The sequence below is a fragment of the Streptomyces sp. NPDC050433 genome, from assembly GCF_044458565.1.
Classification (GTDB): Bacteria; Actinomycetota; Actinomycetes; order Streptomycetales; family Streptomycetaceae; genus Streptomyces.
This window is the reverse complement of sequence record NZ_JBITIB010000014.1, coordinates 168,670-210,558: the sequence shown is the minus strand read 5'-3', so window position 1 is coordinate 210,558 and position 41,889 is coordinate 168,670. Positions and strand designations below refer to the sequence as shown.

The following is a 41,889-nucleotide window of genomic DNA, read 5'->3' as shown; positions in this document are numbered from 1 at the left end:
CGGTCCGACAACCGCTCACCCGCAGGCGACTTGACCTGCCCCACCCTCGCCACACCACAACCAACGAGAAAGAAAGGCCAAAGTCACCGGCATTGCACCTAGGCCCTGTCCGCAGAGCCCCGCCTGGCCCGCGACGCCTGGCACGGCACCTCGCCGCGTTGTCGGAGTCGTGCGAGTACGTCCAGTACGGCGAGGCGGCGGATGCGCGGCATTCAATGGTTCCGGCGCCCTTTCACGGCAAGCAAGGCAAGGGCGGGTTCGCTCAGCCGTAGTACCCGGCTCGTGCGACGAGTACCGCTTCGAAGAAGAGAGGCAACCCGTCGTCTTCCATCGGCACCTCGTGCCCGGAGTCCCGGGTGAAACCGAGGGTCAGCTCGGGCAGCGAGGGACGATCGGACTCACCATTCGCCACCCTGTACCCCAGCGCGGCCAGTTGCGCGAGAAGCTCACGGGCCGGGGTACGGAAGATATCGAGGCCGCGGAACAGGACGGCGATGTCGGGCGCGTCCCGCCGGGTTGAAGGTGCCGGCTGCCAGACCTCGACCGCGGTGACACTGCTGCCGTCCTCGCAGTGCGCGACGACCTGGAACCGAGGGTGGGCCGCGAGGACGGTGGGCAGGTCGCCGCTCCCCCGTGAGACGCTCACCTGCCCCCAGACCGCGCAAGCCTCGACCGCGTCCTCCAGGGACATGCCGATGAGTAGCGAGCCGACGCCCACCGGTGGGTTGAGCTCGATACGCATGGCATGTCCCTTCTACCGTGACCGCTCGTCAGTGTTCGTTGCAGCCCGTTCCCTCCGTGCCTCCTGTCACGGCAGTTTGCTGTAGTCGATCGTGCACTGCTTCGTCTTCAGCCAGTTCTGCAGGCCCTTGTTCTCGGGCAGACTCCTCACCATGGCCGTGATCGCTCTGTCGTACTTCCCCGGGAAGAGCTTCTTGATCTCGTCGATGTCCATTCGCATGGCCTCGGCGAACTCACATTTCTGCAAGTGATCGCGCTGCTGGTCCTGCCACGCCACCGCCGTCGCGCTGCTGCCCGTACTCGTCACTCGCCGGTGGTCGTCCTGGTCCATACGGACCGCGGGACCGAAGTCGACATCCTTCGACTTCCCCTTCGGCCAGTAGGCAGACTTCGCCGGGACATGGTTCCTTTCGCAGCGGTCCCTGGACGGCTCCAACTTCTTGTACCAGCTGCCCACATCGCGTTCCAGGCAGCCGAGCCAGAAGATCCGGTTGTGTTCGTTGGAGCGGTCATGGAACGACAATCCGCCGGTGCGCAGCTGAGGCCGGAGGGAGACGGTGCGACTCCTGTCGGGCTCTCCGTTGATGTAATCCATTCCGACCAGGTCCAAGCGGTATCTGTACCCGCCCAGAGGCTTCACCCTGCCCAGGTAGTCATAGGGGTCTCCCTCGGTGAAGTACCGTGCGTCGCCGTCTTCCGTGATGATCAGGGACGCGCGATCGGCCCGGAACTCGCCACGGTATTCCCAGCGGCCCACGAGGTCGCGGAAACCGGCAGGGCCGGAGTCGGGATCGCGATTGATCTTGTTGATCAGGAGTGTCAGGGCCATCGCCATGGCGCTGTGGCCGATGGTGTTGGGGTGGAAGGAGCCGTGGACACGAACATTCGTACCCTCGTCCAGCCACCACCCGTTCATGTATGACTCGCCCTTCGCGCACAGGTTGCGCCCTCTGAAGGCGGCGTCCCTCTCGACATCGAGAAAGTGGTGGCCACGCTTCGTACTCGTCTCCTCTATCAGGAGATTGAGCCGCGACGCGACATTCGACCTGGTCTTCACGATGTCGTTGCGGTGGAAGCCGTGGCAACGGTCGGTCGAGGCCGACCACTGGCTGGGATTCTCGAAGATCCACGGATAGCCGAGCACGATCATCCGCCCGTCCGGCTTAAGACGCCGCTCCACGCGGTCGTAGGCGTCTTCCAGAATGGGACCCACGGCATCGACCTGAGCACGCATCTGCTGTGATGTCTTGTTGCAGCGGCCATTTCGGTAGATCGTCCGCCAGTTCGCACCGAGGCAGTCCAGCAGGATGCCGACGTATCCGGCGTCATTGCCGCCGAGGGTGAGTGTGATCAGGTCGTATTTCTTGTCTCCGACGCGGGCGAGCTGAGCCGGCAGGTCCCACGGGTCCGTACCGTCGGCGGTCGCTCCCGAGCATGCCTGGAAGTCCAGTTCGCTGTTCTTCCAGTTGATGCCCTGCCTGGCCAACTGACCATAAGACACCACCGGATACGAATCTATCTCGTCCTGCGCGCAGTCCGTGTCACCGACCCAGGCCATCGAGCCCTCTCCCGCGGAGAACGAGTCCCCGAGGGCGAGCCAGGATATCGGCGCCCCGAGATCCGGATCAGGAGCGGCTGGTGCGGCCTGAGCCTGGCCGGACTCTGCCGACAGCGACGTCCCGACGACGGCGAGTACCAACACCAGGACAGCGGCTATTCGGGAGAAGGGCGTGCTGCACCTCATGGCTTGACCTCCAACTGCGCGACCCTGCGCTGGAACATGTCACTCCAGGCGCTCGCAACCCGGGCGGAGTGACGGGCCTTCTTCAGGTCGCCGTTACCGCAGTGATCGAACGCCCCCAGTACGGAACTCAGTTGCTCCGTGGTGGTGTTCACCAACGGCGCGTCCCCGACATTGCCGAGCCGGTCCTGCAATTGGTCCCCGGGAACTTCCCGCTGCCAGGCGTCCACGAGTCTCCGGCAGCCGTCGGTGACCTCCGACGGCGTGATGTCGTCCTCAAGTCGCTTCGACCGGGCGGCGAAGTCGGTGAGCAGCCGCCCCTTCGTACTCGCGAGATATGCCGCGGTCTTGCCCGCGTGCTCCGCGGAGGGCTCTCGCCACTTCTCCTGCTCGGCGCGTGTCCTCTCCGCCAAGTCCTTCGCAACCGGCTCCGGGAGCGCGCCCGGGTCCGTCTCTTCTTCCTCCGGGCCACACGCGGTGAGCAGCAACACCGCCGCGAGTATCCCGATTACCGTCGTATACGCATGAGGCCCTAACCGCATACCTGTCCGTATATCTCCCAACATGCTTCCCCTTGGGTTGTGTTGACTTGCAGGGAACGTCCGACTCGATCTGACGGGCCGTCGGCGTGCACATCACAAACAAGCCTAGATAAAGAGAAAGCAAAATATGTCTTAGGCGTGTATCGTTCTAGTACCGGACCTGCTTGGGCGCCGACCGCCTCAGGTCAAGGCACCCGGCCGCGTGGCTTCAGCGCCACCGAGGGGGCGGGTCTTTGTTCCTGCCGCGCAGTCCTGGCCGCGCGCTTCTTGCCGCACGCCGATCGCGATGCACTCGCCGCGACCACGCGCGAAGGTGGAAAATGGGGGTGAGGGAGTAAAGGAGGCCCGTCATGAAATCCGGAGCCTCGGAATACGACACTGGGCTGTATGCGCACACCCCGTCGCAGGCCGAGGGCGAGCGGGACGAACCGGGCGAGCGCAGTGCCGCGGAGGTGCACCCGGACGTGCCCAGGACCGAGCCGTCCCAGGCCGAGGGCGAGCGGATGGACGAGACCCCGACCGCGTGATCCAGGGCCGCCTCGTGTCGCGACCGCAGGGCTAGTTCCCGACCACGGCCCGCCTCCCCGGCTTAGGCCGCCCGGAGCCGATCGGGTGGTCCGTGCCCGGCACCGTTTGCCGCGTGTGGCCGAGGGATACCCGACGGTGATGCCGCACACCTCCGAAGTGATGCTCCACGTCAACGGCGCCCCGCGCCGGCTGACGCTCGACAACCGCACCACGGTGCTCGACGCACTGCGCGAGCATCTGCATCTCACCGGCCCCAAGAAGGGCTGTGACCACGGCCAGTGCGGCGCCTGCACCGTCCTCGCGGACGGGCGGCGCGCCAACAGCTGTCTGATGCTGGCCGTCGCGCACAGCGGTGCCCGGATCACCACGATCGAGGGCCTGTCGGGTGCCGGCGGTGACGGTCTTCACCCGCTTCAACAGGCGTTTCTCGACCGCGACGGCTTCCAGTGCGGCTACTGCACACCCGGCCAGATCTGCTCGGCGCTCGGTGTCATCGCCGAGGCGGCCGGCGGGCATCCGTCCCATGTCACCGGCACCGACAGCCCGTTCCCGGGCGAACCGGTGCAGCTCACCGCCGACGAGATCCGCGAACGGATGAGCGGCAACATCTGCCGCTGCGCCGCGTACCCGCACATCGTCGAGGCCGTCGAAGACGTCGTCGCACACGCGACAGCCAGGACGAGCGGGACGGCGGCGGCGACCTCATGAAGACCTTCACCTACGAACGCGCCACCGACCCGGCGCAGGCCGTCGCCCTCCTCGCGCGTGAGCCGGGCGCCCGCTTCCTCGGCGGCGGCACCAACCTCGTCGACCTCATGAAGCTCGGGGTCGAGACCCCCGGTCATCTGGTCGACATCGCCCGGCTTCCGCTGGACCGCGTCGAGGAGACCCCCGACGGCGGCCTGCTCATCGGCGCCACCGTGCGCAACAGCGATCTCGCCGCCGACCCGGCCGTCCGCACCCGCTTCCCGGTGCTGTCGCAGGCGCTGCTCGCCGGTGCTTCGGGCCAGTTGCGCAACGCGGCGACCACCGGCGGCAATCTGCTCCAGCGCACCCGCTGTCTGTACTTCCAGGACGTCAGCAAGCCGTGCAACAAGCGGCAGCCCGGCTCCGGTTGTCCCGCGCGGGACGGCGCCCACCGCGATCTCGCGGTGCTGGGGCACTCCGAGGCCTGTGTGGCGACGCACCCGTCCGACATGGCGGTCGCACTCGCCGCGCTCGACGCCGATGTCCTGCTGCTGGGCCCGGACGACCAACGCACCGTGCCGCTCACCGACTTCCACCGGCTGCCCGGTGACCGCCCCGACCAGGACACCGTGATCCGGCCGGGCGAACTCGTCACCGGTGTCCGGCTGCCCGCGCCGGCCGCCGGGCTGCCGTCCGCCTACCGCAAGGCCCGGGACCGGGCCTCGTACGCCTTCGCGCTGGCGTCGGCCGCCGTCGTGCTCGATGTGCGCGAGGGTGTCGTACGGGAGGTACGGCTCGCCTTCGGCGGGCTGGCCCACAAGCCCTGGCGGGCCACCACCGCCGAGGCGGCGCTGCGTGGCGGTCCTGCCACCACCGACGCCTTCAGCGACGCCGTGGAGGCGGAGTTGGCCGCCGCGCGACCGCTGCGCGACAACGGCTTCAAGGTCCCGATGGCCCGCAACCTCGCCGTCCGGCTGCTCACCGAGCTGGCCGACCCCGACGCGACCGCCGCCGACCCCACCGATCCCCGCCACACCGACCACCGCCGAGGAGACCGATGACGACCAGCCGGGAGCGGGCCCTGGGTTCCGACGCCGTCCGGATCGAGGGCCCGGCCAAGGTCGCCGGAACGGCCAGGTACGCCGCCGAGCACACCCCGCCCGGCTGCCTCTACGCCTGGGCCGTGCCGGCGACAGTGGCCCGCGGCCGGATCGCGTCCTTCGACACGGCCGCCGCCCTCGCCGAGCCCGGTGCCCTCGCCGTACTGACGCATGAGAACACGCGGCGGACCGAGGAGCCCGAGGACCCGACGCTGGGTCTGCTGCGCGACGACCGCGTACCGCACCGAGGCTGGATCGTCGCCCTCGCGGTGGCCGAGACGCCGGAGGCGGCGCGCGCAGCAGCCGAGGCGGTGCGCGTCACGTACGTGGCGGAGGACCACGACGTCGTCCTCACCGCCGACCATCCCGGCCTCTACGCCCCCGAGACGGCGAACGGCGGCTACCCCGGCACCCGCGAGCGCGGCGACTTCGACGCCGCCTACGCCGCCGCCCCGCTCACCGTCGACGTCACGTACTCCATGGAGCCGATGCACAACCACCCCATGGAGCCGCACGCCTCCGTCGCCCACTGGCACGACGGGCGGCTGACGGTGCACGACTCCAGTCAGGGATCGAGCGCCGTACACCAGACCCTGGCCGCGATGTTCGCGATGGACCCGGCCCATGTCACCGTCACCAGCGAACACGTCGGAGGCGGCTTCGGGTCCAAGGGGATGCCGCGCGCGCAGCCGGTGCTGGCCGCGATGGCGGCCCGGCATGTCGGGCGCCCCGTCAAGCTGGCGCTGCACCGCTCGCAGCTCCCGGCGGTCGTCGGGCACCGGCCGCCGACCATTCAGCGGGTGCGGCTCGGCGCGGGTCCCGACGGGGTGATCAACTCGCTGGCGCACGAGGTGATCACGTACACCTCCACGGTCACGGAGTTCGTGGAGCAGGCCGCCACGCCCGCCCGCACCATGTACACCTCGCCGCACAGCCGCACCACCCACCGCGTCACCGCGCTCGACGTGCCGTCGCCGTCATGGATGCGCGCGCCCGGCGAGGCGTCGGGGATGTACGCGCTGGAGTCGGCGATGGACGAGCTGGCCCTGGCCGCCGGGGTGGACCCGGTGGAGCTGCGGGTGCGCAACGAGCCCTCGCACGAGCCGGATTCGGGCCGGCCCTACAGCAGCCGCCATCTCGTGGAGTGTCTGCGCGAGGGTGCCCGCCGGTTCGGCTGGCGGGACCGCGATCCCCGCCCCGCGGTGCGCGAGCAGGGCCGGTTCCTGCTCGGCAGCGGTGTCGCCTCCGCCTCGTATCCGGTGATCATCCCGCCGTCGACGGCCGAGGCGCGGGCCGACGCGGACGGCGGGTTCCTGGTACGGGTCAACGCCACGGACATCGGTACGGGAGCCCGAACCGTGCTCGCCCAGATCGGCGCCGACGCGCTCCACGCGCCGCTGGACCGGGTCCGTGTCGAGATCGGCGTCAGCGATCTGCCGCCGGCCCCGGTGGCCGGTGGTTCCGCGGGAACCGGGGCCTGGGGCTGGTCGGTCGACAAGGCGTGCCGTGCGCTGCGTGCGCGTATCGACGCGGCGGGCGGCACCGTGCCTCCCGAGGGGCTGTCCGCGAGCGCGGACACCACCGAGGATGTGACGGCCGGGTCGGAGTTCGCCCGCCACGCGTACGGCGCGCACTTCGTCGAGGTCCGGGTGGACACCGACACGGGTGAGATCCGGGTGCCCCGGATGCTGGGTGTCTTCGCCGCCGGTCGCATCCTCAACTCCCGTACGGCGCGCTCCCAGTTCATCGGCGGGATGACGATGGGGCTCGGCATGGCGCTGATGGAGGGGGCGACGATCGATCCCGTGGCCGGTGACTTCGCGGAGCGCGACCTCGCCTCGTACCACGTGCCCGCCCACGCGGATGTGCGCTCCGTGGAGGCGTACTGGATCGAGGAGGACGACCGGCACGTCAGCCCGATGGGCAGCAAGGGCATCGGCGAGATCGGCATCGTGGGCATGGCCGCGGCGATCGGCAACGCGGTGCACCACGCGACGGGTGTCCGTCTGCGTGAGGTGCCGATGCGGCCGGACAGGCTGCTGCCTCACCTGGGCTGACAGGCACGGTGGGCGGATCGCGGTCCGGCACGCTCGCGGCGGTGTCGTCGCGAGGCTCGGTGTATCGGGCGGCGTCCGTTGTTCTCGGCGGACCGGGCCTCCGTTCACGCGGTGTTCGGTTGGTTCTCCAAGACTCTCGGGTTGGCACCCCCCGCGCCAGAAGTTGAACGAAAGGCTTCAACCGTGAAGGACAAGAACACCGAGGACCCCGAGCGCTCCGCACTCTCACGGCGTCGGCTCGTCAAGTACGCGGGCGTCGGCGCGACCCTCGCCGCCGCCGGCCCGATCGTCGGGGCGGGTGTCGCCCTCGGCAACGAGGACGACGAGCGCCGCGAGTCCGGCGGCTCCGGTGACTCCCGCAGACGCGCCTGGCGTGCCGGTGACCACCACGTGCACTCGGAGTACAGCGGCTCGTTCGACACGACGAAGAACCCGCCCGTGTTCCAGAAGGGCGGCGACGCCGTCTACCCGATCGTGACCAACGCGATCATGGCGAAGAACTTCGGCCTCAGCTGGGCCATGTGCACCGACCACGGCGGTCCGACGCACTCGAAGGTGAACCTGGAGCAGGCCTACCCCGACCTGCTGCGCTCGCGCGTGCTCGTCCCCGAGGTGCTGCAGTTCTGGGGCATGGAGTTCGACGCCCCGGCGCTCGACCACCACACACTGATGATCCCTCACCACGCCGACGAGGCCCAGCAGTTGTTCGAGCTGGAGCAGCGCTTCGCCAAGCACGACGCCTTCCCCGCCGATCCGGGCCGCGACACCGAGGCCAAGATGGTGGAGTTCCTGAAGGCGGCGAAGGGCATGCCCCGCAAGCCGCTGGTGATCGCCCACCACGCCTCGCGCTCCGCGCCGGGCCTCGGCGTCTACGGCCAGGACACGCCCCGCGAGTTCCGCAACGGCAACGACACCGCACCCGACATCTACGTCGGCTTCGAGGGCGCTCCCGGCCACCAGGCCGGCCCGCTCAACGGCGGCGCCCGCGGCGGTTACGGCAACTACCCGACGCACGGCGGCTTCGACCAGATGACGGCGCGCGTCGGCGGGCTGTGGGACGCGCTCCTCGGCGAGGGCCGACGCTGGTGGATCACCGCGACGTCCGACTCGCACGTGCACTGGACCCGCGGCGGCTCCGACTTCTGGCCGGGCGAGTACAGCAAGACCCACGTCATGGCGCGCCAGGACTACGCCGACATCATGGACGGTCTGCGCAACGGCCGGATCTGGGTCGGCACCGGCGACCTCATCCGCACCCTCGACGTCACGGCGAGCAACCGCGGCAGCGTGGCCGCCGTGGGCGAGACCATCACGGTCAGCAACCGGGGCCGTACGGACGTCGAGATCGAGATCAGGTTCCGCCCGATGGACGGCAAGAACGCCAACGGCGACCGTCCCGAGGTGCGTCGCGTCGACCTGATCGTCGGCAAGATCACCGGCAAGAGCGACAGCCGTGACTCCGACACCAACCCGACCACCAAGGTCGTGGCGCGGTTCGGCAAGAACGACTGGCGCAAGCAGGGCGACGAGTACGTCATCACGCACACCCTGCGCGACATCGACGGCGACCTCTACGCCCGTGTCCGCGGCACCAGCACGGACGAGGCCGAGCCGCTCGCGGACGGTCTCGAAAGCCCGTGGGACGACCTGTGGTTCTACTCGAACCCGGTGTTCGTCAAGACCCGCTAGGACTGGGTCAGTTGGTTGACCGAGTGCCGGACGGGCCGTTGTCGGCCCGTCCGGCGCTCGTCGGCAGGTCCGGCCCGCGGGTCAACCCGTGCAGCCGCAGGGCCAGTTGGATCTCCAGAGTGCGGGCCGGGGCGTTCCAGTCCTGACCGAGGAGCCGGCCGACCCGCTCCAGCCGCTGCACGACCGTGTTCACATGCACGTGCAGTGCCGTCTTCGTCCGGGTGAGGCTCGCCCCTTCGGCGAAGTACGCGTCGAGCGTCCCCACCAGGTCGGTGCCGCGCTCGGCGTCGTAGTCGAGTACGGGGCCGAGCGTGGCGCGTACGTAGCCGCCGATGTCCGCCCGGTCGCCGAGCAGTACGCCCACGAAGCCGAGGTCGTCGGTGGCGCCGCCGTGTCCGGTGTGGCCCAGGGCGCGCAGGGCGGAGAGGCAGCGGCACGCCTCGGTGTGGGCGGTGGGCAGTTCGGCGGGGCCCGCGGCCGGGCCCGCCGCGCCGACGGTGACCGGGGATCCGACGGCCTGGCCGAGCTCGGCGGCGAGTTGGCGCGCGCTCGGACCGGGGGTGTCGGTGGGCGCGACCAGCACCACATGTCCCTGATGGATACCGGCCAGACCCTTGCCCGCCTGGGCGTGTCTGGCGGCGACGGCGAGCAGGCGGTGCCGGTCGGCCGTCTCGCTGTCCGCGACGAACACGCAGTGCCGGCGCGCCAGGTTGACGCCCAGCCGCCGTGCCCGTGCGGACAGGGCGCCCGGATCGCCGGACCGTGACAGCAGATCGCCCAGCAGTTCGCCGCGTACCCGGTCCTCCGCCTCGGCGACCGAGCGGCGCAGCAGCAGGAGCAACGCCGTGACGACTCCGGCGCGTTCGAACAGAAGCCGGTCGACGTCCGCGAGGTCGGTGTGCCCGGTGAGGGCGATGCTCCCGAGGAGTTCCGGGCCCGCCAGGACCGCGCAGACCCAGGTGCCGTTCAGCGGGACCGCCCGGCCGCTGGCCCTGGAGGCGGCGACGGCAGGCGCGAGTGGCGCGAGCGAATCGGCGCGGGCGCGGGCGAGTTCGGCGCCGTCCGCGTCGTGGATGAGGATCCCGCCGTCGAGGATGTCGGCGATCGCGGCGGCGACGTCGTCCGCCCCGCCGCCCCGCAGCACGAGGTCGGTGAGCTGGTCGTGCGCCTCCTCGGCGCGGCGCATCTCCCTGCTGTGCGTTCGGATCGTCTCCGAGGCCGAGTTGAGGTCGACCAGTGCGGCACGCGTCTCCTCCAGCAGCCGGGCGCCGTCGATGGCGATGGCGGCGTGGTCGGCCAGTGAGGAGAGCAGGGCGACCTCTTCGGCGGCGAACTCGCGGGGCGCGCGGTCCGCCGCGTACAGCACTCCGATGATCCGGGCGCCGACCCGCAGCGGCACACCGAGAATCGCGCGCAGCCCTTCGTCGAGGACGGCGCTGTCGATGGTGGCGGTGTGGTGGAAGCGGGTGTCGCGCTGGTAGTCGCCGGTGGCGTACGGGCGGGCCGTCTGCGCGACGAGGCCGCCCAGGCCCTCCCCCATCCCGAGCCGCACCTGCTGGAACGCGGCGGCCACGGACCCGTCGGTCACCCGCATGTAGGTGTCGCCGGCGAGTTCGTCGTTGAGGGAGAGGTAGGTGACGTCCGTGCCGAGCAGCAGCTTGGCCCGGTGGACGATGGCGCGCAGGACGGCGTCCAGGTCGCGGAGCGCGGCCAGGTCGCTCGCGGTGTCGAAGAGGGCCGTGAGCTGTGCCTCGCGGCGCCGGTGCTGGCTGAGGGTGCGCCTGATGCGCAGGGCGACATCGGTGGCGTCGGTGATCGCGGCCAGTTCGCCGCCCCGCACCCCGGCCTGACGGGCGTCGGCGGCGGGGCGGGCGAACTCCTCCGTGGGCGCGCCCCGCGCCAGCAGGTCGAGGAGCCGGCGCAGGGCAGCCACGGTGTGCCGGGTGCCTGGAGCTGTCACGTCGGCGAGCATACGGTGATCACCTCCGGGTGGGCATGGGTGCGGCGGCGGGAGTACGGCCGCCGCACCAGACCGCGGGAGTACGGCCGCGGGACCGGGCGGCGGATCAGCCGCCCAGCCGTGCCGAGTCCTTGGCGCTGTCGGCGCGGTCCGCGGCGTGCGGGGGTGCGGGGCTCGCGTCGGGCGCGGGTACGGAGCCGACCAGTCCGTCCCTGGTCAGGTCGCGGCCCCGGGTCTCCTTGGCCACCCACACGGTGACGACGGTGACGAGCGCAGCGGCGCTGAGATAGATCGAGACCGGTACGGACGAGTCGTAGTCCTTGAGCAGTTCGACGGCGATGAGCGGTGCGAGCGCGCCGCCGATGATCGAGGCGAGCTGGGAGCCCATCGAGGCGCCGGAGTAGCGGACCTTGGTGTCGAACATCTCGGAGATGAAGGCCGCCTGCGGCCCGTACATCGCCCCGTGGAACAGCAGGCCCACCGTGACCGCGAGGGTGATGACCGGGAACGACTCGCTGTCCAGCAGGGCGAAGAAGGCGAACGCCCAGCCGACCATGCCGATCGCACCGATCTGGGTGACCGGGCGGCGGCCGAGCCGGTCGGACAGCGCGCCCCACATCGGGATGGTGACGAAGTGCACCGCCGAGGCGATCAGGACCGCGTTGAGGGCGGTGCTCTTGGGGAGTTCCAGGTGCACGGTGACGTAGACGAGCACGAAGGCGGTGAGGATGTAGTACGAGACGTTCTCGCCGAACCGCGTGCCGATCGCGACCAGCACCTCACGCCAGCTCTTGCGGAACACCTGGACGACGGGCGCCTCCTCGGCAGCCGCCGCGACCGTGCCCTTGGCTCCCCCGGCCTGCTTCGCCGCCTCGGCAGCCTCGTCGGCCGCCTTGCGCTGGGCCTCCAGGAAGACGGGCGACTCCTCGACCGAGATACGTATCCACAGTCCGATCATGACCAGCACACCGGAGAGCAGGAACGGGATACGCCAGCCCCACGCCAGGAACGCCTCGTCGGACTGGATCGCGGCGAGCAGCGCCAGCACACCGGTGGCGAGCAGATTGCCGCCGGGCGCGCCCGCCTGCGGCCAGGAGGCCCAGAAGCCGCGGCGCTTGTCGCCGCCGTGCTCGGAGACGATCAGGATCGCGCCGCCCCACTCACCGCCGAGGGCGAAGCCCTGGACGAGTCGCAGCACGGTCAGCAGGATCGGCGCGCCGACGCCGATGGTCGCGTGGGTGGGCAGCAGGCCCATGGCGAAGGTGGCGCCGCCCATCAGCAGGAGGCTGAGCACCAGGAGCTTCTTGCGGCCGATCTTGTCGCCGTAGTGGCCGAAGACGATGCCGCCGAGAGGGCGGGCGGCGAAGCCGACGGCGTAGGTGAGGAAGGCGAGCAGCGTGCCGACGAGGGGGTCGCTGCTGGGGAAGAAGAGGGTGTTGAAGACCAGCGCGGCGGCGGAGCCGTAGAGGAAGAAGTCGTACCACTCGATGGTGGTGCCGACGAGGCTGGCCGCGACAATGCGGGCGATCTTGCCTCGGCGTGGTGGTGTGGAGCTGGGGACGCTCATGGTGAAGTCACCGCGTTTCGTTGGGCGGGGCAGGGACGGGGGTGCGGGTGGAGCCGAGCGGAGTCGGAGCGGTACAGGAGTGGTCGCGGGGTGGGGCTCAGCGGGCGCCCCACCCTCCGTCGACGGGGAGCGAGGAGCCGGTGATGTAGCCGGTGTTGGGGCCGCAGAGCCAGACGCACACCGCGGCCACCTCCGCCGGCTCGATCAGCCGTTTGATCGCCGAGCGGTCCAGCAGTACGTCGCTGACGACCTCGTCCGGGGGGATTCCGTGGGCCGCCGCCTGCGCGGCGATCTGTCCTTCGACGAGCGGGGTCCGTACATAGCCGGGGTTGACGCAGTTGCTGGTCACACCGTGCGGTGCGCCTTCGAGAGCGGCCACCTTGCTGAGCCCTTCCAGGCCGTGCTTGGCCGCGACGTACGCGGACTTGAAGGCGCTGGCGCGCAGTCCGTGCATGCTGGAGATGTTGACGACGCGGCCCCAGCCGCCGGCGTACATGTGCGGCAGGCAGTGCCGCATCAGCAGGAACGGGGCGGTGAGCATGACCTTCTGCATCAGCTCGAACCTGTCGGGCGGGAAGTCCTCGATGGCCGCGACGTGTTGCAGCCCGGCGTTGTTCACGAGGATGTCCACGGCGGCGGGGAGCCGGTCGATCGCACCCGCGTCGGCGAGATCCACGGGGTGGCTCACGCCTCCGGTGTCGGCGGCGACGGTTTTGGCCGCGTCGGCGTCTCGGTCGACGACATGGACCAGCGCCCCGGCCGCGGCGAGCGCCTCGGCGCAGGCCCGTCCGATGCCGCTGCCACCGCCGGTGACGAGGGCGGTGCGACCCTTCAGCTCCCCGCCCTCCGCGCTCGGCGCGGCGGGTTCGGGGCCTGCGTGACTTCGGCTCATCATGGCCGGAACGGTAGAGACACCTGACCCGACATCCCATGTGATGGTTCACCACACTGGATACGGATCAGGTGTCGTCGTGCACCACACTCCTGACCGGGAGCGGCCAGTTGTGACTTTGCGTGATCGCCTCAGCCGCTCAGTCGACAGCGGGTGAGCAGCGCGGCCGGATCCGCGCCGTCGGGCATCGGGAGCGTACGGCTGGACGGCGGTCGCCGGCCGTCGTCCAGCCAGCGCTCCAGCGCGGTGACCGCCGAGCGATGGCACGGCACCAGCGGGCGGAGCCGGTCGGGGAAGGCGTCGAACAGGGAGTCGACGTGGGTGCCGCCCTCGACGCGGTAGTAGCGGTGCAGTGCGCCACGGCCCTCGCGGCGCACCATCTCCGCGTAGGTGTCCGAGGTCGTGGAGATCGGCAGCAGTACGTCGAGCGTGCCGTGGAAGGTGATGAGAGGTTTGCCGATCCGGCCGGTCAGTTCGATCTTCTCGACGGCGTCGCGGACCGCTCGCGGCCTCGCGTCGTAGTCGTAGTCGGCGTCGCAGGCGGGCGTTCCCGGCGTGCAGAAGGGTGTCCCGGCCTCGGTGGCGCCGTCGTACTCCGGGTCCAGTTCCTCGCGGTAGATGCGCTGGGTGAGATCCCAGTAGTACTGGTGGTGGTACGGCCAGAGGAATTCGGAACCGGCCGGGAATCCGGCCTTCACGATCTCCCGGTGTGCCGCGCCCGCACCGGGGCCGCCGGCCGCGTAGGTGGGGTAGGCGCGCAGGGTGGGCGGCAGGAAGGTGAGCGGGTTGGGGTCCTCCGTACGCCAGAGGGTGCCCTCCCAGTCGACGCCCCCGTCGTACAGCTCGGGGTTGTTCTCCAACTGCCAGCGCACCAGATAGCCGCCGTTGGACATGCCCATCGCGAGGGTGCGGGACACCGGCCGCTGATAGCGCTGGGTGGTCACCTTCCGGGCGGCGACGGCGAGTTGGGTGACCCGGCTGTTCCATTCGGCGAGGGCGTCGCCGGGCGCGGCGCCGTCGCGGTGGAAGGCTGCGCCGGTGTTGCCCTTGTCGGTGGCGGCGTAGGCGTAGCCGCGGGCGAGCACCCAGTCGCCGAAGGCCCGGTCGTTGGCGTACTGCTTGCGCACCCCTGGCGATCCGGCGATCACGAGGCCGCCGTTCCAGCGGTCGGGCAGCCGGATGACGAACTGCGCGTCGTGGTTCCAGCCGTGGCTGGTGTTGGTGGTGGAGGAGTCGGGGAAGTAGCCGTCGATCTGAATGCCCGGTACGCCGCTCGGGGTTGCGAGGTCCTTCGGGGTCAGCCCCGCCCAGTCGGCCTTGTCGGTGTGGCCCGAGTCGACGGTTCCCGCGGTCGTCAACTCGTCCAGGCAGTCGGCCTGCTGGTGTTCGGCGCCGGGTACGGCGATGGTGTCGATCCTGGCGCAGTGGCCGGGCCGCCGGTCGGCGTCGGTGGCGGGGACCGAGGCCGCCGGGGCCGCGCCCGCCACCATGAGGGCCGCGGCGGCGAGGCAGGTGGCGCGGAGCCATCGGACGTTCTGCGGGACAAGTGGCATGGGCCATCACTCCGTTGTAGGGACACGACACACGGCACGTACGGGGCGGCGGGACGCTACCCACCCATCAGGGGCAGCGAGCGTCCGTGAGGACGTAATAACCCGTCGGGGACTCCTTCAGGGTGCGGATGACGAACGTGTTGTTGAGGCCCATGTTCTGGTTCGAGCCCTTCGCGTACACGTAACCGCCACTGGTGGTCGCCCGTCCGGCGTGTACGTGGTCGTAGTTGCTCGACGTCCAACAGGTCGCCGGGAGGCCGGTGGTGCCGGCCGTGACCTGTGCCGAGCGGGCGCCCTCGGCTCCGTCCGCGCCGCGCGCCGCCACGTTGTACGCGTGCGAGGTCCCGGCACCCAGACCGCTGTCGGTGGACCGCAGTCCGGTCGGGGCGGGCAGGGCGCCGGCCTAGGCCCTGTCCGGCGGATCTTCGCGGGTCCGGGACGCCTGGCACGGCACCTCGCCGCGTTGTCGGACTCGTCCAAGTACGTCCAGTACGAGCACGATCGCCTTGCGATGCACCGCACCAGACGCTCCGGACTGATCCACGAAGATCCGCCAGACAGGACCTAGGACGCGGACGCGCCGAGTCCGAAGAAGCGGGTCACCCAGTAGCTGGAACAGATGGAGTCGATGAAGTGCGCGGTGCCGGTCGCGCCGCACTGTTCGCCGCCGCTGCCGGGGTCGACGGGTGTGCCGTGCCCGATGTTCGGGACACGGTTGACCTCGACCGCGACGGTGCCGTCCCCGGCCAAGTACTCGTCCCTGCGCGTGCTGTTGGGGCCGATGGTGGAGCTGCGGTCGGGCGTCTGGTCCACGCCGTGCACCTGGGTCCACTGGTCCCGCAGTTCGTCGGCGTTCCTCGGGACGACGGTGGGGTCGTTGTCGCCCTGCCACACGGACACCCTCGGCCAGGGGCCCGAATAGCCGGGGTAGGCGTTCCGTACCCGCTGCGCCCAGTCCGTGGGCGTACGGTCCACGCCGGGGCTCATGCAGGTGAAAGCGCCGAGGACGTCCGTGGCGCACTCGTACGGCAGTCCGGCCATCACGGCGCCGGCCTTGAAGACGTCGGGGTACGCGGCGAGCATGACCGCCGTCATGCCGCCGCCTGCCGAGAGCCCGGTGACATTGACCCGCCCGGCGTCGGCGCCGTAGGCCGAGACGGCGTGCGCGACCATCTGCCGGACGGACGCGGCCTCGCCCTGGCCGCGCCGGATGTCGCCGGTCTGGAACCAGTTGAAGCACTTGTTCGCGTTGTTGAGGGACGTCGTCTCGGCGAAGACCAGCAGGAAGCCGTTCCGGTCGGCGAAGGTCGTCAGGCCCGAGTTGTCGGCGTAGATCTGGGCGGACTGCGTACAGCCGTGCAGCGCGACGACCACGGGGGCGTTCGCCGGGAGGGACGAGGGCCGGTAGACGTACATGTTCAGGCTGCCGGGGTTGGCCCCGAAGCTGGTCACCCGCTCCAGCGCGACGGCGGCCTCGGCCTGTGGGGCGGGCGGGAGCAGCGCGATTCCGGTGGCCAGTGCGAGGGCGGCGGCGACGCGGCCGACAACACGGCGCAGGCGCCCGCGCCGCTGTGTGCGGGTGGGTGGGGGGCGATCCGCAGGGGACGGATGGTCCGATGAGGACAGCTGGTCCGGCGGAGACGGCTGGTTCGATGGGGACGGCGATACGTGGAGCAACGTGACCTCCCGGCGACGTCGGTCCGGCCGCCGCCTTCAGGAGGGACGACGGCCGGGTGGGGTGCGGTCACAGTAGGAAGCGGGCGGGCCGGCTTGGAATGTGGCGGCGCGCCACAACGCGGCTGCCACAGAGGAGGCACCACCTGTTGCGTGCAGCGTGGCGCGGTGCTACGTGCGCTGTGTGACAGATGAGGTACGGCTGTGCCACGAGATCGTCAACCGCGTGATGACACCGGCGAGTTGCCGCCTAGCATCAGGGAAGACGCCGGCTGTGCGGATGATTGCGTGGGGGACTTGTGGTCGCGATGGACCGATGGGGGCACGTTGGCTGTGCCACCGCGATGGGCGCGGTACTGCTTGCCGGTTGCACGTCCGACAGAGGAGATGACGGACCGTCAGGATCGAAGTCGGCCGGGAAGAACGGCACCACGGCGTCGCCGTCCGCGTCCCCGACTCCGGCCGAAGTCGTCGACATCGCCCCCGACCGGCTCCCGGACACCAAGAGGAAGGCCGCCTTGCTGATCCGGGGCGTCCTCCCGGATCCCGACGCGTTCGGCCCCGACGCCGTACGCCGGACCCCGTACGAGAGCGACCCACGGCGCTGGGCGGTCCTCGGCGACGACTGCGTCTGGCAGCAGAAGGCGCTGCCGAAGAACGTCCTCGCGACGCTGACCCGCTCCTTCGAGATACCGGCGAGCGGCGGCAAGGGCCCGCTCCGGCTGAGCGCCGTCGTCACCGTGCACCGCACTCCCGAGCAGGCCGACTGGGAGAACGCCGAGGTCCTGGAAGAGATGATGCGCTGCCCCACACAGGAGCTGCGCTCCGACGAGTTGATCACCTCCCTGCGCGATGTCCCGGCCTCCCAGGGCGAGTCCGGGAACGAGTTCGCGGAGGACTCCCTCACCGAACTCGGCAGCTATACGAGCGCCGGCGCCGGTGGCCCCCACCCGTACATCTGGGAGCAGACGAGGATCGGCCAGTTCACCCTCGCCGTCTCCGCCAAGGGTGCACGCGGCTGGTCGCAGGCCGAGCTGTTCGACCGGCTGCGGGATCCGCACGTCGGTATGCGCTCCAGCCTCAGGGAGGCGATCGAGCGCGACCCGTCGGAGCCGAGTGATGACACGAAGGCCGATGCGAAGGCCGATACGAAGGACGACGGCCGATGACCGAGAAGCTCACCCCCACCGACCCGGCGCGCGTCGGCGGCCATCGTCTGCTCGCCCGGCTCGGCGCGGGCGGCATGGGCGTCGTCTACCTCGGTCGCGCCGATTCGGGCGAACTGGCGGCCGTCAAGGTGATCCTGCCCGAGTACGCCGACCAGCCGGAGTTCCGCGCCCGCTTCCGCCGCGAGGTCACCGCCGCCCGGCGGGTGGACAGCCCCTGGGCCGTACCGGTCACCGGCGCCGACCCGGACGCACCCGCGCCCTGGCTCGCCACCGCCTTCGTCCCCGGCCCCTCCCTCGCCGAGGCCGTCACCACCTGCGGTCCGCTGCCGCCGCGCGGTGTACGCGTCCTCGGCCGGATGCTGGCCCGCGCCCTGACCACGGTGCACGACGCGGGGCTCGTGCACCGCGACGTCAAACCGGGCAATGTGCTGCTCGCCGTCGACGGCCCCCGCCTCATCGACTTCGGCATCGCGCACGCCCCCGATGAGACGGCGCTGACCTCGGCCGACATGGTCATCGGCACACCCGGCTTCCTCTCGCCCGAGCAGGCGCGGGCGCAGCCCGCCTCGCCCGCCGGCGATGTCTTCGCTCTCGGCTGCCTTCTCGCCTACGCGGCCACCGGGCGCCCGCCCTTCGGCACCGGTGCCGTGGACGCCCTCCTCTACCGCACGGTCCACGACGAGCCCGACCTCGACGGCGTCCCCGACGACACGCGCGAACTGCTGGAGCGCTGCCTCGCCAAGGACCCGGCCGCCCGCCCCACCGCCCGCGAGGTGGACGAGGCGCTGGCCGACGGGACGCCGGCCGAGGCGACAGCGGAGGACACAGCGCAGAACCCGCCGCAGGACACACCGCAGAACACCGCCGACTGGCTGCCCGACGCCGTGGTACGGCTCATCGCGGACCGTTCCGCCGAAATACTCGCCCTCCCCGACATCGAGGCGACGGCCCTCGACGCGCGCGACCCGGACGCGAGAGCCGGCGAACAGCCGACGGACGTTCCCGAGGGCGCGCCGCCGGCGCCGCGCCCCACCGGCCGACGCCGTTTCCTGCTGCTCGGCGGCGCGGCCCTGCTCACCGCCGCCGGGGGCGGCGGTGCCCTCTGGGCCGCCCGGCGCGACGACAGCCCGGCCCCGGCCGCCGCGCCCCGTGCCCGCCGCTGGATCCTCGGCGTCCAAGCGGACCTGACGGGCCCTCAGAGCACCGTCGGGCATGCGCAGGAACGCGGGATCCGGCTGGCCGTGGAGCAGTTCAACTCCCGTAAGGACAAGCCTTTCACGCTCACCCTCAAGACGGTCGACGACCGGGGCGAAGCGGCCCGCGCCACCAAGGTGGCCCGCACCCTCGCAGCCGACCGCGATCTGCTCGCGGTCATCGGCTCGACCGGTGACACGACCACCGGGGCGAGCCTCGACAGCTACGACGAGCGGCTCGTCCCCCAGCTCACCGCCTCCTCCGCGCAGAGCGTGTACGGCACTTCGGAGCCCCGCCACTTCCTCCAGGCCGTCCCCGACTACACACACCTGCCCGCGACGGCCGCCTACTCCCTCCAGACCGAGGGCGCCCGGCGGGTGGGCGTACTGATCGACCGCGGCGGCGGCATACCGGCCTGGCAGCTCGGCCACACGATGTTCCAGAACCTCGGTGTCCTCAAGATCGCCGGGGAGCCGCGTGTCGCACCACGGCTGGCGAAGGATCTCGCACCGGTCGTCGCCGAGATGGTCGCGGACAAGCCGGACGGCTTCGTCTACACGGGCACACCCGCCCGAGCGGCGGCCGTCGCACGCGCGCTCGCGCGGACGGACTTCGGCGGAGTGCGTGTGCTCGGATACCCGGCGGCCGTACCGGAGTTCCTCACCGCCGCGGGCGCCGCCGCCGACGGCTGGCAGATCTTCGCGCCGTACATCGACCCGGCGGCCTCCCCCGTCCGCGCCTTCGCCACCGCCTACCGCAAGCGCTACGGTTCGGCTCCCGCGTACTGGGCGGCCGAGGCGTACGACGTCGCCCGCATGGTCATCACCCGCCTCACCGAGGCGGGCGGGCGGCCTTCCGGGAAGGCGCTGTACGACCTGCTGCTGAAGGGCACGTACAAGGGCATGGTCCGGTCGTACTCGTTCGACAAGGACTACCGCTGGCTGGAGAGCTACGAGGTCTTCCGGTACGAGGTGAAGGACGGCCGGTACTCCTACACCGGCAGGGTCGACTTCTGATGCGGCCCCTGGTGGCCGACGATCCCGAGGACATCGGCGGGCACCGGCTGCTGGCCCGGCTCGGCGCGGGCGGCATGGGTGTCGTCTATCTCGCCCGTACGCCCGGCGGGGCACTCGTCGCGCTCAAGACGATCCACGCCCAGCACGCGGCGGACCCCGCCTTCCGCACCCGGTTCCGGCGCGAGGTGACGGCGGTCCGCGATCTGACCGGGCGCTGGCTCGTGCCGGTCGTGGCCGCCGACGCGGAGGCTCGGGAGCCCTGGCTGGCAACGGAGTTCGTGCCGGGGCCCTCGCTGGTCGAGGCGGTCGACGGCTTCGGCGTGCTGCCCGTCGCCGCCGTACGGACCCTGGGCTCCCGGCTCGCGGACGCGCTGACCGCCGTACACGACACGGGACTTGTGCACCGCGACGTGAAACCGGCCAACGTACTCCTCGCCCTCGACGGCCCCCGCCTCATCGACTTCGGCATCGCCCACACCGGTGGTGCCACCGCGCTCACCGCGCCCGACGCCGTCATCGGGACCCCCGGTTTCCTCGCACCGGAGCAGGCGCGGGCCCGCGCCGGTGAGGTCGGCCCGGCGAGCGATGTCTTCTCGCTCGGTTGTGTCCTGGCGTACGCGGCATCGGGCCGCCGTCCGTTCGGCACCGGCAACGCTGCGGGCGTCCTCTTCCGTACGGTGCACGAGGAGCCCGACCTTGCCGAAGTGCCGGGCGAGTTGCGGCTGCTGATCCTGGCGTGCCTGGCCAAGGACCCGGCCGAGCGGCCTACGGTCAGGGAGGTCTCGGCCGCGCTGCGCGACCCTCGGGGTTCGCTCGCGCGGAACATCACCGAGGACCCGGACGAGGACTGGCTGCCGACCGCCGTCCTGCGCGTGGTCGCCGAGCGCTCCGCACGGGCGCTGGACATACCGACTCCCCGGCGATCACCACGGCGCCCGGCGGGCGGCGACGATCCGACCGCCGGCCAACCGGCCACGGACCAACCGACCGCCGGCCGACCGGCGTCCCCGGAGCCGCGGGACGCCCGTCCGCCGACCCGGCGGCGCGTCCTGCTGATGGGGGGTGCGGCGGCCTCCGTGGTCGCCGTCGGCGGCGGAGTCACCGCCTATCTGATGGCCGGCGACGGGGCCACCGGCGGCTCGGGCGCCGGCCTTCCCGTGCACACCCTCGGCTTCCAGGCCGACCTGAGCGGCCCGGACAAGGCGGAGGGCGTGGCGCAGGAGCGGGCGGTACGGCTCGCCGTGGAGCAGCACAACAAGCGCGCGGGGATCACCTTTCGGCTCGCCCTCGACACCGCCGACGACCGGGGCGACCCGGCTCGCGCCGAGGAGGCGGCGCGGCGATTCACCGAGGCCGGTGTGAGCGCGGTCCTCGGCCTCGGGACGGCCGCCGCGGCGCTCGCCGCCGCACCGCTCTACCAGGAGGCCCGCACGGCCATGGTGCTGATCTCCGCGGACGGTGCCGAACTCACATGGTCCGAACTGAAGTTGACCACGCTGCGCGTCACTCGGGGGCCAGACGCTTTCCTGGGGCTGCCGCTGAGCTCGTATCTGACCTCTGTCCACCCGGTCCGCCGCACGGCTGTCATCGACGACCTGGAGGCGGGCCGAACGGGGCAGGACCTCACGGCCGGGCTCCGGCGGAATCCGCCGAACAAGGGCACCACCACCGTCCACCGCGTCGACGGCGACGACTTCGCTCCCGCCGTGCGCGACGCCCTCGCAGACAAGCCCCAGGCCGTGGTCTTCAGCGGCACCTCCTCCGAGCGCGCCGCGCGCTGCGCCCACGCACTCGACGAAGAGGGCTTCACCGGACCGCGCCTGGGCACCGGGCACATCATGAGCCCGGCCTTCCTCCAACAGGCCGGAGACGCGGGCCAGGACTGGGTGTTCGCCGCCCCCTTCACCGACCCCGGCAGCGTTTCCGGCGCCTTCAGGACCGCGTACCACGCGAAGTACGGTACGGCACCGGGGCGTTGGTCCCCGGAGGCGTACGACGCCGTGGGGCTGGTCACGCGCGCCCTGGGGAAACTGGGCGGAGAGAAGGACATCGAACCGGCCGCCGTGGCCCAGCGCCTGTTCGACGCCGAGTACGGCGAATACCGGGGAATCGCCAAGGCCCTGCGCTTCTCGACGGACGGCACCAGCACCCTGGACCCGAAGGGGCCGCCGTTGTACTTCCTGTTCCAGGCGGAGGGAAAGAGCTTCCGCTTCCTGGGCCGGTACGACCAGGTCGAGTAAGTGTGCGGTCTTTTGTGGCGTTTCGTGGGCCGCTGACGCAGGTACGTATACGGGCATGGCCGGATTCACAGGTACGGCGGACGAGTCCGCGAACTCCCCTTCCGCGCACGGCCGGCCGGTGTTCACGGCCGACTTCTCGTCTCGGGACCAGTGGGTGGCCGGCCGTTCCTGGGCCTATCCGGGCGGCGGTCCGACCAACCCGGACGACGACAAACTCGACCACCTCACCGCGGACCCCGCATACAGCAGGACCGGTGTCTTCCATGCCACCAAGATGCCCCGAGGCACCTGGTACACCGGGCTGTTGACCACCGAGGGCAGCGCGGACGGCTTCATGCTCAAGGCGGGCGACACCCTCCAGGCCCAGGTCCGGCTCCCCCGCGAACAAGGGGCCTGGCCGGCGATCTGGACCTGGCTGGACGGCGGCAACGAGATCGACGTGTTCGAGTACCACCCGGACAACCCGGACCTCCTGGAGCTGTCGAACCATGTGAACGGCGGCCACCGCTACTACCGCGACCGGGCTATCCGCCCCGGCGCCCGTGTCGACGTACAGGTCAGCCTCGGCGCCCGCTCGGTCGTCTGGCACGTCAACGGCACCCGCGTCTTCGCCGACGGTACCGGGGTGGGCAGGGACTGGCGGGCCCACCTCATCGTGAACCTCTCGGTCTGCGCGGGCCGCTACCACCCGCCCCCGGAACCGGCCACGACGGAGATGTCGTACGAGGTGACCAAGCTCGTGGTCTACCGCCCCTGATACCTCTGACTCCGCGGGCTCCTCGGTCAGTTGCCGAAGAGGCCCCCGAGAAGGCCGCCGAGCGGATCGTGGTCGTCCGACGGACGATCGGTCGGCTCGTCGGAGGATGAGGGCGTGCCGGTACCGCCGGTGGGTGACTGCGGGTCCGTGGGCGCCGGGGCGCTCGGGCTGCCCGATGTCGCGGAGGGCGATACGGCGTCGGTCGGCGTCGGGCCGGGCACGGGTGAGCCGCTGCCGGCGGACCGTGCACCGGCCGTGGGTTGGGGGGCTCCCCCGCTCCGTGTGGCGTCTCCCGGCCCCGGTCCGGCCTCCGGTGCGCCCGAGACCGAATCCGCAGGGGCCGGTGGGGAGTTCGCCGGATTGTCGTGGCTGTTCTCCGTGACCCCCGGTATGGACAGCCAGGGCGGCGTCGAGCCTCCACCGATCATCGCACCGCCGAGGACGACGGCGCAGCAGACACCGGAGCCCGCCAGAGCCCAGCGGACGCGCCGCAGGCGCTTCGGGCGAGTGGTGCCGTCGTACGGTGCCGAGTCGTTGTACGACACGGCCGACTCGGGCTCAGGCGCGGGCTCCGGCTCCGGCTCCGGCGGGATCGCAGGTTCGGCCTCCGCCGCAGCCTCGGGTACAGGCAGTTCAGCAGTCGCGGGACCTTCCGCCTCGACGGTGGAGTCGAAGGGCTCCCGGTCAGCCTCATCGGCCCCCGTGTCCTCCCCCGCCTTCGGCTTCGCCGACACGGACCCTCCACCGCGTACAGCGGCCTCGGCCGCCATCTCGGCGACCACCTGCTCCAGCCGGCCGAGCCGGTCTCTCAGGTCCGAAGCATCGTCGCGGGGTGTCTCCTCCCGCTCGACATCGGTCTCGGCATCGGTGTCCGCCCGGTGCTCTTCCACAACTGCCCCGCTCAGTGCGTCCCACTCGTACGACGGATATCCAGCGTCGCCGATGAGACTAGTACTACCGCACCAAGAGCCGTGCCCCCGAGTAGACGAGATCCCGCCCGTTCGGCGTCGGAGCGCACCCCGCTACGGCCCCCGAAGACCACCCGCCGTTCGCGCAACGGGGCTGCGCAGCACGTCGATCGCGATGCGGGCCGCCGTGCCGATGACGGCGTCCGCCGCGGGCAGGGCGGCGGCCGGACTGGCCGCGCGGGTGAAGACGGCGACGGCGTAGCGGCCGTGGTCGGGGTATTCGATCACGCCGACCTCGTTGCGGATGGTGGGCGCGCTACCGGTCTTGCCCGCGACGTGCACCTCGTCGAAGGGGAAGCCGGAGGCCAGCCGGTGCGGCCACACCTGAAGGCCGAGCAGTCGGCGGACGGCCGCGCCGTGCTCGGGCGTGCAGGCCTCGTCGCGCCAGATCGCGCCGAGCAGACGGGTCATGTCGCGCGGGGTGCTGCGATTGGTACGGGCCGGGTCCAGGGCGCGCAGCCGGGCCAGGACCCGCGGATCCGCCAGCGCCTGCGGACCACCGTGTCCGGCGTCCTCCCTGATGGTGTCGATGAACCCACGGAAGGACTGGACGGCATGGGTACGGCTGAGGCCCAGCCGCTCGGTCGTGTCGTTGACGGAGTCGATGCCGACGCGCGCCAGCAGCAGCTCGGCCGCCGTGTTGTCGCTGACGGCCATCATCAGGTACGCCGCGTCGCGCAGCGAGAGACGGGCCGGATCGAGCATGGCGGAGAGCCCGGTGGGTCCCGCCGTACGGCCTTCCGCCGGGGACTCGACCTGGTCGGTCAGGGCCAGGTGGCCCGCCTCGGCGTGCTGATGGAGCGTGACGAGCAGACAGAGTTTGTGCACGCTCGCGGTGACCACCGGCTGGTCCGCTCCCACGTCGACCTGGGCGCCGGAGTCGATGTCCACGGCGTGCAGCCAGCCCGTGACGCCGGCTTCGGCGAACGCGGCGCGAATCCGGTCGCGTGGGTGGGCGCGGGTGGTGGGTGGCTCGGTCATATCCAGTACTCCGCCGCCGGGCGCAGATGCAGCGGACCGGAGGCCAGGTCGGGGCCCGTGGCGGTACGGCCCAGGGCTTCGGTGACGGTGTCCGCGAAGGCCCGTACCGCGGCGTCGCCCCGCCCCCGTGGCCAGGCCGCCGAGTGCCGCCAGGCCAGCGGCGCGCCGCTCAGTGGGCGCCAGCTGAGGTCCGGGTCGCCGGTGTGCTGGGCGTCGCGTGGTCCGAAGGCGATGGCACGGCTGGACAGGAGCAGACCGCGTATGAAGCTCGGGCTCTGGCCGTGCCGGACCGCCGTGGGGGTGTAGCCGTGCCGGGCGCAGGTGGTCAGCAGTTCGTCGTGCACGGCGGGGGCGTGGGCGCGAGGGAAGAGGATCAGGTCGTATCCGGAGAGTGCCGCGAGCGGGACCGTTTCGAGGCGCGCCTCCGGGGCGTCGCGCGGCAGCAGGACGCCGAGTTCATGACGCAGGACGGGGCCAAGGTCCAGCCCGGACACGTCGCACGGGTGGTGGATGAGCCCGACGTCCAGGTCGTGCGAGGCGAGCTGGGCGAGTTGTTCGGCCGTCGGCAGCTCGTGCAGTTCCAGTTCCACACCGGGTTCGCGCTCCTGGAAACCGGCCAGGAGCGCGGCCACGGTCCCGCCGGTGATGTCGGGCGGCAGGGCGGCCCGCAACAGCCCGCTGTGGCCTTCCTGGATGCGTCGGGCCGTGGCCATCAACGCCTCGGAGTGGGCCAGCAGCACACGGGCCTCGTCCAGCAGGAGTGCGCCTCCTTTGGTGATCGTCACCTGCCGGCTGGAGCGCTCGAAGAGGCGTACGCCCAACTCCCGCTCCAGGCGCTGGATGCGCTGCGACAGCGGCGGCTGAGCCACGCCGAGCCGCTGGGCGGCGCGGCCGAAATGTAACTCTTCCGCAACAGCCACAAAGCACTGCAGATGCCGTATCAGGTCCACGACCAGGGATCATACGGAAAATTGATTGATCAATGAGCGATATCAGTCTTGGACGTGAACGGACGGGCGTTGTTCTCCTCGGGGCGACCCAGCGTCCGAACAGAGCCTCCACCGAAAGGAAATCCGTCACCACATGTCCAGCCGTATCCCCCGCCGTGCCGCGCTCTCCACCCTCACCGGCCTCGCGACCCTCCCCCTCGTCGGATGCGGCACGAGCGCCCCGGCGGACGCGCCGGCCTCCGGCTCTGGCTCCCGCTCCACCACCACCTCACCAAAGTCGGCCCCGTCGCAGGCCGCGTCCACGGCCGACCCTCGAACCCAGCGCTCTTTCCTGGCACTTGAGCGGAAGTTCGACGCCCGGCTCGGCGTCTACGCGATCGACACCGGCAGCGGCCGGTCCCTCACCCACCGGCCCGACGAACGCTTCGCGTACGCCTCCACCTGCAAGGCTCTCCTCGCGGCCGTCATGCTGGAGAAGAACTCCCTCAGGCAGCTCGACCGGCTCGTCCGGTACGACCGCGAGGATCTGGAAGGCGCCGGCTACTCGCCGATCACCGAGAAGCACCTCGAGACCGGCCTCACGCTGCGCGAGCTGTGCGACGCCACCGTCCGCTACAGCGACAACGGCGCGGCCAACCTCCTCTTCCGCGAGATCGGGGGCCCGAAGAAGCTCCAAGCCGCCCTTGTCTCCATCGGCGACCGCGTCACCCGGTGCGACCGCTACGAGGAAGCACTCAGCGAAGCCCTCCCCGGCGACCTCCGCGACACCAGCACACCGCGCGCGCTGGCCACCGATCTGCGTACGTACGTCCTCGGCGACACCCTTCCCACCGAGAAGCGGGCCGTGCTGGCGGACTGGCTCAAGCGCAACACCACCGGCGACAAGGTCATCCGGGCCGGCGCCCCGGAGGGCTGGGTGGTCGGCGACAAGACCGGCACCGGCGGCTACGGCACCCGCAACGACATCGCCGTCGTGTGGCCCCCCAAGGCCGCCCCGATCTCCATCGCGGTGCTCTCCCGCCGCGATTTCAAGGACGCCGAGCCCAACGACGCCCTCATCGCCGAGGCGGCCGAGGTGGCCCTCAACGCCTTTGCGTAGCCGCGCCGGAGCGGGTGGCACGTCCCACGGCTGAAGGGGCGAGCCGGCGTGCTTCCGTCGCCTCGATCCGTGCCGCCTGGCCGGCGGTGAGCACGTCGCACACCCAGTCCCAGTGAAGCGCCACGAGGTCTCCGGGCACGAGTCCGGCGATCAGCGACCGGCCCCCGGTCGACCAGCGCACGGACTCCTGGCGGGGAGGTCCTGGGATCAGGGCCGTACCCGTCCAGGTCAGTGGGCGGGACTCGACCGTCGCCGACTCGCCCGCGACGGAGCGGACCACGCCCGTCCGGATGCGGCACTGATCGAGGACCGACAGCGCCGTGGGATTGCCCGAGGCACGCAGCAGCTCCGCCCACGGGTAGACGTCGAAGACCTGGAAGCTGTGGTGGGCGAGGGCGCGGTCGGACGCGTCGCGCCAGGTGCCGCCCAGCTGACCGCGGAAGCGCTCACGCATACGGTCGAGGAGGGCGGCCGGGTCGGCCCGGTCCAGCAGGTCGTTGCCGATCCAGTACGCCTCGACGACGCGCTCGTCGAGCGGGTCGTCGAGGCCGGCCGTCTCGGCGAGGAATTCCAGATAGCACCAGGCGCCGTCGAACTGGCGGGCGCCCCGCTCGATGCCCGCGGTGTCGGCGGGGCGCAGCAGCGCCGCCGAGTCGGCCGGGCCGCAGTAGCCGAGTTCGTTGGGCGGGTAGGCGTACCGCGCGAAGAGGATCGCGCCGCGCTCGCTCATCCGATCGTACTCATTCGGTCGCCCTCATTCAGCAGATCCTCGGGAGCTGTTCGCCGACGGGGAGAGCGACCACGCGCGAGCCGCCGAGCCCGGTTCTGGCCACCACCATGCCGGGGTGCTCGGCCACGCAGGTGCCGATCCGGCGGGCCCCGCGTCCCAAGGGGTGCGCCTGGAGGGCCGCGAGGACTTCGTCGGAGCGCTCCAGGGGCACGATCGCGATCAGCTTCCCCTCGTTCGCCACCTGGAGCGGATCGAGCCCGAGCAGGCTGCACGCGTCACGCACGGTGTGGGGTACGGGCAGGTCCCGCTCGACCAGTTCGACACCGACCGCCGAGGCGGTGGCGATCTCGTTGAGCGAGGCGGCGACGCCGCCGCGCGTGGGGTCGCGCAGTACGTGGATGTCGGCGCCGGTGGTGAGCATCGCGGCGACGAGACCGTGCAGGGGTGCGGTGTCGCTCTCGACGGTCGTCCCGAAGTCCAGGCCGTCCCGGCAGCTCATCACGGCCACGCCGTGCACTCCGATGTCGCCACTGATCAGCACGGCGTCGCCGGGCTCGGCGCGGCGCGGGCCGATGTCGACACCGGCGGGGATCACCCCGATTCCCGAGGTGTTGACGTAGACGCCGTCCCCGCTGCCGCTGTCGACGACCTTGGTGTCGCCGGTGACCAGCCTGACCCCGGCCTCCCGCGCCGCCGCGCCCATGTCCCGTGCGATCCGTCCGAGTTCGGTGAGCGCGGTGCCCTCCTGGAGGATGAACGCGGACGACAGGAACAGCGGGGTCGCGCCGGACATCGCCAGATCGTTGACGGTGCCGTTGACGGCGAGGTCCCCGATGGATCCGCCGGGGAAGAACATCGGTCTGACCACGAACGAGTCGGTGGAGAAGGCGAGTCGGGTGCCCTCGCCGACGGTGAGCACGGCGGAGTCGCCGAGTTCGGGCGCGGCGGCGGAGCCGTACGCGGGAAGGAACAGATGCTCGACCAGTTCGGCCGACATCGCCCCGCCGCCGCCGTGGCCCATGACGACCGTCGGGATCGCGCGCAGGGGGACGGGGCAGGTCCAGCTCTCGAAGTCGAGGTCGTTGGCGGCGGGGGCGGTCGCCGGGGCGGGCACGTGGTTCGTCGTCTCGGTCACTTCGCCTCGACCAGTTCCAGTCGGCGGTAGGTGAAGTACGCGGCGCACGCGCCTTCGGAGGACACCATCGTGGCGCCCAGCGGATTCCTCGGGGTGCACTCCTTGCCGAACGCGCCGCACTCGTGCGGCTTGATCAGCCCCTGGAGTACGTCGCCCGAGCGGCACAGCGCCGATTCGGCGGTGCGGATGCCGGCCACGTCGAATCTGCGCTCGGCGTCGAACTCCGCGTACTTCCCGGACAGTCGCCATCCGCTGTCCGGGATCACACCGATGCCGCGCCAGGTCCGGTCGGTGACCTCGAAGACGTCGCGCAGCATCTCCATGGCGGGCAGGTTGCCCTCGTCACGTACGGCGCGGGGGTAGGCGTTCTCCGTCTCGTGGCGGCCCTGTTCGAGCTGGAGGAGCGTGCGGCGGATGCCTTCGAGGATGTCGAGCGGTTCGAATCCCGTGACGACGATGGGGACTTGGTACTTCCGCGCCAGTGGTGGGTACTCGGAGGTCCCCATCACGCTGCACACGTGCCCGGCGGCGAGGAATGCCTGCACCCGGCAGGTCGGGGACTCCATGATGGCGGCGATCGCGGGGGGTACGAGAACGTGGGAGACGAGCAGGGAGAAGTTCCGCACGCCGAGGCGCCGGGCCTGATGGACCGTCATGGCGTTGGCGGGGGCGGTCGTCTCGAAGCCGATGCCGAAGAAGACGACTTGCTTGCCGGGGTTGTCGCGGGCCAGCTTCAGCGCGTCGAGCGGGGAGTACACGACGCGTACGTCGCCACCGGCGCTCTTCACCGAGAACAGGTCCTGGTTACTGCCCGGCACCCGCAGCATGTCGCCGAAGGAGCAGAAGATGACGTCGGGGGTGGCGGCGATCGCCAGGGCCCGGTCGATGATCTCCAGCGGGGTCACACAGACCGGGCAGCCCGGACCGTGGATCAACTCCACGCCGTCGGGGAGGAGTTGGTCGATGCCGTGCCGGATGATCGAGTGGGTCTGGCCGCCGCAGACCTCCATCATGGCCCAGGGGCGGGTGGTGACCGCGTGGATCTGGTCGACCAGCCGTCTGGCGAGATCGGGGTCGCTGAATTCGTCGAGGTACTTCACTGTCCGCCGCCTTCCACTGATTCCCGCTGCCTGGCGGCGAGTTCGAAGCCGTCACCGAACTCCTCCTCCAGGAGCCCGAGTTGTTCGAAATTCGCCAACGTCCGCAGGGCGGACTCCTCGTCGAGGCGCTGGATGGCGAAGCCGACGTGGACGACGACGTATTCGCCGATCTCCGCGTCGGGGATGTACTGGAGGCAGACCTCCTTACGTACGCCTCCGAAGTCGACCTGGGCCATCAGGGCGCCGTCGACCTCGGCGGTGCTGAGCACCCGGCCGGGGACTGCCAGACACATGCTGCCTCTTCCTTCTCATCGGATGGTTTGACTCTGACGCCGGGTCAGCCGGAGGCGGCGACCAGCAGTTGACCGAAGGCGATACCGCCGTCGTTGGGCGGCAGCAGACGGGGACGCAGGACGGTGAAGTCCTTTGCCCTCAGTGCCCGTTGGGTGGATTCGAGCAGGACGGCGTTCTGGAAGACGCCACCGCCGAGAGCCACCACGCCGAGCCCGGTCCGCCGTCGGCACAGCTCCGCGAGTTCCACGGTGAGGGAGGCGACGGCCGCGTGGAAACGCGCGGCGATCAGCTCCGGCGGGGCACCGGCGCGTACGTCGGAGACCACCGCGCGGATCACCGGGGCGGGGTCGGCGACGACCGGCTCACCGGTGTCGGGCTCCGCCGGCAGAGCGAAGGTGTAGGCGCCCACGGCGGCGTCGCCGGGCACCGATCTGGCCAGGCCCTCCAGTGCGATCGCCGCCTCCGCCTCGTACGCCACCTCGTGCCGCACGCCCGCGAGCGAGGCCACCGCGTCGAAGAGGCGGCCCATGCTCGATGTCGGCACACAGCCGAAGCCGGTCGCGAACTGGTGTGCCAGCACGTCGCGTTCCCTCTCCGGGCAGGCGGCGACGGCGGGCAGTTTCTCGTCCCAGGGGATCCCGGCGGCGCGCAGATGCGCGAGCGCCATCCGGTACGGCCGCAGCACACTCGCGTCACCGCCCGCCAGCGGCACGTACGCCACATGGGCGGCCCTGCGGTAGGACGTGTAGCCGGCGATCAGTGTCTCGCCGCCCCACACGGCGCCGTCGGGGCCGTGGCCGGTGCCGTCGTAGGCGATGCCGATGACGCTCTCGCCGGGTCCGAGGCCGTGCTCGCCCATCACGGACGCGATGTGCGCGTGGTGGTGCTGCACGGTGCGCACGGCCCGGCCCTCGGCGTGCGCGCGGGCCCAGGCGCCCGAGCGGTAGCCGGGGTGGGCGTCGGCCACGAGTTGTCCGGGTTCGACGCCGGTCAGCCGCCCGAGGTGGGACGCCGTGCGGGTCAGCGCGTCGACCGTGGAGAGGTCGTCCATGTCGCCGATGTGCTGGCTGACCCAGGCGTAGCCACCCTCGCCGAGCGCGCAGGTGTTCTTCAGGTCGGCGCCGGCCGCGAGCAGCGGCGGGATGTCGAAGGGCAGCGCGAGGGGCAGCGGCGCGTACCCGCGTGATCTGCGGACGGGCAGTTCGGCGCCCGCGACGAACCGGCTGACCGAGTCGTCGCACGGCACCTGGATCGGGCGGTCGTGCCGCAGCCAGGCGTCGGCCAGCGGGGCGAGTTCGGTCAGCGCCGTGGCGTCGTCGGTGACGATCGGCTCACCGGACCGGTTGCCGGAGGTCATGACCAGCGCGTCGGGTCCGGGGGTGTCGTCGCCGACGCCGAAGAGGAGGACATGCAGGGGGGTGTACGGGAGCAGCACGCCGAGGTCCGGGTTGCCGGGCGCCACCGAGGCGGCGACGCCGGTGGCCGGTGTACGGCGCGGCAGCAGGACGATCGGTTTTCTGCCGCCCTCCAGGAGCGCTTTCTCGTCGTCCGTCACCGTCACCAGCGCCTCGGCGACGCCGACGTCCGCGACCATGACGGCGAAGGGCTTTCCGCCGCGCTGCTTGCGCCGCCGCAGTTCGCCGACGGCCGCTTCGTCGCGGGCGTCGCACGCGAGGTGGTAGCCGCCCAGTCCCTTGATCGCGAGGATCTTTCCCTCGGCGAGCAACTGCCGTGCGGCGCGCAGAGCCTGGTCCCCGTCGCCGAGCATCTCGCCGTCCTCGCCGACGAGTTCGAGACGCGGGCCGCAGGCGTGGCAGGCGATGGGCTGGGCGTGGAATCGGCGGTCGCGCGGGTCGCCGTACTCCGTACGGCAGTCGTCGCACATCTCGAACGCCGCCATGGTGGTCGCCGCGCGGTCGTAGGGCATACCGGTGACGATCGTGAAGCGCGGGCCGCAGTGGGTGCAGGTGATGAAGGGGTGGCGGTACCGCCGGTCGGCCGGGTCGCGCAGTTCGGCCAGACAGTCCCGGCAGGTCGCGGTGTCGGGCGAGACCAGCGTGCGGACACGGCCGGTGGAGCTGGAGTCCGCGATGACGAACTCCGCTCCCCCGGCGGGTGGTTGCTCCGTCTCGGCGACGGACTCCACGACGGCCAGGGCAGGCGCGTCGGTCCGTAGCCGCCGCCCGAACTCGGCGACCGCGCCGGCGTCGCCCTCCACCTCGGCCACGACGCCGGAGCCGGTGTTGGCGACGGAGCCGGTGAGCGCCAGTTCGGCGGCGGTGACATAGACGAACGGGCGGAAGCCCACGCCCTGGACGACACCGCGCACCTCGAACCGGCGTCGTACGCGAGGCTGTTCGGCCTCCCCCTCCTCACGGGCTCCGCTGCCCATCATCTCCAGGCCCGACAGCGCCTCCGCCGCCTTCGCCTCGTCGATGATCTCCATCGCGAAGCCCATGTGCAGCAGGACCCAGTCGCCGGCGGCCGGGGGCGCGTCGAGCATGCCGACGTTGATACGGCGCCGGGCGCCCTCCACATCGACGAGGGCGAGCTGGTCCGCGTACCCCTCGACGATCTCCACCACTCGCCCGGGGATGCCGAGACACATGATCAGGACCTCCGGGTCCGGGCGGGTACAGGATCGGGTCCGGCCGCTGACAGCCGCCGGACCAACGCGCGCACCTCCGCCACCGCTTCGGGTACGGCTGCGGCGACGGCCTCACTGAGACCGATGCCCTCCTCGACGTCGGCGGGGGTGCACCCCACAACGTGGGTGAGCGGAAGCGTACCGCCCAGTTGGCCCAGATTTGCCAGGACAGATACCGGATTCATGCCGTGTGCGTCGAATTCACCCGCCCCGAGGTCGTCCGGGCCGACCTCCAGCACGGTCAGCTCGCCGGGTGGGCCGCCGCCCGGACAGGCGTCGACCAGCACCAGCGCGTCGTACCCGTCGAGCAGGTCGTACGCGAGGTGCATGCCCCGGATGCCGTAGTCGACGACCCGGACGCCCTCGGGGAGCGGCGCCCCGGCGTCGTCGGCGAGTCGGCGTACGACCTCCGGGCCGAAACCGTCGTCGCCGAGGAAGAGATTGCCGATGCCCGCGACGAGCACGCCTGCGGACACATCAGCCCTCACATCGAGCGCATTCGGGCGTACCTGCGGATGTCGGGAATCGACCGCACGCCGACGGCGACGGCGGCCAGTGCCACGGCGGCGGCGGCACCGACGGTGATCATTCCGAGGATTCTCACGAGGGGTTCTCCTTCCGGTGTTCCGGTGAATCGGGGGTGGTGGGCAGGGGTTCGAGTTCGTCGGGGGCGAAGTAGAAGTAGCGGCCGTACCAGTCGTGCATGTCGGCCGCCGGGTCGTCGACCAGGACGAGAGCGACGTGTACGCCGCCGTCGACGTCCGAGAGCACGGCCGTCACCCGTGCCACCTGGCCGGCGAAGAACAGGTCCTGCGCGTCGGCGCGTCGCGAGGGGTGTACGCGGACGAGGCTGCCCTTGGTGACGGGGACCCCCTCGATCACGACGGCGTCGGAGTCGGGCGACACGGCGGCGTCGGCCGCCGGGTCCCACCAGGGCGCGCCACCGGTGTCGAAGGCGGCCGGTTCGGCGTCCCGCAGGTCACCGAGGGGGCCGGGGGCCCGACCGGGACCGTGCGGGTCGCGGAGCAGGCCGTGGAGCTGCTGGAGGTCGGCCGCCGACATCGTGTCGCAGCGGTCGATGATCTCGCGCGCACGGGGGTCGGTGGCCCGTGCCTCCGCCTTCTCCTCCTCCGTCATGGTCATGACCCGGAGCGTCAGGATCTCGTCGATCTCGGTGGAGTCGAACAGGGCGCCGGGGCTCTGCTCGGCGATCTCCGGGTGGTCGTAGAGGATGATCGGCGCGGCGAGCACCGTGTCCGTGGAGCCCTTCGCCCCGGCCAGGACCGGCCAGCATCTGCGCTGTTCACACCTGGCGGCGGCGGGGGCCGCCTCGTCCGGGGGCTCGCGCAGCGAGACGAAGTCGGCGCCCCGGGCCTGGAGGATCAGGTGTGTGCCGATCAGCGAGGCACGGATCGCGGCGTCCTTGTCCGCGGCGGTCCCGGCGTGCTCGTTGTCCACCGACACCGACAGCCGCAGGAAGCCGTCGTCCATGGTCGTACGGGTGCGGATCCGGGCCGTCAGCGGTTCGCGGCGGCGTACGATGCGGCCGACCGGCGCACCGTCCTCGTCCGTCAGAGGCTCGGTCTCCGCACCGCCGGGGACCGTCCGAAGTTCGTCCGTCGATCCGCTCTCCCCGTCCAACGGGACGGTGCCCAGGTCGATTTCACACTCGACGGCCTCGTCCCAGCTGAGGACCGACACGCCGGCCAGGTCGAGTTCACCGACGGGGGTGTGGCCGCCGTCCTCGTCCCGGCGCTGCACCTCGCGCACTTGGAGCTGGAGGAAACGGAGCCGGATGCTCACCTCGGGCTTGGCACTTGACGCTTCGTCAGGGACGGCGAGCAGGCACTGCGTCGCCATGCCGGGGTCCTCGGCGAAGCTTCCGGGCGCCGCGCCGGGCGGGCCGAGAACGCCGAACTGCCAGCGGGACCGGTTCTTGTGGGAGCTGGCACGGTACGGGTACAGCAAGTAGCCCTCGTACAGCACCGCGTCGGCGATCGTACGGACCTGGTCGAGCCCCGCCGGGGGAACGACCGGGGTCACGGGCGTCGCGGGGGTCATGTGACCACCTCACCGATCTCGTCGGCGGCGGCCCGCGCCCGCGCGTCCGCCAGCACCGTGGTCACCGTCTCGTCCCAGCTGATCAGTCCACGTCGCTCCCGGAAGTCGGCGAAGCGGGCGAGCACGTCGTGATCCAGTCTGATCCAGCCGGAGTTGGGGAAGTGCGACGCGATCATCTGCCGCCACACGGCGACCGGCAGCTGATACCGCGCCTCGCAGTCCCAGGGCACCTGCCGTACCCCGAAGCCCGAACCGCCGCCGCTGCCACCGCCCTTGGTGAAGACGGTGCCCGAGAAGAGCAGGCTGATGGGCACCGTCCCGTCCCCGAGCGCGTGCAGATAGCGGGAGCCGATGACGTCGAAGTCGTAGGTGCAGGGCAGCGCCAGGTCGACCTCGGTGGAGCCGGTGAAGCCCTGCACGGTCGTGTGGCACTGCATCCACTGGAACGGCCGCAGCGTGTCCGACCACCGCTCACGCTCCCCGAACAGGCCGCGCAGGGCGTCCTGTTCGGCCGGTCCGTAGTGGCGTCGCTGCGGTTCGATACGGACCTGGCAGCGCAGCACGATCGCGTGGATCCGCTCGTCCGTGCCGTCCTCGATCCGCAGACGCGCGGTCAGTTGGGGCGTGGCGGTGTACGGCTCGGCGACGATGTCCCGTACGGAGAACTCCAGGCCGGGTGCCGTGGGGCCGCTCATGAGGGACCGCCCCCGGCCCCCGCGCCGTCAACGGCCTCCGGCGCGGCGGCGGCAGGCCGGCTGCGGGCCTGGACGTGCTCGAAGAAGGCGTCCATCGCGGCATGTGCCTCCCGGCCGCCGTCGAAGCCGCGCCACAGGGTGCGCAGTCGCCCGACCAGTTCGTAGCACGCGTCGATCGGGACCAGATGACAGGACGCGACGATCTCCCGCCCACCGCCGCCGGCCTCGGTGCGGCGTACGAGCAGCGCCTCGACGTCCGGCCGCAGCACGGCCAGTTCGGGGCCGGCGTCGACGATGGCCGCCCAGGCGTCGAGGGGCAGTTCGGACTCGGTGGCCCCGGCCGGGCCGGGGTAGAAGGCGATGGTGCGGTCCTGCACGGAGTTGCGGAACAGGAAGGCGAGCCCCACCGGGATCTGCAGCTCGTCCCAGGTTCGGGCGTCCAGCGGGAGACCGTCGAAGCGCAGATACCGGTCGGGCACGGCGCGGTACCGCAGTTGGGCACCGTCGTCCGTGAACAGGAGATAGCAGGCCCGGCAGCCGCACATCAGGCTGCGGCTCTCCAGATTCACCACATGCTGGTGCTCCTCGCCGATCGGCGTGGCGCACATCTCGCAGCGCTCCCCGGCGACCGGTTCGGGCCTCTCGCGGTGGACCCGAAGCAGGGTGGCCACCGGGGACGCGGCGCGGCCACGGGGCACGGTGCGGCCCGTGGGCGCGCTCATGTCGTGGCCATGGGCGCGGACGGTACGGCGACCGAGACCGACGCCCCGTCCGTCAGCAGCGGCAACGGGTCCAGATGCGCCCCGTCGGCCTCCGCGTCGAGGCAGGCACCGGCCCGGCGTACGTCGTAGTGCGCGCGGCAGGCGGAGCAGCGCAGCACCCCGTCACCGGAGCCGCCGCCGAGCCGCCGGGCCAGCGTGGCGCCCTCCATCGGGCGCTCGCACCGGGCGCACCGGTCGCGGAAGGCGAACAGGTCGGGGCCGATCCGGCAGGCGACCACCGGCAGGTCCCCGGCGATGAAGCGCTCGACGCGGCCGGACTCCAGGGCGAGCAGCGCGGGAACCGGCTCCCAGGAGCCGCCCGCGGCGCCGTCGCCGGCGCCGTTGACGGGTTCCGTGTCGTGCAGGCGGGAGAAGAGGGCGTCCACCGGCACCAGGGGGCCCGTCGCCCCGGCGGCACTCTTCTCGGCGGCCTCGACCTCGATCGTGGTGATCTCGGGCGCGGCCGCCTCGATCGCGCCCTGTACGGCGAGTTCGAGTGTGGCGGAGGAGGACGGGCAGCCGTCGCAGCTGCCCAACAGCCGTAGCCGTACGGCTCCTTCGTCCGTGACACCCAGCAACTCGACGTCGCCGCCGTGCGATCCGAGATACGGTCGCACGCTCTCCAGTGCGTTCTCGACGCGGGTCGCCACGCTGTACGGGTGCAGTCCGTGCACCAGCAGCACGCCGGCCACCAGGTCGTCGGCCGCGAGGGCGGCCAGGATCTCGTCGTCCAGCCGCCCGTGTTCGTGCACGAGGTCGAGGAGGCGTTCGAGGCCGGCGCCGTAGAAGTCGGTGACGAGCCGGACCAGTTCCTCGCTGCGCTCGCGCGCCACGACGCCGCCGGCCGCACTGGCGGCGATCAGGGTGTCGATACGCTCCCCGGTCGCCCGCCACTCCTCAGACCTGGACGGCTCCTCGGTGTGCTTCTCCACCACGTCACTCACTGCCCGCGGACTGCGTGGGCGAGTGCAGCAGCTCCAGCTTCTTGCCCTCACCGAGATACATGTGCACGCCGCAGGGCAGACAGGGATCGAAGCTGCGGACCGTACGCATGATGTCGATGCCCTTGAAGTTCTCCCGGTCGTTCTCCTCGAAGATCGGCTGGCCCTGCACCGCGTCCTCGTAGGGCCCCGGCGTCCCGTAGGTGTCGCGCGGACTCGCGTTCCACGGAGTCGGCGGGTACGGATGATAGTTGGCGATCTTGCCGTCCCTGATCACCATGTGGTGCGAGAGCACGCCGCGTACCGCCTCGGTGAAGCCGCAGCCGACGCCCTCCTCCGGGACCTCGAACTTCTCCCACGTCTTGGTGCGCCCGGCCCGGATCTCCACGAGCGCCTTCTCGGCGAAGTGCAGTGCGCAGGCCGCCGCGTACGCCTGGAAGTAGGTCCTTGCCCGGTTGCGCTCGATGGTGTTGCTCCAGCGTGGGACGTGCCACTCCAGCTCGACCGGGCCCTTGAGCGCGGTCTTCGGGAGGTTGATCTTCACGCTCTTCCCGGTGGCCTTGATGTAGCCGATGTCGACCAGGCCGGCCAGCGCGGTGACCCACAGCCGGGCGAGCGGGCCGCCGCCGGTGTCGAGCGCGAGGTAGTCCTTGCCGTCGAACCAGCGCGGCGACATGACCCAGCTGTACTTGTCGCCCAGGTCGCGCTTCTGCGGCTGCGGGTTGGTGTGCTGGTTCCACGGGTGCCGCTTGTCGACCGGGTTGCCGAGCGGGTCGTGGGTCACGAACATCTCCTGCTCGTCCCAGTCGTTGTAGTACGACGAGCCGAGCAGGATACGGATGCCGAGGTTGATCTTCACGAGGTCGGTGGTGACGAGCTTGCCGTCCACGACGACGCCGGGGGTCACGTGCATCTTCCGACCCCAGTCGGTCATGTCCTTGTACTCGAAGTTGCAGTGTTCCGGATCCTGGAAGGAGCCCCAGCAGCCGAGCAGGATACGGCGGTTGCCGACCTTCTCGTAGCCGGGCAGCGCCTCGTAGAAGAAGTCGAAGAGGTCGTCGTGCATGGGCACGACCTTCTTCATGAACTCCACGTAGCGCTGGAGCCGGGTGATGTAGTCCGTCATCAGCTGGATGGTCGCCACCGTGCCCACCCCGCCGGGGTAGAGCGTGGAGGGGTGCACATGGCGGCCCTCCATGAGGCAGAACATCTCGCGGGTCATACGGCTGACCTGAAGCGCCTCACGGTAGAACTCGCCCGTGAAGGGGTTCAGCGAGCGCATGATGTCGCCGATGGTCTTGTACCCGTGGTCCTCCGCGTGCGGTGACGGCGTGCGGTTGGCCTGTTCGAGTACGCCGGGGTTGGTCTCGGCGACCATCTTCTCGCAGTAGTCGACCCCGACCAGATTCTCCTGGAAGATATTGTGGTCGAACATGTACTCGGCGGCCTCGCCGAGATTCACGATCCACTCACCCAGATGCGGCGGCTTCACGCCGTACGCCATGTTCTGCGCGTAACAGGAACAGGTGGCGTGGTTGTCACCGCAGATTCCGCAGATCCGGCTGGTGATGAAATGGGCGTCGCGCGGGTCCTTGCCCTTCATGAAGACCGAATAGCCGCGGAAGATCGAGCTGGTGCTGTGGCACTCGGCGACAACCTTCTGCTTGAAGTCGATCTTCGTGTAGATACCCAGACTCCCGACGATCCGGGTGATGGGATCCCACGCCATCTCCACCAGTTCGCCTTTGCCCTGGCTCGTCGCCGTCATGAGGCCGCCTCTTCTTTCCTTTTCGCGATGTCGTGGAGCGGTGAGTTGCCAGGTGGTTTCCAGGTGAGTGCCCCATCGGCCGCCGGACAGGTGGCCGATGGGGCATTCGCCGTATTACCAGGTGCGGGTGGCGCCGGTAGTGAGTTTCTTGCCGCGTTTACGCCACTTCGGTTCGCGGTCGAGGGTGTGCGTGGTGATGTCTCGCAGCCGCCGCATCGTCGCCCCGTACATTCCGACGGCGTTCGTGGAGAGTTTCCCGCCCGGCGGCTCGTCCATGAACGGCATGAATTTGTCCGGGAATCCGGGCATGGTGCAGCCGATGCAGATGCCGCCGACGTTGGGACAGCCGCCGATACCGTTCATCCAGCCGCGCTTGGGGACGTTGCACTTCACGGTCGGGCCCCAGCAGCCCAGCTTCACGATGCACTTGGGTGAGCCGTACTCCGTCGCGAAGTCGCCCTGCTCGTAGTAGCCGGCCCGGTCGCAGCCCTCGTGCACGGTCTGGCCGAACAGCCATTTCGGACGCAGCTCGTTGTCGAGGGGGATCATCGGGGCCTGTTCGGTGGCCATGTAGAGCAGATAGGTGAGCGTCTCCGAGAGGTTGTCCGGCTGGATGGGGCAGCCGGGGACGCACACGATGGGGATACCGGCCTTGGACTTCCAGTCCCAGCCCAGATAGTCCGGCACGCCCATGGCGCCGGTGGGGTTGCCCGCCATCGCGTGGATGCCGCCGTAGGTGGCGCACGTGCCCACCGCGACGACCGCCGTGGCCTTGGGCGTCAGCCGGTCGAGCCATTCGCTCGTGGTCATCGGCTGGTTGGTCGCCGGGTCATTGCCGAAGCCGCACCAGTAACCCTCGTCGTGCAGCTTCTCGTTGGGAATCGAGCCTTCGACGACCAGGACGAAGGGGTCCAGTTCCCCGCGGTCCGCCTTGAAGAACCATTCGAGGAAGTCGTCGGCGCCGCCGGTGGGGCCGCACTCGAAATCAATCAGCGGCCAGTGCACGGCGATCTTCGGGAGACCGGGCAGCGCACCGAGTGCGATCTCCTCGATGCTGGGCTGGGTCGCGGCGGTCAGCGCGACCGAATCCCCGTCACAGCTCAGTCCGGCATTGATCCACAGCACGTGAATCAGCGTGTCCTCGGCTTTTTTCGCCGCTTCTGTCGGCATAGCACCGCTGCCTTCCGGGATTGGCCCACCCGATACCCATGAATCTCATGGGTGTGGCGTCGCTCACATTGCTACCATCTAGGATTGGCCTCAGCGTTCTGTCAACACGAGTTTCGTCCGGGCGGCTCCACCTGTTCCGCCTTGCGAGTTGGGCCAATTGGGTGAAGTGGGAAGGCCGGCCAGCCGATGCATGAATTGTCGATCACGCAGAGCATTGTCGACGCGGTATGCGAACGTGCCGCGGGAAGGCCGGTGCGTACGGTCAGTGTCCGGGTGGGAATGCTGACCGCCGTGGTGCCCGAATCCATGCGCTTCTGCTTCGATCTCACCACCGCGGGCACCGTCGCGGAAGGCGCGGCGCTCGAAATCGAACAGCCGGCGGGAACCGGGCGCTGCCGGGCGTGTTCGGCGGACTTCCCCCTGACCGATCTTGTATTGCTGTGTCCGTGCGGGAGCGCCGATGTGGAGATCACGTCGGGCCGGGAACTACAGATCATCTCCATGAGAGTGGGCTGACCCTATGTGCGGTACGTGCGGTTGCTCAGGCGGAAGCGAAGGGGGCGGCGGGACGCGCGTCGCCGTACCCCACACCCATCCGCACGACGGCGGCGAGACCATCACCCTCGAACAGCGGGTCCTCGCCAAGAACGAGGACCTGGCCGCCGCCAATCGCTCGTGGCTCGCCGAACAGGGCATCGTGGCGGTGAACCTGATGAGCTCGCCCGGCGCCGGCAAGACCACTCTGCTCGAACGCACCATCCGGGACCTCGCGGGCCGTCGCCCGGTTTCGGTCGTCGAGGGTGACCAGGAGACGATGCTCGACGCCGAGCGGATCAAGCGCGCGGGCAGCACCGTCGTCCAGGTCAACACCGGCGCGGGATGCCATCTCGACGCGGAGATGATGCGGGACGCGCTGACGACCCTGACGCCGCTCTCCGGATCGCTGGTCCTGGTGGAGAACGTCGGCAATCTGGTCTGCCCCGCCCTCTTCGACCTCGGCGAGCGCAGCCGGGTCGTGATCATCTCCGTCACCGAGGGCACGGACAAGCCGCTCAAGTACCCGTACATGTTCGCCGCCGCGGACCTGGTGATCATCAACAAGATCGACCTCCTGCCGTACGTCGACTTCGACATCGCCCGCTGCGAGGAGTACGCCCGCTCGGTCAATCCGGGCCTGCGGATCCTGACCGTCTCGGCGACCACCGGCGAGGGGATGCAGGACTGGTACGACTGGGTCGCCGAGCAGTAGTGAGCGAGCGGCTATTCGCCCCTGACCGCGACCTCCGTCAACGACAGCGGATTTGTCGGGGATGCCAGCTGGACGCGTACGTAGCGGCCCTTCGCGCCGGCGAGTTCGACGATCGTCGGGCGTTGCGCCTGGTCCTCGCGGTGGATGGCGGTCACACCCGGCGCGGTGCGTGCCTCCTCCAGTGAGTCGGAGGTGAACGGGGTGTCGGAGACCAGCGCCCAGTAGTCGGTGAG

At 70.7% G+C, this 41,889-nt stretch carries 37 protein-coding genes and 1 pseudogene (1 of these 38 only partly in view); 12 read left to right on the top strand and 26 right to left on the bottom strand.

Annotated features, from left to right (window positions below):
• Window positions 1-262 precede the first annotated feature (262 nt).
• The 3 genes from ACIBLA_RS19500 to ACIBLA_RS19490 all read right to left on the bottom strand — a co-directional run bounded on the left by ACIBLA_RS19500 (window position 263) and on the right by ACIBLA_RS19490 (window position 2,973).
• Complete coding sequence (locus ACIBLA_RS19500) at window positions 263-742, bottom strand: hypothetical protein (RefSeq protein WP_399199278.1); 480 nt, start codon at window positions 740-742, stop codon at window positions 263-265.
• Between the two features lie 66 nt (window positions 743-808).
• Window positions 809-2,485, bottom strand: coding sequence for an SGNH/GDSL hydrolase family protein (locus ACIBLA_RS19495; protein ID WP_399199277.1), 1,677 nt, complete (start codon window positions 2,483-2,485; stop codon window positions 809-811).
• Window positions 2,482-2,973 carry a hypothetical protein gene (locus ACIBLA_RS19490; protein WP_399199276.1) on the bottom strand — a complete coding sequence of 164 codons (492 nt, stop codon included), beginning with the start codon at window positions 2,971-2,973 and terminating at the stop codon, window positions 2,482-2,484. The genes ACIBLA_RS19495 and ACIBLA_RS19490 overlap by 4 nt, the downstream gene beginning before the upstream one ends.
• 401 nt (window positions 2,974-3,374) lie before the next feature.
• On the opposite strand from ACIBLA_RS19490, the gene ACIBLA_RS19485 reads away from it, so the two are divergent.
• From ACIBLA_RS19485 to ACIBLA_RS19465, 5 genes are all read left to right on the top strand, one after another.
• Complete coding sequence (locus tag ACIBLA_RS19485) at window positions 3,375-3,551, top strand: hypothetical protein (protein WP_399199275.1); 177 nt, start codon at window positions 3,375-3,377, stop codon at window positions 3,549-3,551.
• A 139-nt stretch (window positions 3,552-3,690) separates the two neighbouring features.
• Window positions 3,691-4,260 carry a 2Fe-2S iron-sulfur cluster-binding protein gene (locus ACIBLA_RS19480; protein ID WP_399199274.1) on the top strand — a complete coding sequence of 190 codons (570 nt, stop codon included), beginning with the start codon at window positions 3,691-3,693 and terminating at the stop codon, window positions 4,258-4,260.
• A complete protein-coding gene (locus ACIBLA_RS19475; protein WP_399199273.1) occupies window positions 4,257-5,300 on the top strand; it encodes an FAD binding domain-containing protein in 1,044 nt (347 codons plus the stop codon). The genes ACIBLA_RS19480 and ACIBLA_RS19475 overlap by 4 nt, the downstream gene beginning before the upstream one ends.
• Complete coding sequence (locus ACIBLA_RS19470; protein ID WP_399199272.1) at window positions 5,297-7,396, top strand: xanthine dehydrogenase family protein molybdopterin-binding subunit; 2,100 nt, start codon at window positions 5,297-5,299, stop codon at window positions 7,394-7,396. Before ACIBLA_RS19475 ends, ACIBLA_RS19470 begins: the two co-directional genes overlap by 4 nt.
• Window positions 7,397-7,579: 183 nt before the next feature.
• Window positions 7,580-9,085 (top strand): phosphoesterase, encoded by a 1,506-nt coding sequence (locus tag ACIBLA_RS19465; RefSeq protein ID WP_399199271.1) that lies wholly within the window; start codon window positions 7,580-7,582, stop codon window positions 9,083-9,085.
• 7 nt (window positions 9,086-9,092) lie between these two features.
• Here ACIBLA_RS19465 and ACIBLA_RS19460 read toward each other — a convergent pair whose 3' ends face one another.
• The 6 genes and pseudogenes from ACIBLA_RS19460 to ACIBLA_RS19435 all read right to left on the bottom strand — a co-directional run.
• On the bottom strand, window positions 9,093-11,057 hold the full coding sequence (locus tag ACIBLA_RS19460; protein ID WP_399199270.1) for a helix-turn-helix domain-containing protein: 1,965 nt from the start codon (window positions 11,055-11,057) through the stop codon (window positions 9,093-9,095).
• Window positions 11,058-11,151: 94 nt separating this feature from the next.
• The gene (locus tag ACIBLA_RS19455; RefSeq protein WP_399199269.1) at window positions 11,152-12,612 is read right to left on the bottom strand and encodes an MFS transporter; all 1,461 of its coding nucleotides are present in this window, start codon (window positions 12,610-12,612) and stop codon (window positions 11,152-11,154) included.
• Window positions 12,613-12,709: 97 nt separating this feature from the next.
• Entirely contained in the window at window positions 12,710-13,507 is a 798-nt protein-coding gene (locus tag ACIBLA_RS19450; RefSeq protein ID WP_399199268.1) for a 3-hydroxybutyrate dehydrogenase, read from the bottom strand.
• A gap of 128 nt (window positions 13,508-13,635) precedes the next feature.
• Complete coding sequence (locus ACIBLA_RS19445) at window positions 13,636-15,057, bottom strand: 3-hydroxybutyrate oligomer hydrolase family protein (RefSeq protein ID WP_399199267.1); 1,422 nt, start codon at window positions 15,055-15,057, stop codon at window positions 13,636-13,638.
• A 67-nt stretch (window positions 15,058-15,124) separates the two neighbouring features.
• On the bottom strand, window positions 15,125-15,382 hold the full coding sequence (locus ACIBLA_RS19440; RefSeq protein WP_399199266.1) for a hypothetical protein: 258 nt from the start codon (window positions 15,380-15,382) through the stop codon (window positions 15,125-15,127).
• A gap of 242 nt (window positions 15,383-15,624) precedes the next feature.
• A pseudogene (locus ACIBLA_RS19435) lies at window positions 15,625-16,614 on the bottom strand (alpha/beta hydrolase family esterase); the annotation flags it as partial.
• 461 nt (window positions 16,615-17,075) lie between these two features.
• On the opposite strand from ACIBLA_RS19435, the gene ACIBLA_RS19430 reads away from it, so the two are divergent.
• Genes ACIBLA_RS19430 through ACIBLA_RS19415 form a run of 4 tightly spaced genes read left to right on the top strand, consistent with a single transcriptional unit; the run spans window position 17,076 to window position 23,107 of the window.
• Complete coding sequence (locus tag ACIBLA_RS19430; protein ID WP_399199265.1) at window positions 17,076-17,900, top strand: hypothetical protein; 825 nt, start codon at window positions 17,076-17,078, stop codon at window positions 17,898-17,900.
• The gene (locus ACIBLA_RS19425) at window positions 17,897-20,110 is read left to right on the top strand and encodes a bifunctional serine/threonine-protein kinase/ABC transporter substrate-binding protein (RefSeq protein ID WP_399199264.1); all 2,214 of its coding nucleotides are present in this window, start codon (window positions 17,897-17,899) and stop codon (window positions 20,108-20,110) included. The genes ACIBLA_RS19430 and ACIBLA_RS19425 overlap by 4 nt, the downstream gene beginning before the upstream one ends.
• Window positions 20,110-22,350, top strand: a complete 2,241-nt coding sequence (locus tag ACIBLA_RS19420; RefSeq protein WP_399199263.1) for an ABC transporter substrate-binding protein — start codon at window positions 20,110-20,112, stop codon at window positions 22,348-22,350. Before ACIBLA_RS19425 ends, ACIBLA_RS19420 begins: the two co-directional genes overlap by 1 nt.
• A gap of 55 nt (window positions 22,351-22,405) precedes the next feature.
• On the top strand, window positions 22,406-23,107 hold the full coding sequence (locus ACIBLA_RS19415) for a beta-glucanase (protein WP_399199262.1): 702 nt from the start codon (window positions 22,406-22,408) through the stop codon (window positions 23,105-23,107).
• Between the two features lie 26 nt (window positions 23,108-23,133).
• Here the strand turns inward: ACIBLA_RS19415 and ACIBLA_RS19410 are convergent, their stop codons facing one another.
• The 3 genes from ACIBLA_RS19410 to ACIBLA_RS19400 form a co-directional block, all read right to left on the bottom strand.
• A complete protein-coding gene (locus tag ACIBLA_RS19410) occupies window positions 23,134-23,997 on the bottom strand; it encodes a hypothetical protein (protein ID WP_399199261.1) in 864 nt (287 codons plus the stop codon).
• 132 nt (window positions 23,998-24,129) lie between these two features.
• Window positions 24,130-25,056 carry a serine hydrolase gene (locus ACIBLA_RS19405; protein ID WP_363242013.1) on the bottom strand — a complete coding sequence of 309 codons (927 nt, stop codon included), beginning with the start codon at window positions 25,054-25,056 and terminating at the stop codon, window positions 24,130-24,132.
• Window positions 25,053-25,976, bottom strand: a complete 924-nt coding sequence (locus tag ACIBLA_RS19400; RefSeq protein ID WP_399199260.1) for a LysR family transcriptional regulator — start codon at window positions 25,974-25,976, stop codon at window positions 25,053-25,055. The genes ACIBLA_RS19405 and ACIBLA_RS19400 overlap by 4 nt, the downstream gene beginning before the upstream one ends.
• A 163-nt stretch (window positions 25,977-26,139) precedes the next feature.
• Here ACIBLA_RS19400 and bla point away from each other — a divergent pair, with 163 nt between their 5' ends.
• Window positions 26,140-27,105, top strand: a complete 966-nt coding sequence (gene bla / locus ACIBLA_RS19395; protein WP_363242011.1) for a class A beta-lactamase — start codon at window positions 26,140-26,142, stop codon at window positions 27,103-27,105.
• On the opposite strand, the gene ACIBLA_RS19390 is transcribed toward bla, so the two are convergent.
• The 13 genes from ACIBLA_RS19390 to ACIBLA_RS19330 all read right to left on the bottom strand — a co-directional run bounded on the left by ACIBLA_RS19390 (window position 27,089) and on the right by ACIBLA_RS19330 (window position 40,407).
• Entirely contained in the window at window positions 27,089-27,835 is a 747-nt protein-coding gene (locus tag ACIBLA_RS19390; protein WP_363242010.1) for a DUF6390 family protein, read from the bottom strand. The genes bla and ACIBLA_RS19390 overlap by 17 nt on opposite strands.
• Before the next feature lie 28 nt (window positions 27,836-27,863).
• A complete protein-coding gene (hypE, locus tag ACIBLA_RS19385; RefSeq protein WP_399199283.1) occupies window positions 27,864-28,856 on the bottom strand; it encodes a hydrogenase expression/formation protein HypE in 993 nt (330 codons plus the stop codon).
• A gap of 110 nt (window positions 28,857-28,966) precedes the next feature.
• Window positions 28,967-30,070: a hydrogenase formation protein HypD gene (hypD, locus tag ACIBLA_RS19380; protein WP_399199259.1), complete on the bottom strand. Its 1,104-nt coding sequence runs from the start codon at window positions 30,068-30,070 to the stop codon at window positions 28,967-28,969.
• Window positions 30,067-30,363, bottom strand: coding sequence for a HypC/HybG/HupF family hydrogenase formation chaperone (locus tag ACIBLA_RS19375; RefSeq protein ID WP_363242008.1), 297 nt, complete (start codon window positions 30,361-30,363; stop codon window positions 30,067-30,069). The genes hypD and ACIBLA_RS19375 overlap by 4 nt, the downstream gene beginning before the upstream one ends.
• Before the next feature lie 44 nt (window positions 30,364-30,407).
• On the bottom strand, window positions 30,408-32,972 hold the full coding sequence (gene hypF / locus ACIBLA_RS19370) for a carbamoyltransferase HypF (RefSeq protein WP_399199258.1): 2,565 nt from the start codon (window positions 32,970-32,972) through the stop codon (window positions 30,408-30,410).
• A gap of 2 nt (window positions 32,973-32,974) precedes the next feature.
• Entirely contained in the window at window positions 32,975-33,487 is a 513-nt protein-coding gene (locus ACIBLA_RS19365) for a hydrogenase maturation protease (RefSeq protein WP_399199257.1), read from the bottom strand.
• 8 nt (window positions 33,488-33,495) lie between these two features.
• A complete protein-coding gene (locus ACIBLA_RS19360; protein WP_399199256.1) occupies window positions 33,496-33,615 on the bottom strand; it encodes a DUF6893 family small protein in 120 nt (39 codons plus the stop codon).
• On the bottom strand, window positions 33,612-35,072 hold the full coding sequence (locus ACIBLA_RS19355; RefSeq protein ID WP_399199255.1) for a hypothetical protein: 1,461 nt from the start codon (window positions 35,070-35,072) through the stop codon (window positions 33,612-33,614). The genes ACIBLA_RS19360 and ACIBLA_RS19355 overlap by 4 nt, the downstream gene beginning before the upstream one ends.
• Window positions 35,069-35,767: a DUF6084 family protein gene (locus ACIBLA_RS19350; protein WP_399199254.1), complete on the bottom strand. Its 699-nt coding sequence runs from the start codon at window positions 35,765-35,767 to the stop codon at window positions 35,069-35,071. Before ACIBLA_RS19350 ends, ACIBLA_RS19355 begins: the two co-directional genes overlap by 4 nt.
• On the bottom strand, window positions 35,764-36,489 hold the full coding sequence (locus tag ACIBLA_RS19345; RefSeq protein WP_399199253.1) for a DUF5947 family protein: 726 nt from the start codon (window positions 36,487-36,489) through the stop codon (window positions 35,764-35,766). Before ACIBLA_RS19345 ends, ACIBLA_RS19350 begins: the two co-directional genes overlap by 4 nt.
• Window positions 36,486-37,472: a NifU family protein gene (locus tag ACIBLA_RS19340; RefSeq protein WP_399199252.1), complete on the bottom strand. Its 987-nt coding sequence runs from the start codon at window positions 37,470-37,472 to the stop codon at window positions 36,486-36,488. The genes ACIBLA_RS19345 and ACIBLA_RS19340 overlap by 4 nt, the downstream gene beginning before the upstream one ends.
• Window positions 37,465-39,237, bottom strand: a complete 1,773-nt coding sequence (locus ACIBLA_RS19335) for a nickel-dependent hydrogenase large subunit (RefSeq protein ID WP_363242000.1) — start codon at window positions 39,235-39,237, stop codon at window positions 37,465-37,467. Before ACIBLA_RS19335 ends, ACIBLA_RS19340 begins: the two co-directional genes overlap by 8 nt.
• 114 nt (window positions 39,238-39,351) lie before the next feature.
• Complete coding sequence (locus ACIBLA_RS19330; RefSeq protein ID WP_363241999.1) at window positions 39,352-40,407, bottom strand: hydrogenase expression protein HypE; 1,056 nt, start codon at window positions 40,405-40,407, stop codon at window positions 39,352-39,354.
• 195 nt (window positions 40,408-40,602) lie between these two features.
• Here ACIBLA_RS19330 and ACIBLA_RS19325 point away from each other — a divergent pair, with 195 nt between their 5' ends.
• On the top strand, window positions 40,603-40,923 hold the full coding sequence (locus ACIBLA_RS19325; protein WP_363241997.1) for a hydrogenase maturation nickel metallochaperone HypA: 321 nt from the start codon (window positions 40,603-40,605) through the stop codon (window positions 40,921-40,923).
• Between the two features lie 4 nt (window positions 40,924-40,927).
• Window positions 40,928-41,656, top strand: coding sequence for a hydrogenase nickel incorporation protein HypB (hypB, locus tag ACIBLA_RS19320; protein ID WP_399199251.1), 729 nt, complete (start codon window positions 40,928-40,930; stop codon window positions 41,654-41,656).
• 11 nt (window positions 41,657-41,667) lie between these two features.
• On the opposite strand, the gene ACIBLA_RS19315 is transcribed toward hypB, so the two are convergent.
• On the bottom strand, window positions 41,668-41,889 hold the final stretch of the coding sequence (locus ACIBLA_RS19315; protein WP_399199250.1) for an alpha-L-fucosidase. 2,271 nt of this gene lie beyond the right edge of the window; the window shows 222 of its 2,493 coding nt (coding positions 2,272-2,493); its start codon lies beyond the right edge, outside the window — the gene reads right to left on this strand; the stop codon is at window positions 41,668-41,670.

Excerpts from the sequence above, each read along its gene's own strand:
- ACIBLA_RS19500 (WP_399199278.1), bottom strand. The coding sequence starts at position 742 with ATGCGTATCGAGCTCAACCCACCGGTGGGCGTCGGCTCGCTACTCATC.
- ACIBLA_RS19495 (WP_399199277.1), bottom strand. The coding sequence starts at position 2,485 with ATGAGGTGCAGCACGCCCTTCTCCCGAATAGCCGCTGTCCTGGTGTTG.
- ACIBLA_RS19485 (WP_399199275.1), top strand. The coding sequence starts at position 3,375 with ATGAAATCCGGAGCCTCGGAATACGACACTGGGCTGTATGCGCACACC.
- ACIBLA_RS19480 (WP_399199274.1), top strand. The coding sequence starts at position 3,691 with ATGCCGCACACCTCCGAAGTGATGCTCCACGTCAACGGCGCCCCGCGC.
- ACIBLA_RS19475 (WP_399199273.1), top strand. The coding sequence starts at position 4,257 with ATGAAGACCTTCACCTACGAACGCGCCACCGACCCGGCGCAGGCCGTC.
- ACIBLA_RS19470 (WP_399199272.1), top strand. The coding sequence starts at position 5,297 with ATGACGACCAGCCGGGAGCGGGCCCTGGGTTCCGACGCCGTCCGGATC.
- ACIBLA_RS19460 (WP_399199270.1), bottom strand. The coding sequence starts at position 11,057 with ATGCTCGCCGACGTGACAGCTCCAGGCACCCGGCACACCGTGGCTGCC.
- ACIBLA_RS19455 (WP_399199269.1), bottom strand. The coding sequence starts at position 12,612 with ATGAGCGTCCCCAGCTCCACACCACCACGCCGAGGCAAGATCGCCCGC.
- ACIBLA_RS19450 (WP_399199268.1), bottom strand. The coding sequence starts at position 13,507 with ATGATGAGCCGAAGTCACGCAGGCCCCGAACCCGCCGCGCCGAGCGCG.
- ACIBLA_RS19445 (WP_399199267.1), bottom strand. The coding sequence starts at position 15,057 with ATGCCACTTGTCCCGCAGAACGTCCGATGGCTCCGCGCCACCTGCCTC.
- ACIBLA_RS19430 (WP_399199265.1), top strand. The coding sequence starts at position 17,076 with ATGGGCGCGGTACTGCTTGCCGGTTGCACGTCCGACAGAGGAGATGAC.
- ACIBLA_RS19425 (WP_399199264.1), top strand. The coding sequence starts at position 17,897 with ATGACCGAGAAGCTCACCCCCACCGACCCGGCGCGCGTCGGCGGCCAT.
- ACIBLA_RS19420 (WP_399199263.1), top strand. The coding sequence starts at position 20,110 with ATGCGGCCCCTGGTGGCCGACGATCCCGAGGACATCGGCGGGCACCGG.
- ACIBLA_RS19415 (WP_399199262.1), top strand. The coding sequence starts at position 22,406 with ATGGCCGGATTCACAGGTACGGCGGACGAGTCCGCGAACTCCCCTTCC.
- ACIBLA_RS19405 (WP_363242013.1), bottom strand. The coding sequence starts at position 25,056 with ATGACCGAGCCACCCACCACCCGCGCCCACCCACGCGACCGGATTCGC.
- bla (WP_363242011.1), top strand. The coding sequence starts at position 26,140 with ATGTCCAGCCGTATCCCCCGCCGTGCCGCGCTCTCCACCCTCACCGGC.
- ACIBLA_RS19390 (WP_363242010.1), bottom strand. The coding sequence starts at position 27,835 with ATGAGCGAGCGCGGCGCGATCCTCTTCGCGCGGTACGCCTACCCGCCC.
- hypE (WP_399199283.1), bottom strand. The coding sequence starts at position 28,856 with ATGGGCCACGGCGGCGGCGGGGCGATGTCGGCCGAACTGGTCGAGCAT.
- ACIBLA_RS19375 (WP_363242008.1), bottom strand. The coding sequence starts at position 30,363 with ATGTGTCTGGCAGTCCCCGGCCGGGTGCTCAGCACCGCCGAGGTCGAC.
- hypF (WP_399199258.1), bottom strand. The coding sequence starts at position 32,972 with ATGTGTCTCGGCATCCCCGGGCGAGTGGTGGAGATCGTCGAGGGGTAC.
- ACIBLA_RS19355 (WP_399199255.1), bottom strand. The coding sequence starts at position 35,072 with ATGACCCCCGCGACGCCCGTGACCCCGGTCGTTCCCCCGGCGGGGCTC.
- ACIBLA_RS19350 (WP_399199254.1), bottom strand. The coding sequence starts at position 35,767 with ATGAGCGGCCCCACGGCACCCGGCCTGGAGTTCTCCGTACGGGACATC.
- ACIBLA_RS19345 (WP_399199253.1), bottom strand. The coding sequence starts at position 36,489 with ATGAGCGCGCCCACGGGCCGCACCGTGCCCCGTGGCCGCGCCGCGTCC.
- ACIBLA_RS19335 (WP_363242000.1), bottom strand. The coding sequence starts at position 39,237 with ATGACGGCGACGAGCCAGGGCAAAGGCGAACTGGTGGAGATGGCGTGG.
- ACIBLA_RS19330 (WP_363241999.1), bottom strand. The coding sequence starts at position 40,407 with ATGCCGACAGAAGCGGCGAAAAAAGCCGAGGACACGCTGATTCACGTG.
- hypB (WP_399199251.1), top strand. The coding sequence starts at position 40,928 with ATGTGCGGTACGTGCGGTTGCTCAGGCGGAAGCGAAGGGGGCGGCGGG.